The following is a 56,178-nucleotide window of genomic DNA, read 5'->3' on the forward strand; positions in this document are numbered from 1 at the left end:
CGGCGCCGCTACTGGGCAACTTCTACGAGCTGCTCGCCATGCTCTGCGCTACCGGCTACACCTTGCTGCTGAAACGGCTTTCCGAGCGTTACTCGGCCTTTGTTCTCACCGCCATGCAGGCCTTTATCGGTGCCTTGTTCTTTCTGCCGCTGGCGCTGGTGACCGAGCCGCTCCCGGTGGCGTTCAGCACCCAGGGCGTTGTTGCAGTGCTCTATCTCGGCCTGTTGGTGACGGTGGGCGCCTACGGTCTATACAACTTCGGTGTCAGCCGCCTGCCGGTCAGCCAGGCTTCCGGCTTCACCAATCTGATTCCGGTGTTCACCCTGGTGTTCGCCGCACTGTTTCTCGGCGAGGGCTTGAGCCCGCTGCAGTATGCGGCGGCAAGCCTGGTATTCGCCGGTGTCGCGCTGAGCCAGTGGCGCGACAGTACACCGGCCCCGGCCGGCATTCTCGATTGAGGACTTTTGCATGACTGACTCAAGACAGTGGGCCCGCGAAGCGGTGCGCATCATCGAGGCGGACTTCCAGCGCAGCGCCGACACCCACCTGATTCCCCTGGCGCTGCCCGGCCTGCCGGGCGTCGAGCTGTATTTCAAGGATGAGTCGAGCCACCCCACCGGCAGCCTCAAGCATCGTCTGGCGCGCTCGTTGTTCCTCTATGCCCTGTGCAACGGCTGGCTCAAGCCAGGGGCGCCGGTGATCGAGGCCTCCAGCGGTTCCACGGCGATCTCCGAAGCCTATTTCGCTCGTCTGCTGGGCCTGCCGTTCATTGCCGTCGTGCCGGCTGCCACGGCCCAGGAAAAGCTGGCGCAGATCGCCTTCTATGGCGGGCGCACGCACCTGGTGGACGATCCCACGCAGATCCATGCCGAATCCCTGCGCCTGGCTCGTGAAACCGGCGGCCACTTCATGGACCAGTTCACCTATGCCGAGCGCGCCACCGACTGGCGGGCGAACAACAATATCGCCGAGTCGATCTTCCAGCAGATGCGCCACGAGTCGTTCCCCGAGCCGAACTGGTTGGTATCCAGCCCGGGTACGGGGGGCACCCTGGCGACCCTCGGCCGCTACGTGCGCTATCGCCAATACGCAACCCGCGTGCTGTGCGCCGATGCCGAGCGCTCGGTTTTCTTCGACAGTTACGTCAGTGGCGATCGCAGCCTGACCCTGGGCTGTGGCTCGCGCATCGAGGGCATTGGCCGGCCGCGGGTGGAGCCGTCCTTCATGCCGGAGGTACTGGATGCCGTGTGCAAGGTGCCTGATGCCCTGTCCCTGGCGGCCATGCATTACCTGGCGCAACGCCTGGGGCGGCGCGTCGGCGCCTCCAGCGGCACCAACCTGGTCGGTGCGCTGCTGGTGGCACAACGCATGGTCGAGGCAGGCGAGCGCGGCTCGGTGGTGACGATTCTCTGCGACGGTGGCGAGCGTTACGCCACCAGTTACTACGACGACGCCTGGCTGCAGGGACAGGGCTTCGCCCTGGCCGCGCTGATTGAGCAGGTACGCGCCTGCGCCGAGGAGGGCGCGGCGCTGCCCGAACTGCAAAGCCTGTTCCGCAGTTAGCCCTGCCAGGGTGCCGGAGCGCCGATCAGACGCCCCATGGCGCCATGGATGCCGAGCTCGGTGAGCACCGCGAGTTCGCCTTCGGTCTCTACCATCTCGCCGATCAACGGCAGGTCGATGCTGTTGGTGGCGCGGAAGATGGCCTCGATGAACACGCGCTTGTCGTCTTCCTGGTCGATGCTGCGGATGTAGCTGCCGTCGATCTTCAGGTAGGCAAGGCCCAGGTGGGTGAGGTTGCCGATCAGGCTGAAACGTCCGCCGAAGTGCTGCAGCCCCAGGTTGAAACCGGTTTCGCGCACTCGTTGGCTGAGTTTCTCCAGCTCGGCGGCGGGGGGCAGGTGGCGCTCGTCCAGTTCCAGGGTCATCAGCTCGCCCTGCTCGGTATGCGCCTTGAGCAGTTCCAGCAGTTTGTCGAAGTTGGCGGGTTCGCGCAGGGTGGCGGCGGACAGGCTCAGCGCCAGCGGCTGCGGGTGCCGGCTCAGGTGCGCCAGGCTGTGTTCGAGCATGGCCAGGTCGAACCGCGCGGTCCAGCCCAGACGCTCGATCCAGGGCAGGAAGCGGCCGGCGGCAATGGCCTCGCCCTGCGGGTCGAGCAGGCGCGCCAGGACCTTCTGGTGAATGACCTGGTCGCGCGCGACGCATTCGGCCACGGGCTGGAAGTACAGCTGCAGCTTGCCCTGGTTGAGGGCCTCGTCGATCCACTTGCGCCAGTCATGCTGGCCCTGGCCGGGCAGGGCGTTGAGGTCGTCCACGCGCTCCCAGGGTTTGTCTGCATGCGACTGTGCCTGCGCCAGAGCCTGGTCGGTCCGGGCGATCACCGTCTGGATTTCCTCGCCCGGTTTGAATGCGGCGATGCCCAGGTGGGCGACCGGCGTGCAGTCGCTGGCGCCAGTCTGGCGCAGGCTTTCCAGACCCTCGGTAAGGCCCTGGGCCAGGCGGTCGGCGTCGTCGCCGGAGAGGCCCGGGGTCAGCAGGGTGAATTCGCCACCGCGGCTACGTGAGGCCAGCCAGTCCGGGCTGCCGCGCTCGGCCAGCAGGCGCTTGAGAATTTCACCGATGGCACCGATCAGTTCGTCGGTCTTCTGCCCACCGAGGCGCTGGTTGAGGCCGCCCAGGTCGTTGACCCGCAGGAACATCACATAGCCTTCGGCATTCTGCTCGGTGATGGCGAGCTGGCTGGCCAGCTTGATGTCGAACAGCCGACGGTTGGCCAAGCCCGTCAAGGTGTCCTGGTAGGCTTCCTCGCGCAACTTCTCGCTGCGCGCGGCCTCCTCGGCGAAAAGCTGCTTGAGTTTCTCGACCATCTGGTTCATGGCCAGGACGACGCGCTTGAGCTCTGGCGTGCGCGGTACTCGCGGCAGGGTGAGGAATTCGCGACGGGTGATGGCCTGGGCCTGCTGCACCATGTTGTCCAGCGGGCGCAGCTGGGTACGCAGCAGCCAGCCGCCGAGGATGGCACTGACCACGCCGCACAGCAGCAGCCAGAGCAGGCTGCCAATGGCGCTGTCCCACAGTTTGGCCAGGGCGAATTGCGGATGGCTGAGCACCTCGACCCGCGCTGCCTGCTCCCAGCCACGCATGATCAGCGCATCGCCCCCCTGCGGCTCCAGGTTGACCAGGTCGACGAACCAGGCCGGCACTTTGTCGGACGTGACGGTGGTGCGCCGCTCGACGATGACCTCGTCGCCGGGGATGCGGACCACGCGGATGGTGGCGAAGTAGCCGCTGTCGAAGATCGAGCTGACCATCAGCTCGATCATTGCCGGGTCGTCGACGTGCGGTGTCATCGACAGACCGAGGGCGGTGGCGGCGTCCTGGGCATGAGAGCGCAACTGGCTGAGCAGCTGCTCGCGCGAGCTTTCCACGCCGGAGATGAAGCTGCCGGTGAAGGCCACCACGAGGAACAGGCAGATGGCGAGAAATAGCTGTTTCAACAGGGACATGATCTTCTCCTAGCCCTCTCCGATGTCGAATCCTTCGGCGCGCATCTTCTTCAGCAGGTCCTGCCAGCGCGAGAGTTTCTTGGTGTCGCTTTTCTTGCCGGTCTGTCCCGGCAGATAGAGCCCTTCGGCATTGAAGGCGTAGACCGGCAGCAGATCCTTGCGTTGGGAGGCGGGGCGGATTTCGCCGATCAGGTTGTCCAGTACCAGCGGTTCGGCACCGGGGCTGGCGTAGTAGGTCAGCACCATGTGCGCCTGGTTGTACTTGAGCGCCTTGACGTAGGTAATGCGCAGTCTTTCCGAGGGGACGCCGAGGCGGCGCAGGGTGAAGTACTTGGCGATGGAGTAGTCCTCGCAATCGCCGGCACCCTTGACCAGCGCCTCGATCGGGGTGGCCCAGTAGTCGTTCTGGCGCCAGTTGCGGATGTCGTCGGAGAAGCGGAACTGGCGGTTGAAGAAGCGATTGACGCTGGTCAGCTTGTCTTTCTCGGCAAGGTTTTCGCTGGCGCGGATCAGCTCGTCCCAGGCCTGGATGCGGCCCTTGGCGGGGCCCAGGTTGCCGTAGCGTTTTTCGGCGTTGCCGAGGATCAGGTCGAAGTTCCAGTTGGCGCGTACGGCCAGGGCCAGGAGGATCAGCAGCAGAGTGCCGAGCAGTGGCGGCACCGCCGATAGGCGCCTGGTTCGTCCCTGGACACGCGGCCGCAGCTGCATCTGACTTCTCCCGAGGAAGGTGGGAGAAGTGTAGGCAAGCCGGTGGCGCTTTGCCGTTTTCGCTGCACTAACCGATCAGCGGCTCGGCAGGGTCTTCTGGCGCAGGATGTAGAGGCTGACCAGCACCGCGCTGGTCAACATGAAGGCACGTGCCCAGGGCATCGGCACCAGGTAGCAGGACAGGCCGATGCTGGCCCACATCAGGCCGATGGCGTAGACCTTGCCCTTGAGCGGGATGCCGTTGCCCTCCAGGTAGTCGCGAATCCACGGACCGAGGTGGCGGTGGTTGACCAGCCACAGGTAGAAACGCCGCGAGCTGCGCACGAAACAGGCGGCGGCCAGGAGCAGGAAGGGGGTGGTCGGCAGCACCGGCACGAAGATGCCGATCACGCCGAGCACGACGCTCAGCCAGCCGACCACCAGCAGCGTGTAGCGCACGCTGCGGTAACGGCTTTGCTGGATATCGGCGTGCGCCATAAGCGCGACTTAGTGGTGACGAGGCTTCAGGAGTGCGGGCTTTTCTTCCGGTGCCTGGCAGAGCAGGAACAGGGCGGTCAGCAGCTCGGGGATCTGATCGACCATGCTGTCCACCAGCTGGCGGTCGCGGGCGATTTCGGCGAATTCCGGCTGCTCGTCGAACAGGCCGGAGGCGACCATGATCGGCAGTAGCAGTTCGCTGACTTCGTCCTCGGAGTCTTCGAACCACACCGCCTCGCGCAGGAAGACGCCTTCCATGAAGCCGATGCACCAGCCACGCAGGTCGGAGTCGTCCGGGTCGTCGCCAAGGTCGAGGTCGCAGGGGATTTCCGGCTCGTCGTCGCTGGCCAGCTGGCGGGCGATGTGGCTCTTGAGCAGGTGCAGGGTGATTTCCACCTCTTCGCGCTCGATGTCGCTGCGGTAATGCGGTGGCTCGGCGAACAGGGCGTCGATCCATTCGCGCTCGGGCACCTGCTCGGGGCAGATGGAGAGGGCGGTCAGGTAACCGTGTGCGGCCACGTAGTCCAGGGCCTCCTCGTGCAGATCATCGGCATCGAGAAAGGCTTGCAGGCGGGACAGTTGCTCGGCGAAGGACATCGTGGGGTTACCTTGAGTGAGTAAACATCGCGATTCTAGTCGTCTCGCCTCGCAAAAGCACGGCCGACGGGCGATGGTCTGACCTAGCTGTCGCTCGCGTATACTTCGCCGCTCGCAACGGAGACCGGCATGCTCGACCAGGCACCACAACGCAGCGCACGCAGCATTCTCAAAGACGTATTCGGCTACGACGCCTTCCGCGGCAACCAGGCCGCGATCATCGAGCGCGTGGCCGCTGGCGGCGATGCCCTGGTACTGATGCCCACCGGCGGCGGCAAGTCGCTGTGTTATCAGGTGCCGGGCCTGCTGCGTGACGGCCTGGCGGTGATCGTCTCGCCGCTGATCGCGCTGATGGACGACCAGGTCGCCACCCTCGACGAACTGGGCGTGGCTGCCGTGGCGCTCAATTCCACCCTGAGCAACGACGAGCAGCGCGAGATCGCCGAGCGTATCCGCCGCGGTGAGATCAAGTTCCTCTACCTGGCCCCCGAACGCCTGGTGCAGCCACGCATGCTGGCTTTCCTGCAGAATCTGCAGATCGCCCTGTTCGCCATCGACGAGGCGCACTGCGTGTCGCAGTGGGGCCACGATTTCCGCCCGGAATACCTGCAGCTGGGTCAGCTGGCCGAGCTGTTCCCCGGCGTGCCGCGCATCGCCCTGACCGCCACGGCGGACAAGCGCACCCGCGAGGAGATCGCCCAGCGCCTGCATCTGGAAAATGCCGAACGCTTTCTCTCCAGCTTCGACCGCCCGAACATCTTCTATCGCATCCAGCCCAAGGATCAGCCGCGCAAGCAGCTACTGGCCTTCCTCGCCGCGCGCAAGGGCGATGCCGGCATCGTCTATTGCCTGTCGCGCAAGAAGGTCGAAGAGGTGGCCGAGTTCCTCAGCGCTCAGGGCTTTCCGGCGCTGCCTTACCACGCCGGCCTGCCCAGCGACCTGCGCGCCTACAACCAGAAGCGCTTCCTCAACGAGGAAGGGCTGATCATGGTGGCGACCATCGCCTTCGGCATGGGCATCGACAAACCCAACGTGCGCTTCGTCTGCCACCTTGATCTGCCCAAGAGCCTCGAGGCCTATTACCAGGAAACCGGCCGCGCCGGCCGCGACGGCCTGCCGGCGGATGCCTGGATGGCCTACGGTCTGCAGGACGTGATCTTCCTCAAGCAGATGCTCAGCAACTCCGAGGGTGACGAGCGCCACAAGCGCGTCGAGCAGCACAAGCTGGACGCCATGCTGGCCCTCTGCGAAGAAATTCGCTGCCGGCGCCAGGCGCTGCTGGCCTATTTCGACGAAGACCTGCCGCAGCCCTGTGGCCATTGCGACACCTGCGTCGATCAGGTGCAGACCTGGGACGCCACCGAGCCGGCACGCCAGGGCCTATCGGCCATATACCGCAGCGGCCAGCGCTATGGTGTCGGTCACCTGGTGGACATCCTGCTGGGCCGCGACAACGACAAGATTCGCGCCGTTGGGCATCAGCACCTGCCGGTGTTCGGGATCGGCAAGGCGTTGAGCGAAGGCGAGTGGCGCACCCTGTTCCGCCAGTTGGTGGCGCGCGGCCTGGCCGATGTCGACCTGGAAGGCTATGGCGGCCTGCGTCTGTCCGACAGTTGCCGCCCGCTGCTGCGCGGCGAGGTGACCCTGGAGCTGCGCCGCGACCTCAAGCCGCAGCAGGCGGCCAAGGCTTCCGGCAGCAGCGCCAGCCAGCTGGTGCGCGGCGAGGAACGCGAGCAGTGGGAAGCCCTGCGCACCTTGCGCCGCAAGCTGGCCGAGGAACACAGCGTGCCGCCCTACGTCATCTTCCCCGACTCGACCCTGCTGGAAATGCTGCGCAGCCAACCGCGCAGCCTGGACGAGATGGCGCGGGTCAGCGGCGTTGGCGCGCGCAAGCTGGAACGCTATGGCCAGGCCTTCCTCGAAGTGCTCAACGGCGCTGGCGAGGGCGAGGCGCCCAAGGTGGTGCAGGACCTGCGCCACGAGCTGGTCAGCCTGGCCCGCGCGGGCATGACGCCGGCACAGATCGCTAGCCAGCTGAACTGTGGCGAGAAGAGCGTGTACAACATGCTGGCCGAGGCCATCGGCCGCCAGCAGTTGTCCCTGGAGCAGGCGTTGGACCTGCCGGAAGAGCTGCTGGGTGCGATTCAGGACGCCTTCCTCGATGGGGAGGGCGAGTTGCCGCCGGTGGCCGCCATCGTCGAGCAGTTCGCCGGCCAGGTGCCGGAGGGCGTGCTGCATTGCGTGCGGGCCGCGTTGCAGGCCGAGTTCGAGGTGTAACTGGCCGCAACCGCCACCCGGGCTGGCGCGAATCGTCGCTTTCAGCCGCCGGTGCGGCTGCTAGCATCGCGGCTTTCCCTTGCCGGAAGCTCTCATGGACCGACTGATTCAGGCCAATGGCCAGCCGCACTACGGTATTTTTCCCGCGGCGCCGGGCGAGGTTAACTGGTGCGATTTCGACTTCCGCTCGCCCATGGGGCGCCGCCGTGGTGCCCTGGCCAAATGGCGGCGCTATCACCAGTTCCAGTATTTCGGCCTGGTCAGCGACGAACTGATCGGCGGCTGTGCCCTGGCCGACATCAGCCTGCTCACGGCGGGCTTCGTCTACCTGTTCCAACCGGCCACGGGGCGCATGATCGAGCGCCAGTTTCGCAAGCCGCTCGGGCTCGGCACTTCCTTCTCGACGCAGCCGAATGGAGGGGCCTGCGAGCTGCGCAGCGGCGCCAACCTGCTGCGCCTGGACAACCAGGGCGCCAGCAAGCAACTGCTGGTAGAGCTGGACGACGGCACGCGGATCGAGGCGAGTTTCTCCGAGGAGCAGTTCCAGCCCATGTGCATCTGCACGCCGACGGCGGCCGATGGCTGGGTCTATGCGCAGAAGGTCGCCGGGGTGCGCTGTCAGGGGCGGGTGCAGAGCACCCTCGGCGATTTCGACCTGGCCGCCCTGGATGCGTTCGCCCATCACGACTGGTCTGCCGGCTATATGCGCCCGGAGACGCACTGGAACTGGGCCTGCCTGTCCGGCCTGGTGGGCACGACGCGGGTCGGCCTGAACCTGTCCTGCGGGGTCAACGAAACCAGTTTCAGCGAGAACTGCTACTGGCTCGATGGCCAGCTGCTGCCGGTCAGCGGCGTGCATTTCCAGTTCGAGCGTGACGACCCGTTGCGGCCTTGGCGCATCGTCTCCGGCGATGGCCAGGTGGAGCTGGAGTTTCGCGGCCACGGCCTGCACCGCGAGCACCTCGACCTGGGCCTGCTGGCCAGCAACTTCAAACAGGTTTTCGGTTGTTTCCAGGGCACTCTACGGCCGCCGGGGCGAGCCGAACTGCGTATCGACAACCTCTGGGGCTTCGTCGAGGATCAGTACGTGAAATGGTGATGCCAGGCTTGGCGCGAACGAGCGACGGGGTTATGGTTAGGTGACTAATAATTAGGTTTTTCTGCTGTCCACACGCATCCGGGGATGTGGAGAGCGGCAAGAACCAGCTGAGAGTCCCGTCATGCACAAGTTCGCCCATCACAGTTTCGGTATGCAGTTGGCTCAGCTTTCCCGCGCCTGGCGCGCGGAGCTGGATCGGCGCCTGTCCGGGCTAGGTTTGTCCCAGGCCCGCTGGCTGGTGCTGTTGCACCTGGCCCTGCTCAAGGAACCACCGACCCAGCGCGAGCTGGCGCAGACCGTGGGTGTGGAGGGGCCGACCCTGGCCCGCCTGCTCGATGGCCTGGAGGCCCAGGAACTGGTGCAGCGCATTGCCGTGCCGGAGGATCGCCGGGCCAAGAAGGTGGTACTCAGCGCCAAGGCGCGACCGCTGATCGAGCAGATTGAGAGTATCGCCCAGCAACTGCGCGCCGAGCTGTTCGCCGGTATCAGCGAAGAAGACCAGCGTCTGTGCCAGGAGGTGCATGCACGCATCCTGGCCAATCTGGAGCGTTCCTGAGGCTCTTATCTCTTTGGGTTGTTTCAGTCTTCTGAGTTATCTCCAATTCGACTGAGCACTGGTTGGCGTTTGTGTGGCGGCCTTCATATGCTGGCCATATGCCTGCCAGTTCTGTACATGCGTACCAGGTCATCTGGCCGGCATTTTCGTTGCCGGGTCGCCAGGGATCGCCTCTCGACAGTTGTTGCCTCACGCGCCGAGCCAATCAGGGAATGCACGCTACGAAGCAGAGCGGGCGCGTGCGAGGGGGACTTATGGCCCGTTTGCGTCTTTTGCTGCTGGGGCTGGCCTCGGGGTCGGCGTTCTACTCGGGCATTACGCCCGCCCTTGGCCTGGGTGAGATCAACCTGCATTCAGCCCTCAACCAACCGCTGGACGCCGAAATAGAACTGTTCCAGGTCGGCGACCTGGGTGAGCAGGAGATCAAGGTGCGCCTGGCCTCGGCGGAGGAGTTCAGTCGGATCGGTGTGGAGCGTTTCTACTTCCTCAACGACCTGCGCTTTACCCCGGTGCTGAGTGGCGGCCGGGGCCTGATCCGCGTGCAGTCGAACAAACCGGTGCGCGAGCCCTACCTGAATTTCATCGTCGAAGTGGCCCGCCCAGGCGGCAACCTGCTGCGCGAATACACCTTGCTGATCGACCCGCCTGGTTCATCGGCCTACACCCCGCAGGCGGCGCCTGCGCCACAACCGGCGGTGAACGCCTGGCGCAGCGACCCGGCACGGCCATTGCCGCAGGCCAGCCGCGGTGAACGCTATCGGGTACAGCGTGGTGACAGCCTGTGGAGCATTGCCGGGCGCTTGCAGGCCGCGGGCGCCACGCTCGGCCGCGAGGCGTTGATGAGCGATATCCATGCCCTCAATCCGCAGGCCTTCAGCAATGGTGATCCCGGCCGTCTGCGTGCCGATGTCGAGCTGCTGCTGCCCGATGCGGCCCAGGCTACGCCAGCCGTCGAGCCCGCTCCGCTCGCGGCGCAGGCCGCTGTTGCGCAGCCCGAGGTCGATACAGCGCAATCCGAGGTGGCTGAGCAGCAGCGCCTGCAAGCCGAACAGGCACGGGTGGATGCCGAACTGGCCGAGGTCAACACCCAGAACCTGCAATTGCAGAACTCGCTGAGCGAGCTGCAGGTGCAGTTGCAGCAACTGCAGGCGCAGATGGCCGAGAAGGATCTGCAGATGCAGCAGCTGCGCGAACAGCTGGAGCAGCAGGCTCGCCCCGCAGCCCCCGTTGCACCGCAACCGGCCAGCCCCGTTATCGAATCGCGTGGCGCGGGCTGGAGCTTCTGGCTCGCCGGCGTCGTGCTGCTTGCGTTGCTGGTGGGGATGACGCTCTGGTTGGTTCGGCGGCAGCGTCCGCAGCCAGAGCCGGAGCCGCTGCGGCGGCCGCTGGAGGAGCCGCGCATGGTCTCCCGACCCGTACAGGAGAAAGTGGTCGAGAGTGTGGCGCGGCCAGTTGTGCCGGCAGCGCAGCCGCTTGAACAACGTGTGCCGCCGGTGGCGACCGATCCTCTGGAGGGCGCCAATATCTATATCGCCTACGGCCGCTTCGCGGATGCCGCCAACAGTCTGCGCAAGGCGATCGAGCAGCAACCCGAGCGTCTCGACCTGCGTCTGCGCATGCTGGAGGTCTGCGGCGAACTGGGTGATGCCGCTGCCTTCTTCGAACAGGAACGGCAGTTGCACGAGATGGGCGCCAGCCATGTGCAGGTGGACCAGATCCGCGCACGCTTCGGTCACCTGCAGCAAGATCAAGATCAGGCAGCGCCGCAATTGGCCGCGATGGTCGAGGAACCCGAGCAGGCGGCGGTGCTGCAGGACGATTTTCAGCTCAACCTGGACGACCTGTCGCTGGATGCCGACTGGGGGCTGGCCAGCCCGTTCCAGCCGGAACAGTCGGCGCGGGCCAAGGCCGAGAAGGCTCAGCAGGAGGTGTTCGACCCGGATTTCAGCTCCAACCTGCAGGAGCTGCCCGAGGTGGCCGAGATGAATGCCGACGATGGCTTGCTGGCATCCTTCGCCGAGCTACCGCAGGAACAGGTGCTCGACGAGGACATCGTCGAGGCCTTTTCCCACGAGCAGGTAGGGCGGCAGGCGTCGGCGTCCGTGCATCCGTTCGAGCCGCTGGCGGACAATTTCGAGCACCTGGCCAGCAATCGTGACCACTTGGTGCGCCTCAACACGGCGCTGGCCTACATCGAACAGGGCGATATTGGCAGCGCCTGCGACATCCTCAATGAACTGATCAGCGAGGGCGACGAGCAGCAGCGCGAGCGTGCCCGCGAGCTGTTGGCGAAAATCGCCTGACGCGCGAAATAGGGCGGGAGGGCGACGCCGCGGCATGACCGCGGCGTTGTCCTTTTTGCGGCGCTATCATGCCCACCCCGAATTGACTGGAGCTCGCCATGAGCAAACCGGAAGTGGTGATCACCTATTGCACCCAGTGCCAGTGGCTGTTGCGCGCGGCCTGGTTGGCCCAGGAGCTGCTCAGCACCTTTGCCGACGAGCTGGGCATGGTCAGCCTGGAGCCCGGCACCGGCGGGGTGTTCCGCATCGTCTGCGATGGCGTGCAGCTGTGGGAACGCAAGGCCGATGGTGGTTTTCCCGAGGCCAAGGAGCTCAAGCAGCGCTTGCGCGACCTGATCGACCCCGAGCGCGACCTCGGCCATATCGACCGTTAGTGCTCTAGCCCTCCTGAGCTTGGCCGAGCAGGCGCGGCTGGCGCGTCAGGCGAGGTCGTCGACTTTTGCCGCGTGCTTGCTCAGGCGCGCCGAGATCAGCGTGGCCAGCAGGATCAGCACGCCGCCGAAGACCATGCGCAGGCCGGGTTCCTCGTCGAACAGCCACCAGGCGAAGAGAATGCCGTAGACCGGCTCCAGGGCGAACACCACCGAGGCGCTGCGGGCGTTGAGCACGCGTAGGCTGGCAACGAACAGGCTGTGGGCCAGGGCCGTGCAGAGCAGGCCGAGCAGGGCGATCCACAGCCAGTCCAGGGCTCGCACCTCGGGCAGTGCCGACCAGGCCAGCGGCAGCGTGCAGACAAGAATGCCGAGGTTCTGCCACAGCGCCGCCTGGGCCGGCTCGACGCCCTTGGTGGTGGCGCGATTGCTCACCGAGACCAGAGCGAACAACAGCCCGGAGAGCACCGCCCAGCCGAGGCCAAGGGTGGCTTCGCTGCCGAAGTCGAAGTGCGGCGTGACCAGTACCAGGCCCAGGCAGACCAGGCCGACCACCAGCCATTCGGCGCGGCGGATGCGCTCGCGAAACAGGATGCCTTCGAGCAGCACGGTGAAGGCGGGGAAGCTGGCGAAGCCGAGGGTAGCCACGCCCACGCCGGATACCTTGACCGCAATGAAGAAGGTCCACCAGTGCCCGCCCAGCAACAGGCCGGCGCCGGCCAGGGCCAGGCAGTGGCGCCAGCTCAGGCGCCGGGTGGTTTCGCCAAAGTGGCTGAACAGGCCCAGCGCGCCGACGGCGAACAGGGCGCGGCCGAAGACGATCACCAGCGGCGCGGCCAGCGCCAGCTTGCCGAAAATGCCGGAGAGGCCGAAGCACAGGGCGCCCAGGTGCAGGGCGAAAAGCGCGGTGCGGTGTTGCATCAGAAATTCCAGACTGCGTAGAGGAAAGAGGGGGGATTCAGGCCAGGCGTGCGCCATTGCTCAGCGGTCGGTCGAAGCTGGTCAGCACCACCTTGCCCTGGGCATCGTGGACGCCGGTGACCAGTGCCTCTGAGCGTATCCCGGCGATGCGCTTGGGCGCGAAGTTGCACACGCACAGCACCTGGCGCCCGACCAGCTCTGCGGCACTGTAATGTGCGGTGAGCTGGGCGCTGGAGGTTTTCACCCCCAGTTCGCCGAGGTCCACTTCCAGCACATAGGCTGGTTTGATCGCCTTTTCGTTCGCACGGGCGCTGAGCAGGGTGCCGACGCGTAGTTCCACGCGCTCGAAGTCCTGCCATTCGATGGTCGGCATGCCGGCAGCTCTCCTGGAGTGATCGGCAGAGTCTAGGCGTTGGCGTGAGGCAGGTCTGTCGCGCTACTCGCGGCAATTGTCGCGCGCCTCGCGTGCCTGGCGACGCAGTTCGCGTGGGGTGAGGCCCAGCTCGCGGACCAGGGCGGCGGTGAAGGCACTCTGCGAGGCATAGCCGACCCGCGCGGCGATTTCGCCCACCGCCAGGCCGCTGTTGATCAGCAGTTCGCGGCCCAGTTGCAGGCGGCGCTGGCGCACATGCTCCATCGGCGTGTGGCCGGTTTCGGCCAGAAAACGGGCGTGGAAGCGCGCTGCCGACAGGTCGCACAGGCGCGCCAGATCGGCCACCTGCAGGGGGTGGGCGCAGTGTTGGTCGATATGGGCGTCGAGGCGCGCCAGCGGCAAGCCGGGCGCTACCGCTGGCGCGTGGCTGCCGCTGAGGCTGGCCAGCAGCAGGGCCGCGCCTTGCTGGGCAATCACCGCATCGTCGAGCGGGCTGGCCGCCAGCCAGTTGACCAGCTGGCTCTGGGCTGGGCTGAGCTGGCGGCGCCCCGGGGTTTCCAGCAGGCGCCGGCTGGCGTCGAAATGCCCACCGAGACGCTGTTGCAGCCAGCCGTCGCGTGGCACATCGAGGACCAGGCATCGGCTGCCCAGGGGGCTGGCGCAGGCGTGGTGGGCATCGGTGGGCACCACGGCGAGGCTGGCGCTGGCGATCTCGCAGCCGCGACCGTCCACCTCGAAGTCGAGCCGGCCGCTCAGGCCGAATACCAGCTGGGCGTGATCATGGCTGTGGGCGATCTGCTCGTGGTGATAGTGGCGCAGCGAGAGCAGCTGGGACATGGCGGACTCCTGAACGAAGGGCCAGTGTACACCGGCCGTTGGTGCTGTTCGTCTGTCATGCAATGGTCACTCGTCTGTCATTTGCACTTCACCACCCCGGCGCACGCTTGGCCAAACCCAGCCGGAGGCCGCCCATGAGCATCGCCGAGCGCAACAAGCCCAGCCGCAAGCAGCATGTCCGCACTCTGTGGATTTCCGACGTTCACCTAGGCACCCGCGACTGTCAGGCCGAACGCCTGGCTGGGTTCCTCAAGCGCTACCAGGCCGACCGCATCTACCTGGTCGGCGACATCATCGACGGCTGGAAGCTGCGCGGCGGCATCTACTGGCCGCAGGCGCACACCAACGTGATCCGCCGCCTGCTGACCATGAGCAAGCGCGGCACCGAGGTGATCTACGTCACCGGCAACCATGACGAATTCCTGCGCCGCTACTCCACGCTGATCCTCGGCAATATCCAGCTGGTCGACGAGGCGGTGCACGAGACCGCCGACGGCCGCCGCCTACTGGTGATCCACGGCGACCAGTTCGACGTGATCACCCGTTATCACAAGTGGCTGGCCTTCCTCGGCGACTCGGCCTACGAGTTCACCCTGACCCTCAATCGCTGGCTCAACCACTGGCGCGAGCGCTGGGGTTACGGCTACTGGTCGCTGTCGGCCTTCCTCAAGCACAAGGTCAAGACGGCGGTGAACTTCATCAGTGACTTCGAGGAGTCCATCGCCCACGAATGCGTCAAGCGCGGGCTGGACGGCGCCGTCTGCGGCCATATCCACCATGCCGAGATCCGCAAAGTGAACGGGGTCGAGTACATGAACTGCGGTGACTGGGTGGAGTCCTGCACGGCGCTGATCGAACACCTGGACGGCAGCATCCAGCTCTATCGTCTGGCCGAGGATCAGGCGGCCGTGGCCGAAGCCGTCGCGCTCGAGCAGGCGGCATGAGGATTCTGATCGTCAGCGACGCCTGGCACCCGCAGGTCAACGGCGTGGTCACCAGCCTGCAGGCGCTGGTTAGCGAGCTGCGTGGCCTGGGGCATCTGGTCAAGCTGCTGTCGCCGCAGGACTTCCGCCATCTGCCGTGCCCCAGCTACCCGGAAATCCCGCTGGCCTGGGACCTGTGGCGGGTCGGCCCGGCGATTCGCGAGTTCCGCCCGGACTGTGTGCACCTGGCCACCGAGGGCCCGTTGGGCTGGGCGGCACGGCGCTGGCTGAACAAGCGCGGTCTGGCCTTTTCCAGCGCCATCCACACGCGCTTTCCCGAATATGTGCATACGCGCTGGCCGCGCATCCCGCTGGCCTGGGGCTACGCCTACCTGCGTCGCTTTCACCAGTCCAGCCAGGCCGTACTGGTGAGCACCGAGCGCTTGCGCGAGGAGTTCGCCGGATGGCGTCTGGCGCGCCTGCAGTTGTGGCGCAAAGGCGTGAATGGCGCACTGTTCTTTCCGCGCCCAGTGGCGCGTAGTGAACCGGTGTTTCTCTATGTCGGACGTCTGGCTGCGGAGAAGAACCTGCGCGCCTTTCTCGATCTGGAGCTGCCGGGCGAGAAGCGTGTGGTCGGCGACGGTCCCGAGCGTGCCGAGCTGCAGGCCGCCTACCCGCAGGTGAGTTTTCTCGGCTACCAGCAGGGCGAGGCGTTGGCACAGGCCTTCGCCGCCGCCAGCGTGCTGGTGTTCCCGTCGCGTACCGATACCTACGGCCTGGTGATGCTCGAAGCGCTGGCCTGCGGCACCCCGGTGGCGGCCTATCCGGTGGCGGGGCCTCTGGATGTGCTGGAGCCGGGGGTGACCGGGGTGATGGACGAGGACTTGCAGCAGGCCTGCCTGGCGGCACTGGCGCTGAGCCGCGAGGTCTGTGCCGAGCGTGCGGCACGCCAGTCCTGGCGCGCTTCGGCGCTGGAATTCCTGGCCAGCCAGCCGCTGCTCGACGGCGAGCTGGTGCAGCTGGGCGAGTTGCCGGCTCTGCAGGTGTAGGGCGGGTGCAAACCGCGCTCCCAGAAAAGCAAAACGCCGCCCAAGAGGGCGGCGTTCTTATTGAGTAGCGCAGGGCGTTACAGGATGACCTTGTCGCGCAGTTTGTCGGCGGCCTGACTGAGGGCCTGGATGACTTTCTCCTTGTCGTAGTTCTGGATGCCGTTGGTATCCAGGTACATGGAGAAGCCGGGCAACTCGTGTTCGACATAGCTGGAGCGGGCACCCAGGTCACGGCGGAAGTCCACCACTTGGTAGATCTGCACCGGCCGGCTGAAGCCCTTGACCGCGATCTGGCCCTTGTCGCGGCACATGATCACGTCCTTGATCAGCGAGTAGGTCTCGTGGGAGATGAGAATCTCGCCGGCCTCGGATGAGCTTTCCAGGCGGCTGGCCAGGTTCACTTCGCGGCCGATGATGGTGTAGTCCATGCGCGTGTCCGCGCCGAAGTTGCCCACCGTGCAGTAGCCGGTGTTCAGGCCCATGCGGATTTCCAGCGGCTTGGTGATGCCCTGGGCGCGCCACTGCTGGCGCAGCACCTTCATGTGCTTGCGCATGGCGATGGCCATCGACACGGCGTTGGCCGCGTCCTTCTTGGCGCCTTGGCTGGACGGGTCGCCGAAGAACACCAGCACGCTGTCGCCGACGAACTTGTCGATGGTGCCGCCGTACTTGAGGGCGATCTTCGACATCTCGTTGAGGTAGGTGTTGAGCAGGTCGGTGAGCTGCTCGGCTTCCAGTTCCTCGGCCAGCTCGGTGAAGCCTTTGATGTCGGAGAAGAACACGGTGAGCTTCTTGCGCTGGGTTTCCAGGCGTACGTGCTTCTTGCCGCTGAAGATCAGCTCCCAGACCTGGGGTGACAGGTACTTGGCCAGGTTGCGTGCCAGGCGTGCGGCCTTTTCCTGTTCGCGCTTGATCTCGTGGCGGGCCAGGGTCAGGCGCAGGCCCTGTTCGTGCACGAAGAAGGCGGTGATGCAGATATACAGGGTGCTCAGCAGGATGCTGACCAGGGCGACCAGGGTCGGGGTGTTGGCGTTGACATCGGGATGAATCAGCGCGGTGTTGAGGGCCGTGCTGCCCGCCGCGACCAGCACGGCCAGGCCCATCTGGCGCACCCCGCCGGCGATCAGCGCGCTGAAGCACAGGGTCAGCAGGAACATCAGTCCGGGCACCACCGAGAAGCCCATCAGCACGGCGGCGGCGCCGGCATGCACGGCATCGATGAACAGCAGGACGAGGGAGGTGCGCTCGGGATGTTCGCGCTTGAAGCGATTACCCAGGTGGTAGGCCAGGTGCGGGTAGAGCAGCGCGTAAGGCACCATCCACAGGATGTTGTAGCCGAAGTGATTGACGTAGGTGCCGGCGGCGATGGCGGCTGCAGGGGCTATGTAGGCCAGCACCCGCGAATAGTATTCGCGCAGCAACGGGGCAGGTTGCGCCCTGGGTATTTCCTGGACGTTGGACTTCATTGATGGAGCGATCCCTGATGGTTTTCTGGCGCTTCTGCTGAGCGCCTGGACGGTCTGCAAGACCTGCGCCAAGGTCTGGCGGGTGAGGGATCATAACCAGCCAGCGCACGGCGGCCAAGTATGGCCGCCGAATGGCGCTGGCTTCAGCTGGCCTGGCGCTCCATGGCGGCCTTATAGATGGACTGCTTGGGCTGGGCGAAGACGCGGCGCAGCATGGGCTCGAAGAACTCCAGCGGCAGGGTCTCACCTTGCGGGTCGAAGGCGGCGGCGTCGTAGCGGGCGCAGAACTCTATGGTCTGCTGGAACTGCGGATGGTCCTTGAACTGCTCGCGCAGGTGCCGGTCCAGCCCCAGGTGGTGGAAGAAGTAGTAGCCCTGGAAGATCGCGTGCTTCTCGATCATCCAGTGGTTTTCCGGGCTGACGAAGGGCTTGAGCATGGCGGCGGCGATATCGGCATGGTTGTAGGAGCCGAGGGTGTCGCCGATGTCGTGGAGCAGGGCACAGACCACGTACTCCTCGTCCTTGCCGGCGCGGTAGGCCAGGGTGGCGGTCTGCAGCGAGTGGGTCAGGCGATCCACCGGGAAACCGCCGAAATCGCCGTCGAGCAGCTTGAGGTGAGTGAGGATGCGATCCGGCAGCTGCTTGGCGTAGGCGGCAAAGTCCTGGGCGATGATGGCCCAGTCCTCGGCGCTGCCGTCTTCCATATGGGTGAATTGGGCGTGAGCGTTCATCAGGCTGTCTCTTGTTATTGGATTAGAAGCGGATGCGGCCGGTAAAGGCGTCTTTGAGCATCACCCAGTCGCCCATCAGGCTGTACAGCGGGTACTTGAAGGTGGCGGGCTTGTTCTTCTCGAACACGAAGTGGCCGACCCAGGCGAAGCCGTAACCGGCAAACGGCAGGGCCAGCAGCCACAGCCATTGTTGGGTCAGCAGGGCATAGGCGAGGATGCTCAGCACCAGCAGACTGCCGACGTAATGCAGGCGACGGCAGATGTCATTGCTGTGTTCCTGCAGGTAATAGGGGTAGAACTCGGCAAAGCTGTTGAAGCGTTCGGTGGTTTCGGCGCTCATGGCGTACCTCCTGTCATTGTTGGCCTCAGTGTATGCGGGCTGTCTCCTGCGGCCAGTGACATACAGGGCCAGTTTAGTATCCTCTTGGCGCCAGACCGTGCTGGCCAATCCATAAGAAGAACGATGAGCGAACGAACCACTTCATCCAGCTGGGCCACCAGCATCGTCCAGGGTCTCGAGCTGGGCGGTGTCGACTGCCGAGCCCTGTTTGCCCAGCTGGGCATGGATTACGAAGCCCTCAGCGACCCGGACGCGCGCTTCCCCCAGGACGGCATGACCCGGCTCTGGCACCTGGCCGTGGAGGCCTCCGGCAATCCGACCATCGGCCTCAACCTTGGGCGTCTGCCGGTGCGCCCCACGGCGTTTCATGTGGTGGGTTATGCGCTGATGTCCAGCCGCAACCTGCTGGATGGCTTTCAGCGCCTGGTGCGCTATCAGCGCATCATCGGCGAGGGCGCCGACCTCAGCCTGCAGCCGAGCCCGGATGGCTACGAGCTGATCCTGGCGATTCATGGCGATCACTTGCCTGCCGCCCGTCCCAGTTACGAGGCCAGCCTGGCCCATACCATGGCCTTCAGCCGCTGGCTCACCGGCAAGCCGCTGAAACCTCGCGAAGTGCGCTTCCAGGGCCCGGCACCAGCCGATCTGCGTCCTTATGAAGAGATTTTCCAGGCGCCGTTGCGCTTTGCCAGCGAGCGCTACTCGCTGTTGTTCGATCGCGCCGATCTGGAGGCACCGCTGCCTTCGGCCAACGAGGCCCTGGCGCAACTGCACGACCGCTTCGCTGGCGAATACCTGGCGCGCTTCTCCGATGGTCGGGTGACCCATCAGGTACGCCAGGTGCTGTGCCGCTTGCTGCCCCAGGGCGAGCCCAAGCGTGAGGCGGTAGCGCAGGCACTGCTGCTGTCCGAGCGCACCTTGCAGCGTCGCCTGCAGGAAGAGGGGGCCAGCTATCAGCAATTGCTCGACGACAGCCGCCGCGAACTGGCCGAGCAGTACCTGGCCCAGCCCAACCTGACGCTGCTGCAGATCGCCTACCTGCTCGGCTTCGCCGACCCCAGCAACTTCTTCCGCGCCTTCCGCCGCTGGTTCGACACCACGCCGGGCGAGTACCGCGCGCGGCTCTGAGCCTTCAGCGCTGGATGTGATCAGGGTGTGGAACCGCCTGCTGACCGCATTGCCTCCGCGTCACGTTGCGGGCTCAGGTAGGGTGAAGTGGCGCGATACCCTGCGCCACTCGAAGATGCCGATCGCCTGGTGCTCGGATCAGTCTGTCCAGGCAGCGTCGGCTTAGAACACCTCTTTGAACAGCGCCTGCATATCGGCCCAGGAGCGCTCGTCGGCCTCTTTCTGGTAGCCGAGGTCCAGGCCATGGCCCTTGTGTGCATCGGCATCCGGGTTGCTGAAGCCGTGCTTGGCGCCGGGCAGTTCGACGAAGCGGAAGTCGGCGCCGGCCTGTTGCATCTCGGTCTTCAACGCGGCGACCTGTTCCGGCGTGACGAAGCTGTCTGCCGCGCCATGTTCGACCAGCACCTTGGCCTTGACGCTACCCGGTGTGGCCGGTGTGGCGGTAACCAGGGCGCCGTGGAAACTCACTACGGCTGCCAGCGGTACGCCCTGGCGGGCCATGTCCAGCACCACCTTGCCGCCGAAGCAGTAGCCGATGGCGGCGAGCTTGTCGGCATCGGTTTGCGGTTGCGCCTTGAGCAGGTCGAGGCCGGCCTGGAAGCGCGCCATGGGAATGGTTGGGTTGGCCAGGGCTGCATTCATGAAGGCCTTGGCGTCATCCGGGTGGCTGGTGTTCTGGCCGCCGCCGTACATGTCAACGGCAAGGGCGCTGTAGCCGAGTGCGGCGAGGTCGCGGGCGCGACGTTTGGCGTAGTCGTTCAGGCCCCACCATTCGTGGACCACGATCACTCCGGGGCGCTTGCCTTGCAGGCTGTCGTCCCAGGCGTGGTAGCCGATCAACTGGGTGCCGTCGGCGGCGGTGTAGGGAATCTCGCGGGTCTGGATTTCGGCCTGGGCCATGCCTGCCAGAAGCAGGGCGGCGCTGCCGAACAGGCCGAGCAGGGTGTTGCGCATAGGGTTCTCCAAGCAGGTTGGTGGGCAACAGCCAAGATAGACCAAAGAAAACGATTAGCCAGCTATCGTTTTTGTCGTTATGTGCTAGTTTTTCGCCTTCTTCGGGCTCGTCCGTTCGAGAGTCGCCATGACGACATCTACACATCTTCTGCGCGGTACTGCCGCCTACCACCGCGCCACCCTGGCTCTGTTCTGTGCAGGTTTCGCCACCTTCGCCTTGCTCTACTGCGTGCAGCCGCTGCTGCCGCTTCTAGCCGCGCATTTTGCCGTCTCGGCGGCGACCAGTGCCCTGGCCCTGTCGCTGACCACCCTGAGCCTGGCCCTGAGCCTGTTGCTGGCCGGTGCCCTGGCCGAGAGCTGGGGGCGCAAGCCGGTAATGGCGTCGGCCCTAGGCCTGGCCGTGATGCTGGGGTTGGCCTGTGCCTGGGTGGACGACTGGCACCTGCTGCTGGTGCTGCGCGCGCTGCTGGGCCTGGCCCTGAGCGGTCTGCCGGCGCTGGCCATGGCTTATGTCGGCGAGGAGTTCGCCCCCGAATCACTGCCGGCGGCGATGGGTCTGTATATCGGCGGCACGGCTCTGGGCGGCATGCTCGGGCGTTTGCTCGCCGGCCTACTGTCGGACCTCGGCGGCTGGTCGTTGGCGCTCGCTGGCATCGCCGGGCTTGGCCTGCTGGCCCTGTGTCTGTTCGTCTGGCTGCTGCCGCCGTCGCGGCATTTTCGCGCCCAGCCGCTGTCGCTGCGCGGCCTGCTCGGCAACTTCGCCGCCCATCTGGGCAATCCGAAGTTGCGCTTGCTGTTCCTCCAGGCGTTTCTGTTGATGGGCGGCTTCGTCGCGCTATTCAACTACGTGGGCTTCCGCCTGGCCGCGCCGCCGTTCTCGCTCTCGGCGACGCTGATCGGCTTGCTGTTCGTGGTCTATTTGGGCGGCATTCTCAGCGCCGGCTGGGCCGGACGCCTGGTGGTGCGTTTTGGCGCGCGTCAGGTGCTGCAGGGCGGCATCGCCATCATGCTGCTCGGCGTGGCGTTGTGCGTAACGCCCTGGCTGGTGCCGCTAACCCTTGGCCTGGCGCTGTTCACGTTGGGTTTCTTTGCCGCTCACGCAGTGGCCAGCGGTCAGGTGGGCCAGCGCGCCCGAAGTGCCAAGGCGCAAGCCTCGTCGCTGTACCTGTGTGCCTACTACCTGGGTTCCAGTTTGATCGGTTACCTGGGCGGTTATATCTGGGGGCATTTCGGCTGGCTGGCACTGCTGGGCGCGCTGTCTGGTCTGTTCCTGCTGGCGATGGTCAGCGCCAGGAAACTCTGATCGGGTTTCTCAGGGTTTGGGTGGAGTGATGCCCATCGACACATAGATGCTGGTGAAGCGATCCATGCCCATCTCCGCCGGCTTGACCCACTCCACCGGTACGTAGAGCAGGCCGCCGCCCACCGGCACCGGCGCGGTCGGTACCAGGATGGCGTAGTAGTCGCGGCCATCGATTTGCAGCGGCTCGGGATTGGGGCGCAGGGCCAGCACGGCAGTGCCGTCGCCACCGAAGAAGCACCATACCGGGCTCATGGCCGCCAGGTCGGCGCTGTCCTTCTGGTCCAGCAGGCCGACGAAGCGATCCGCCAGGCCATACAGATTGCCCAGCAGCGGGATGCGCCGCAGGGTACGGTCGAACAGGCGGCTCAGTGGCCCTTTCAACCCCAGTTGCACGGCAAGGCCCAACGGGTAGAGCGCCACCACCAGCGCCAGGGTGCCCAGCAGCCAGGCCAGCAACGGGCTGCTGACGAAGGGCTGGCCGAGCCCGGCAAACAGCTTGCCGATAAAGCTGGCTGGGCCGATCAGGGTATTCAGCAGGCTCACCAGCCAGGCCAGCAAGGCCAGTGACAAGGCCAGCGGTAGTAGGGCCAGCAGCCCCGCCAGCCAGGTGGTGGCGATGGAGTTGAAGCTGCGTTTGAACATGAGCGAGTTCCTGTGGCGGGCCGCTAGGCTATGACAAAGCGTCACGAACGCCTACCGGGAAAGCGGAGCGATGCAAACCTGAGCGTTTAACGCCCCTCTTCCCAGCGGTCAGAGGGGATGGCCATTGCAGCTTGCGGCAGGAGCGTGCTCAGCGTTGTCCCAGTTTTTGTTTGCTTTGTATGACCAGCGCGATGCCGCCGAGTATGGCCACGGAGGCCAGCGCCAGGCGCAGAGTGATGGCTTCGTCGAGAAACACCGCGCCCGCCAGGGCTGCGATAACCGGCACGCTCAGCTGGATGGTGGCCGCCGTCGTGGCCCGCAACAACGGCAGCACGCGATACCACAGGGCGTAGCCCAGCCCGGAGGTGATGCCCCCCGAGGCGATGGCGTAGGCGACACCGGCGGCGTCCAGTGAGGTATCGCGGTACATCAGCAGGCTCAAGCCTAAGGCGAATGGCACCGTCAGCAGGAAGTTGCCCGCCGTCACGGCGGTCGGGTCGCTAGCGCCCTTGCCGCGCACCGAATAGACACCCCAGGCCACCCCTGCCAGCAGCATCAGCAGCGAGCCGAACAACGGCGGTGCGGAAAGCCCCGGCAACAGCAACCCGACCAGCCCCGCCAGCGCCAGCGCCAGGCCGCCTAGTTGCAGCGGCTGCATACGCTCACCGCGGTACATCGCCCAGCCGAGCATGGTGGCCTGTACCGCTCCGAACAGCAGCAGCGCCCCGGTGCCGGTAGGCAGGCTCAGGTAGGCGTAGGAAAAACCTGCCGCGTACAGGAACAGCATCGCCGCCGAAAACCAGCTGCCTTGCCGAGGCCCATGCGCGGCTCTGGCCCGAACCAGCAACCCCAGCACCAGAGCCCCGGCCAGCAGACGAATGCTGGTGAAGCTGGCCGCATCGATGGCGCTCTGCGCCAGCGCCAATCGACATAACAGCGAATTGCCGGCGAAGGCGAGCATGGTCAGAAGGGTTAGGGTGAATAGCTGTGGAGTTGGCATGGGGGCTACTTCGGATTCCTCTGCAGGGTTTCCATGTTTTGGTATGGGCTAACCAAGTTATCTGAAGTAATTGGCTATTTGTCTATATATTCGCTTGCGCTGGCTGGCGTTTGGTTCAGTGCGGCCGCAAGCGTAGCTTGAGGACGTTCCGAAGTGAGCATGGCGAACGCTTTGAATCACTTGCGAGACCGCACCTTAGGTACCTTTCGACCACATTGGTGTGAGCGCGGTGACTTGAGGTGGGCCAGACAGAAGAGGCTCAACATCCTTCAAATAAGCCGCATAACTCTCAGTTTTTAGAAAATTTTGCGACGCCTCGACGCTGTCATATTGCTGGAACGCTAAAATTGAATCCGGGTCACCGTTTTCGAAGCAATAGAAGTAAGCCATATGGCTTGAGTTGGCCGATATGGCTGGTGCCATGTGTCTTTCCCACACTTTTCGAACTTCATCTCGCTTCCCTGGCTGGGTTTTGTGTTTGATGATAAGTGCAAAAGAAGTCATTGTAACTCCGGGTTGTTTTTGGTAGTGGCTTTAATGGCTGGGTGTTAGTTATTTACTGCATGATTTCCATGTTGCGCATGCTTTAATTTGCCGTTTAACGATTAAGCTAACGGGCAGGCAAAAGCGCAGCTTTTGACTGTCCAGCGAACGAAGTGAGCGATAGTTGAGCGCATTGTTAGGTGCTTTTGCGCAGGGCTTCAATGTTGCGTTGCACGCTGAGAGGTTGAATTTCATAGCCGCTAGCAGCTTGGCCTGACCAATTAACTCCAACCAGCAGGCCATCTTGAGTTAGCCCTGGCACCCAGCGCTCGCAAAATATTGACCATTCAATAGCCACCGGAGTGAACCCTCCATAAGCCGGTAAGTTCTGGATAATTTTGAGGGCGCGCGATTCGGACGACCAGAATGGCATTGCTCTAGCTCCATCGGAGCCCAAAGGCGCAGGAAAACCGGCTTCGTCTCTAATGCCCCATACGAAGCCAGATTTAGCAACCTCGCGATAGAACGCGGAGGTATGAACAGCAGCAATACTCATATGCACCTAACGTTTGGTTAAGGGGCCGGCTTTAGCCGGTCCCGAGTGAGCGAAGCGAGCGACTTGAACCAGTTGTTAGGCTTCGCTCCGATGTGACAGAAATAGCTCGTACACTGTATTGACAAGAAGGACATAAAAATAACCTATAACCAGTGTGTAAGCTGAAAAAATAAGGAGTATTCCGAATATTTCTTTTGCTTTAGACCCCGTTAAAAGTAGTAGTGGGCTCAAGATAAAGCAGAGAGCCAGAAATATAAGTGGTGCGAAATATGATGCCTTGCGTAGGGTTGCTGGTTGGCGATTGCGCGACCAGATCAGGACGGCTAATGCAAAAATTGCGTATGGGCCGCCACCAATTACAAGGGAGATTGTTAGTACAGCCGATAGGACGAAAATTTTATTCATGGCCACTGAAATTAAAAAGAAAACCAGCGGGATTACCAATGGCGCTGTCAGACTTAATTGGAAGTAACGGGTTCCACTGAGCATGTAATGCCTAACGTTTGGTTAAGGGGCCGGCTTTAGCCGGTCCCGAGTGAGCGAAGCGAGCGGCTTGAACCAGTTGTTATGCGCGTTGGCGCGAGTTTTTGAATAATTTTGCTATGGAGATTAGCGTGTAAAGAAAAAAGATAAAAGTAACTGAGTTGAGAAAATATACTTCTGCGTACGTTATAGAGTTCCTGATATATGGTTGATATGTGCTTTCGTGAAAATTAGAAATTATGGCGATTGACGAAAGTGTGTAGATTGGATAGGCGAGACTTGCATAGAAGATTTCTCTAGCCTTGTTGCTCCAAAAGAATATGAGTGTGGCTGCTGATGCGTAAATGAAAAGTGGGATTAGGCTGGAGAGTATTATGGCTAGGCGGTACTTTGTGGTGATCGCAGATGATTCTGATAATTTAATTGCTGCGGCATCAACTAGCTGATTGTGTGCTACAAACTGGCCGATCTCATTTTTCCATGAGCTAGGGATAAGTGCTGGCTCGGTGATTATTAGCCAGCCAGCGATAAGGCCACAGATGATGCTTGCTAGAGATCGCACAGATTTCCCTTTAGTGCATAACGTTTGGTTAAGGGGCCGGCTTTAGCCGGTCCCGAGTGAGCGAAGCGAGCGGCTTGAACCATTTGTTAGGTATTCACCTCATTTCTTCTACCGGCTGCAAGCCAATGAATAAATAGAAAGGCCTGAATTGCCACTGCAATGAAAGCTCCTGGTAAATATGCAGATTCGGAACCGAAAACATGGACGAAGGCCATGCCAGTTATCCAACCAATAGGTAGGAAAGGAATAGATAAAATTATGCCGAGCATCATGATGCCGCCACCTAATAGGTTGGTGATGGGGAATATAGATGCATAAGCTAGTGCAATGGCTAGCTGTACTGTGAGAGGGCGCCACGTTTCCATGTGATACCTAACGTTTGGTTAAGGGGCGGGCTTTAGCCCGTCCCAGTGAGCGAGGCGAACGATTTGAACTATTTGTTAAATTGCATGTACTTGCATATCCATCTTGATGGACTTGGCCAGTCCGCCTAGGTCGCCATATATAGTCTTTGCATTTATGTTCATTTTTCTTAGAAGTGCGTAAATATTTTCATAGATAGAGTGCGGCACAATAAGCTTTAGTATGCGGACATCTTTATACATGTCCCTTGCAAGCAGATCTTCGATCCTTTTTTCCTTGTCTCCAGAAATCAGAAAAGTTCCTGACTGTCTGTCTATTCTGGCGTTTAACTCTAATGGTTCTGTAATCCAAACAACTTCATATGAAAAGCGATCTACCACGTCATCAAATAACTCGTCCTGCTTGCCTATAATTTCATGTCTGGTTTTCTTGAAGCTAGAGTCGCGCTTCGAGATAAAAGCCAACGACTCATCCATGATTGAGTTGTAGTCAATCGCATAAATTGCGAGATCATTTCTTAGAAGTGGGTTGTATGCTTCCAAAGCAAAGTATAAGGCCACATAAGGGCTTTCTGTGAAATCAATAAGCCGTGTTGGTGCTCCATAATGCTGCATAACAGACAGCCAGGCCAACTTGCTCTTTGGTTCATGTTCATGCCCGTTATAAATGTGGTACTTTGATTTGAATAAATTTAGGTAGTGGTCTTCAAATTTTCTAGCTAATTCGCTTGACCACTTCTCGCCAATTGTGCGCTCCAAAGTGGATTCTAACTTCCAGCTTGAATCTGCATGACCTCTATAGATAAAGCTATTCGGTAGTTCATTTATTGAGCGGATCAGATGTTCGGAATCTTTAATGTTTACTTCCGTAATCATCCTCTAACCCTCATGTATTCAGCGTGCATTTGCTCTAATACTTGCGAGCTTGTTGCGTCATTTTCAACTGCTACTACAACCGCATCACCTTTCATTTTAATGTTTTTAGCCTTGGTGCCTTTGTTAGGGATCACTCTGGCAGAAGCTGTATTCCCAGTGGCTGCGGTTGATTTTGCTACAGACTCAGCGACTTCTTCATTAAGTGCCTCACCGACAACCTCTAAGGTTCCTGATGAAGCTCCCATGCTTTGCGCGTAAACCGATAGGGGTTTTTGAAAGAGCTCATCTGCATCAACAGGATTTGGCCCTGTAAAAGTCGCCCTGAATTTTCGAATTGAATATGCGCCCCGGAGCTTATCCAGAAAGTCTTCTGGGTCTGGTATTACGTCGACTCTGATTTCTATTCCTGACTCAATTGCAACTCTGGTGGTTAAGAGCAAATCCTTAATTCTTCTAGCAATGCTTGAGGCATTCGGGGCTAATTTTGATTTTTTGGCGATGCCAAGCAATCCAATTTTTGCGTCAAAAATAACAACTGTATAGGGGCCAGAGTCATCTAGCTCATCAACAAAGTCGCCAGTTTCTTTATCGAATTTTTCAACAGTTGTCTTTGTGGTTCTGCCTACAGCAAAAGATCCTGAAACCTCATCAAACATTCTAACGTTGCCGAGATGCCATTCGCTCCCGCTCGATAAGGTGTATTCGGGTTTGTCATGAATAGATTCTAGGAAAAGCTCCATTGATGATTTGCTTTTAACAAACAACGGAAGCTGTGCTGGCTTTATAAATTTTGCTCTATATAAGTGGTATTCGCGTGTTCCCAATGCTCAATCCTCCTCTGATCTATGGGTGCAATTTAACGTTTGGTTAAGGGGCCGGCTTTAGCCGGTCCCGAACGAGCGAAGCGAGTGACTTGAACCATTTGTTAGGCCTCACTCGATGATTGGCCTGTACACCGAATTAGGTAACCACCACTCCTCAAGTACTTGGCACGCAAGCTCAGCATGCACTGAGTCTTTAGCGAAAGCCAAGTGTTCTATTGCATGTCTTATCGCTGTTTCTTGCTCGGTGGATAGAGAGCCTAGTCTTGGTGGTGTACGTTCAGGTGGGCGTAGCGAATTCAGAAGGGCATCTGTAACAACACTGCCTTTGTGGATTCTGCAGAATGCATATTGGAAAAAATATGGTAAATAATGCCGCCAAGATAAAGGGTCTAGATAACTGAGGCCCCAATGGAAGCTCTCAAGATATTCATCTGATACTTGGTCGTACTCAGATTCAAATGGTGTTGGTGTGCTGTAATCGTCAATTGCATTGCCGGCACGCAGTGACATTAATGGCGCGCAAGATGTCTCGCTATAGAAGGCTTTGAACAACTCGGTGGTTAGCGTTGAACTCATGACTAAACTGGGCCTAACGTTTGGTTAAGGGGCCGGCTTTAGCCGGTCCCGAGCGAGCGAAGCGAGTGACTTGAACCATTTGTTAGCTTTTTAATTTGCTGAGATTGGCTTCTGCGCTAAGCAATTGCAGCTCTGCATTTTCTTGATGATATGCGCGCCATTTATTGGCTAGCTCTGTGTTGGCAAGAATCCCGCGCTGGTCTAGGTCGGCTGCCTCAGGGTTGACTAACACAATTGAGTCGAATGAAAGACCTTCTTGACTCAAAAAGTTGCTCAGAAGAATTTCAAATTGCGGGGAGTTATAAGAGGCATGGCTGTTTTCGTAGTTTAGCGGTATGCCAAGAATAGGGCAGGTGGAAGTTTTGCTTATTTGCTCTTTCTTGAATGTTGTGATTATTTCCTTAACAGCCCTTCTAAATGCCATTGACACTACTGATTTATGTGAGGCAGGTTGAATGCAATGCACCCAGCTGCAATCAATTTTTGTGCCGTCAATGCGGTGAATGTACAGGCACCGATTTTTATGAAAGTCTCTTTCGACTTTTATGTGGTCTATACCTGCTCCTTTCTTTTCCTCATATTCTGAGTGAAGTGTAAATAAAGAGGCGAAGAAGTGTTCGTCGTCGAGATTTATTCTGGAGCCTGCCTCGTATTGATTTATCCTGCGTCGGGCTTCTTCTGTGGCAGAACTTTTGGTCTTAAATTGATAGCTTCCAAAGATTATCGGCTTCGCCACAGTACTCTCCTTAAAAAGCTAACTATAAGTAGACGACACAAGTGGCGTAATTTATTACGCCACTTGTGTCGCATAACGTTCCGCGCTGTCTACCAAGCCTTTGATTTTTCTCAATGCTTGTGCGGTGAACGCGACAGTTGAGAAAAGGCAAAAGGGACAGGCAGTAAAGCTGGAGCGGAACAGGATTTGTTCTCGACGCTACTGATTTGCTCATGGGCTGTCTACTGCGGTTCCGCGCAGTCTCTGGTTGGGGTCGAGATAGAACATCTTCTTCCAGCCTCGAGTGCTGTCATCCCAGCGCCAGGGATAGGGCAACAGGGTGACTATCGAGTAATGCAGGTGGGCTGGTTTGCCGCGTGCGTTGCCGCTGTCGCCGACGCTGCCGAGTAGGCTGCCTGGTAGCACGGGTTGGCCGGGCAGGGCGCTGTAGTCGTTGAGGTGGGCGAAGTAGTGCAGGCGCCATTTGGGGCCGAGCATGAGGATGACTTTGCCGCCCACGGCGAGTTCGCCGCGAAACAGCACCAGCCCGTAGGTGGGGGCGATAACCGGGGTGCCTTGGCGGGCGAAGATGTCGATACCCTTGTGGGTGCCGGAGCGGCCCCAGGGTTCGAACCAGAAGCTCTGCGCATTCCAGTCACGTGGGCTGGCGCCCTGCACGGGGATCTGCAGCCACTCCGGTGCGAGCAGCCAGGCCAGCAGCAGGGCCGCCAGCAAGTGGCGTGTGCGTGGGCGTCTCATTGCACGCCAGCGCTGCGTAGGCGGCGGATCAGTTGGTTGAGGCCTTCGGCTTTCAGGCAGAGGAACAGGCCGATCAACAACTCGATGACGGTGATCAGTTCCTGGATGGCGTATGCCGGCAGGTTTTCCTGATCGGCCGGGGTGCCGCGCAGCATGTAGATGATCCAGGCCGCGTTGTTGAAGGAGTCGGCCAGACTGCGGGCAACCAGGTAGACGCCGAGGATGCAGAAGGCGACCGACTGTAGCTCCTGGGCGTTGATGCCAGTGGTCGAGGTTTCGGTACTGGCTGGCGCCGCCAGTCGTCGAGCGATGGTTTGAGGAAATTTCAATAGCGCCAGGGCGACCAGCAGCAGGCAGGCGACTTGGCCGATGGCCAGGAACACCAGCCCGCGTACATCGCCGGGGGCGCTGACGTTGGCGACCTGATGGATGTACTGGTATTGCTGGATGGCCGTCATGAAGGTGCTGTACAGCAGGTACAGGGCAAATATGCGTAAGGCGATGGCAAGCAGGTCCGTGGCTTTCATGGTTCTTCCCTGAGTGTTGATGGTGCTTGGCTAGCTGTCCTGATGCATGCGATAGGCGCCCGGAGTCAGCCCTGTCCATTTCTTGAACGCACGATGGAAGGCCGAGGGCTCGGAGAAACCGAGCTGTTCGGCGAGAGCCTGGATGGACAGCTCGTCGCGGCCCAGGTGGTAAATGGCCAGGTCGCGGCGCAGGTGGTCTTTGAGTTCCTGGAAGCTGCTGCCTTCTTCGCGCAGGTGGCGGCGCAGGGTCTGCGGACTGATATGCAACTGGCTGGCGACGTTTTCCAGGTCCGGCCAGTGCGTGCAGTCGCGGCCGAGCAAGCGGCGGATGCGGCTGGTCAGACTGTCGCCGCCATCGGGGCGGGCCAGCAGGTCGGCCGGCGAGTGTTCGAGGAACTGCTTGAGCGTGCGTTCATCCTGCAGCAGTGGCATGCCCAGGTAGCGGCTGTGGAACAGCAGGCTGGTGCTTTGCGCGTTGAAATGGCGCGGGCAGGGGTAGAGCAGGTCGTACTCGGCGCTGTGGCTCGGCTCGGGGTAGGCGAAAGTGGCTTCGTCCAGGCGGATGCGCTGGCCGATCAGCCAGCTGCCGAGGCGGTGCCAGATCACCAGCAGGCTTTCTGTGAGGAAGTGGTCGGGGTCGTGCAGGGCGGAGCTGTCGATGCTCAAGCGCACCTGTTCGCCTTCGTGGCGCAGGCTCACCCGTGGCGCATCGGGGAACAGGTCGTAGAACAGCATGCCGCGCACCAGGGCTTTTTCCAGGCTGCGGCAGTGGATGATGGCGTGGCACATCATGGCGAAGGTGCCGCGCTTGCTGGGCACGCTGCCGAAGCCCATGTATTCGTCGTCGAGCAGTAGCCAGAGACCTTGGATCAGCTGCGAGAACTGCTCCGGCGCCAGGCGTGCGCGCGGTTCGTCGAGTAATGCCGGCTGGATGCCGAGCTCGCGCAGCAGCGGGCGGGTGTCGACGCCGTGGCGCTCGGCGCCGCGCAGGGCGGCGCGGATGAAGTGGCTGGCGATGGTGCGTTCGCGCATGGGCTGGCTCGTTCTAAGCGTGGCCGGATGGTAGGCGTTGGAGTGGGAAGGGGACAAGCGGGGTGGTGGTTTTGTCGGAGCGGCTTTAGCCGCGATGTCTCCGCTATTGCGCCGCAAGCGGGGCGTCGCTCGGTCGCTCCCGTACAGCCTCTAGCTGCTATGAGCTTGTTGTAGGAGGGGGCTTGGCCGCGACCGTCTGTGGCGCTGCCTGCGTCGCGGCCAAGGCCCCTTCTACACAAGCGATTCCGTGCAGGGGTGCCTAAGAGAATGGGTTTGGTCCCAGCCGTTAGGCTGGGTAGAGCGAAGTGAAACCCGGCATTCGTACGGCCAAGGTCAAAGCATCGCGACTGAAGCGGAGTGTCGCCCAGTCGCTCCCACAATAAAGTTGGTCTGTGCGCTGGTGTGGGTTGGGTTGATCGCCGAGAAGACCAACGTCGCATCGGCTCCGCCGCTTGGCGCCGTCGCAAAGTTCAGCCGGATCTGACCAATTGGCCTGAGTCGAGCGCGACTCGCTCCCCGCATGCGCCAGTGTGGGAGCGACTGGGCGACACTCCACTTCAGTCGCGATTGGGCAGGCCGATGAAGGCAGCCGCATTTTACAAATGCGGGGCTGTGCGCTTGCAGGGCGGGCCGCTGCTTGCCTTCACCGCAGGGCTCCGGCAATCAGGCGCTGAGCAGCTGCCAGGCCAGCAGCGCGGCCAGCACCAACGCGGTGCTGCGCCAGAACAGCACTGGGTTGCGTTCCAGCAGCGGTGGGCAGTGTTTGCGCAGCAGCTCGTTGCTGGGTTGGCGCAGCTGGTGGACGAACTCGGAGAGCTCTTCGTAGCGCTTGTATGGGGCGGGGTGCAGGGCCTTGCGCAGCACATCGTCGATCCAGGCCGGCAGCTCGCGCTCGGCATCGCGTAGCGGGCGGTAGGCCAGGCGATTCTGCGCGGCGCGGGTTCGGCACTTGGCCACGTCGGGGCCGTAGGGTAGCTCGCCGCTGAGCAGCTGGTAGGCGATCACCGCCAGGGAAAACTGGTCCGAGCGCGGCGAGCCGGCCTCGCCGAGGAAGTATTCCGGGGCCATATACTGGACGGTGCCAGGCAGTGGGTCGAGGGAGGCCTCGGGCAGTTGCTCGACCAGCCCGGCGACGCGGGACGAGCCGAAGTCGATCAGTTTGACGGTGCCGCTGGTATCGATCAGCACGTTATCCGGGCGCAGGTCCTGGTGCAGCATTTCCAGGCGATGGAAGGCCTGCAGGCCGCGGGCGATCTGCTCGATCAGGCTGCGCGCCCTGGCCAGGCCGGGGCGCGGGTTGTCGATCAGCCACTGGCGCAAGGTCTGACCTTCGACGTATTCGCAGACGCTGTACAGGTAATGGCGTTTGCGCGTTTGCGCGGGGGCCTTGAGCACGTAGGGGCTGTCGATACGCCGGGCGATCCATTCCTCCATCAGCAGGCGTTCGAGGTGTGATTGATTGTGTTGCAGCTCCACGGACGGCGCCTTGAGCGCTACCGGCGTGTCGCCGTCCAGGGCCAGGTAGACATGGCTGCGGCTGCTGGCGTGGATCTCGCGCACGATGCGGTAGCCGTCGAACTCCATGCGTGGCTGCAGGTGCGGCGCCAGAGCCAGTTCGTCCAGCTGCTGCTGCAGTTCGCTGGCCTGCTGGGCTGGCAACTGCTCGATGCGCAGCAGCTGCACGGTGAGGTTGTCGTCGCTGCCGTTGTGGTAGGCCGCTTCGACCATGGCCAGGGCGGCACCGTCGAGGTCATCGCCGTGCTCGTGCAGCAGGGCGATCTGAGTGGCGCTGTCGAGGTGTTCGTGGACGCCGTCGCTGCTGAGCAGGAACACATCACCCGGCTCGACGGCGAAGCTGTGGTAGTCCAGTTCCAGATGCGGGCTGATGCCGAGGGCGCGGCTGAGGTAGCTGGTCTCGCGCGAAACCCACAGGCGATGCTCTTCGGTGAGTTGCTCCAGGCTGCCGGCGCGCAGGCGGCAGACGCGGGTGTCGCCGGCATGGAACAGGTGCGCGGTGCGCGCCTTGATGACCATGGCGCTGAGCGTGCAGACATAGCCGCGGTCCATGTCGTAGCGGTACTGGCTCTGCCGGGTCTGGGCGTACAGCCAGGAGTTGATCGACATCAACACGCGCTGGGCGGATTTCTTCACCGACCAGGCGTCGGAGGTGCAGTAGTAGTCGGCTAGGAAGCTGGCCACCGCCGCCTCGCTGGCGATGTGGCTGACCGCGCTGCTGCCGATGCCGTCGGCAATGGCGATGGCGATGCCCTTGCTGGACAGCTGCGGTTGGCAGGGTACGCAGGCGCCGTGGAAGTCCTGGTTGTCTTCCTTGCGGCCCTTGGAGGAGTGCTGGCCGAGGGAGACGGCGAGTTGCGGCGGTGCTTGCTCGTAGATCATGGGCCTCCCATGGTAAGGGCGGTGTAGCGCTGGGTTCGCCAAGTGGCTAACCCAGCCTACGTCAGCGCACGGCCCCGCGAGGGGCCGCCAGGCTTAGCTGAGGGCGCGCTTGGGCGCGGTCTTCACGTGGGTGGCGTAGAGGGTCAGGCCGGTGAAGGCCAGGCCGCCGACCAGGTTGCCCAGCGCAGTGGGGATTTCGTTCCAGATCATGTAGTCCATCACCGAGAAACCACCGCCCATGATGATGGCCGAGGGGAACAGGAACATGTTCACCACCGAATGCTCGAAGCCCATGAAGAAGAACAGCATGATCGGCATCCACATGGCGATGACCTTGCCGCTGACCGAGGTGGAGATCATTGCGCCAACCACGCCCATGGACACCATCCAGTTGCACAGCATGCCGCGCACGAAGATGGTCAGCCAGCCGGCCAGGCCGTATTCGGCATAGCCCAGGGTACGGGCCTCGCCGATGTGGGCGATTTTCTCGCCGACCGCGCCGGGGGAGGTGGAGAACCCGTAGGTGAAGACGAAGGCCATCATGAAGGCCACGGTCAGTGCCCCGGCGAAGTTGCCGGTGAACACCAGGCCCCAGTTGCGCAGCACGCCTTGCACGGTCACGCCGGGGCGTTTGTCCAGCAGGGCCAGGGGGGTGAGGACAAACACCCCGGTGAGCAGGTCGAAGCCCATCAGGTAGAGCATCACGAAGCCGACCGGGAAGAGGATGGCACCCACCAGCGGCGAGCCGGTCTGCACGGTGATGGTCACGGCGAACACCGCGGCCAGGGCTAGGATGGCGCCGGCCATGAAGGCGCGGATCAGCGTATCGCGGGTGGACATGTAGATCTTCGACTCGCCGGCGTCGACCATCTTCGAGGCGAACTCAGAGGGGATTAGGTAGGACATGCGGTTCTCTCTTCTGTCAGGGGGAGCTGTATCACCGAAGCGGCGGCCTGGGTGTGTGTGGCATGTGCAAAAAAAAGGCGCCTGGAACCTTGCGGTGCCAGGCGCCGTTGCCTGTTCGTACTTCGTTGTAATTCTGTTGCCGAAGACCCCGGAGGGCCGCTCGATCGCCGTTGACCGAACAGGCTGCCACTGCTGCGAGTGGCGTTCGGGATGGCTAATGCAGGGCCTGTGCCAGTTTCGGAGAATGGCCGCCAGGCCTTTTGTTTCAGGGTTTTCTGCGACTGCCGAGCGGTTGCGCACGCTGTGCGATGACTGCTCACGGTGCAGGTGTTGCCCCGATCTGATGCACGCTCAGGGTCTGCTCGAGCCTGCTACTCGTGGCTAAGGCGGTTGTCGAGCTGCTATCAGGAAATCAGCACTTTGTGGAGGCGATTGCCCTCCCGCGCAGCTGAACGGCTTTATGTAGGAGGGGCCTTGGCCGCGACGCTTCTACGCTGCCCCGAGACATTGCGCTGCAGCTGCGATGAGGCAGGCCAGGAAAGGCGTGACCGTGGGAGCGGCTTTAGCCGCGATTGGCGCAGCGGCAAAGCATCGCGACTGAGGCGGAGTGTCCCAGTCGCTCCCACGATCCGGCGCTAGGCCAGCAGCGCCACCGATTTGATCTGCGCCCACAGCTGCTGGCCGGTGTGCAGGCCGAGCTGGTCGCGCGAGTAGCGGGTGATGCGCGCCAGCAGTGGTGTGCCGTGCATGTCCAGGCGCACCAGCACGTGGGCGGGGTTGTCCGCCTCAGCCAGGCTGTGCACGGTGACTGGCAGCAGGTTGAGGATGCTGCTGTGCTCTGGCCGGTCCAGGCTCAGGCTGACGTCGCGAGCCTGCACCTTGAGGCGTAGGGTGGTGTCGTTGGGCTGCGGCGCATGGGCGATGCGCAGGCGTTGCTCGTTGCCCGGCAGGGCCAGGTGCAGCAGCTGGTAGTCGGCATCGTGGCCGGTTACCCGTGCCTGCAGCACCACGCCGGCATCCTCGCTCTGTGCCAGGGGCAGGTCGAGGCGGGCGAGCAACTGTTCGACCGGGCCGCTGGCTCGTACTGTGCCGCTTTCCAGCAGGACCAGGTGGTCGGCCAGGCGCGCAACTTCATCGGCCGCGTGGCTGACATAGAGGATGGGCATGTCCAGCTCGTCATGCAGGCGTTCCAGGTAGGGCAGGATTTCCTGTTTACGCTGCGGGTCGAGGGCTGCCAGGGGTTCATCCAGCAACAGCAGACGCGGGCTGGTGAGCAGGGCGCGGGCGATGCCGACGCGCTGCCGTTCGCCACCGGACAGCCGCGCCGGCAGGCGTTCGAGCAGGTGCTCGATGCCGAGCAGGGCCAGGGCCTGGTCGAGGTCGATGCGCCGTTCGCGGGTCGGGATGCGCTTGCGGCCGTATTCCAGGTTGCCGCGCACGGACAGATGCTCGAACAGGCTCGCCTCCTGGAACACATAGCCCAGGGCACGGCGGTGCGGTGGCAGGAAGTGCCCTCGCTGGCTGTCCTGCCACAGCTCGCCATTGATACGCAGCAGGCCGTGGGGCGGGCGTTCCAGACCGGCGACACAGCGCAGCAGGCTGGTCTTGCCGGAGCCGGAGGGGCCGAACAGGGCGGTGACGCCCCGGCCGGGCAGGTCGAGGTCGACGTCCAGCTGGAAGTCGCGATAGGGCAGGCGCAGTGCGATCTGCAGGCGGTCGCTCATGCTTCAGTACCTCGCCGGCTGTGGTCGACCACGCCAGTGCAGGGCCAGCAGGATGGCGAAGGAGAACAGCAGCATGCCGCCGGCCAGCCAATGGGCCTGGGCGTACTCCATGGCTTCGACGTGGTTGAAGATCTGGATCGACACCACGCGGGTCTGCTCCGGGATATTGCCGCCGATCATCAGCACCACGCCGAACTCGCCCAGGGTGTGGGCGAAACCCAGCACCGCCGCGGTGAAGAATCCGGGCCTGGCCAGTGGCACGACGACGGTGAAGAAGCAGTCCAGCGGGCTGGCGCGCAGGGTCGCGGCGACTTCCAGTGGGCGCGTGCCGATGGCCTCGAAGGCGTTCTGGATGGGCTGCACCACGAAGGGCAGCGAGTAGAACAGCGAGCCCACCACCAGCCCGGCGAAGCTGAAGGCCAGGGTACCCAGGCCGAGGCTCTGGGTGAGCTGGCCAATCGGGCCGTGCGGCCCCAGCGCGACCAGCAGGTAGAAGCCGATTACCGTCGGCGGTAACACCAGGGGCAGGGCGACCAGGGCGCTGATCGGCCCCTTCAGCCGCGACTGCGTGCGCGCCAGCCACCAGGCCAGCGGCGTGCCGAACAGCAGCAGGAGCAGGGTGGTCAGCGTCGCCAGTTGCAGGGTCAGCCAGATGGCGCCGAAGTCGGCACTGGACAGGGGCATTGCGCGTCTCTTCTTCGTTTGGTTGCGCGGCCTGCGCATGTTTCTGGGTGCGTTACAGCTTCCCGTGGGAGCGGCTTCAGCCGCGACGCTTCTGCGTTGCCTTATCGCGGCTAAAGCCGCTACCACTGGGGGCGTTCATCTGCAATTCAGCGCTCTAGTGACACTAGCGGAGTTGGTTATCCGGCCGCTACGGCTGATACCCGTAGGCGCGAATCACCTCAGCCGCCTTGTCGCCCTGCAGGTACCCGATCAGCGCCTTGGCCGCCGGGTTGTCCTTGCCCTTGGCGAGGATCAGCGCGTCCTGCCTGATCGGGTCGTGCATCTCGGCCGGCACCCGCCAGGCCGAGCCGCCGATGATCTTGCCATCTTTATAGATCTGCGACAGGGCGACGAAGCCCAGCTCGGCATTGCCGCTGGCGACGAACTGCTGGGCCTGGGCGATGTTCTGCCCTTCGACCAGCTTCTTCGCCACGGCTTGGTTCAGGCCCAGCTTGACCAGCGTCTGCATGGCGGCGAGGCCGTAGGGCGCGGTCTTCGGGTTGGCGATGGCCAGGTGCTGGAACTGACCGCTCTTCAACACCTGGCCGCTGTCGTCGACAAAACCTGCCTGGCTCGACCATAGCGCCAGGGCACCGGTGGCGTAGGTAAAGCGCGAGCCCGGCACGCTCTCACCCTCGTTTTCCAGCTTGGCCGGCGTGCTGGCATCGGCGGCCAGGAACACCTCGAAGGGCGCGCCGTTCTTGATCTGTGCATACAGCTGCCCGGTCGCGCCGTAGGCCGCGAGCACCTGGTGGCCGCTGGCCTTCTCGAAGTCGGCAGCGATGGCCTGCATCGGCGCGGTGAAGTTGGCGGCGACGGCTACGTGCACGGTTTCGGCATGGGCCTGGCCGGACAAGACGGCCAGGGTCAGCAGGGACATCAGACGAAGGCGAGGGCGGCGTTGCATGACGGTTCCTTGGGTAGCGGCTGGGGCGGCGCACTATCGTAATGTTTTTATTTATATAACGCTCGCGATGAAGTCGGGCAGGGAATTTTTGTGGGAGCGGCTTCAGCCGCGATAGGCCTCGCGCACTGAGTTTGGTTTGCGGCCGAAGGGGCTCTACAGGTGTAACGACTGGATAACCGGCAGGAACCTGGAGTCGGCGGCATCTGGCCTCCCGCCTGCGCGGGAGTGACGATGAGTGGTGTTCAGCGCTTTCTTCGCTACGAGGAGTGTCGCGCCAAGAAAAACGCCGCGCCTGTGCTAAGCAGGTGCGGCGCTTTCTTGAACGGCGTAGCTCGGCTCACCGTCATTCCCGTGCCGGCGGGAATCTAGATGACCGTGGCACGTGGGCTCCCGCTTCCGCGGGAGCGGGGGCACATGGTTTCAGCTCAGGCCGATTTCCACAGTGTCGCCGTGCAGGCGCACTGGCCATACCGGCAGCTGCTGCTCCGGGTATTCCAGGCAGCCGCCATCGTTCAGGCGGAAGTGCTGCTTGTACAGCGGCGAGGCGATCACCAGTTCGCCCTGCAGGTGACCGACGATGCCGCGGCCGATCACGTTGGCGCCGGACTTGGGATCGCGGTTGCCGATGGCAAAGACCTGCTGCTCGGTGTCGGGCAGGTAGATCAGCGCCACCTGCTGGCCTTCGACGCAGGCGACCACGCCGGAGTTGGGCACCAGGTCGGCGCGCGAGCAGAGGGTTTTCCAGGCAGCCTGGGCGGGAGTGGCAAGGGTACTGGTCTGGCTCATCACACGGTCTCCACGGTTACGGGGATCAGTTCGAGTTCGTTGTCACGGGCCGGGCGGCGTTGGCCGCGCTCGCGGACGAAGTGGATGTCCGGGTCGCCGCCGCTTTCGTTGACGAAAGTGCGGAAGCGCTTGAGCTTCTCCTCGTCTTTGAGGGCGTTGGCCCACTCGCATTCGTAGCGGTCGACCACCAGCTGCATCTGCGCTTCCAGTTCGGCGGCCAGGCCCAGGCTGTCGTCGATGACCACTGCCTTGAGGTAGTCCAGGCCGCCCTCCAGCGACTCGCGCCATACCGAGGTACGCTGCAGCCGGTCGGCGGTGCGGATGTAGAACATCAGCACGCGGTCGATGTAGCGCACCAGGGTTTCGTCATCCAGGTCGGTGGCGAACAGCTCGGCGTGGCGCGGGCGCATGCCGCCGTTGCCGCACACGTAGAGGTTCCAGCCGTTCTCGGTGGCGATCACGCCGATGTCCTTGCTCTGCGCCTCGGCGCATTCGCGGGTGCAGCCGCTGACGGCGAACTTGATCTTGTGCGGCGAACGCAGGCCCTTGTAGCGGTCTTCCAAGTGCAGCGCCATGCCGACGCTGTCCTGCACGCCGTAGCGGCACCAGGTGCTGCCGACGCAGCTCTTCACGGTGCGCAGCGACTTGCCATAGGCGTGGCCGGTTTCGAAGCCGGCGGCGATCAGTTCGCCCCAGATATCCGGCAGTTCGTGCAGCTGGGCGCCGAACAGGTCGATACGCTGGCCACCGGTGATCTTGGTGTAGAGGTCGTATTTCTTGGCCACGGCGCCGATGGCGATCAGGCCCTCCGGGGTGATCTCGCCACCCGGGATGCGTGGCACCACCGAGTAGGTGCCGTTCTTCTGCATGTTGGCCATGAAGGTGTCGTTGGTGTCCTGCAGGGCCACCAGCGCCGGGTTCATGATCGGGCGGTTCCAGCACGAGGCGAGGATCGAGCCCACCGCCGGCTTGCAGATGTCGCAGCCGACATGGCCCTTGCCGTGCTTGGCCAGCAGTTCCTCGAAGCTCTCGGTGCCCTCGACGCGAACGAAGTGGTAGAGCTCCTGGCGGGTGTAGGCGAAGTGTTCGCACAGGCTCTTGTCGACTTCCACGCCGCGGGCGGTCAGTTCGTGCTCGAACACCTGCTTGAGCAGCGCCGCGCAACCGCCGCAGCCGGTGGCCGCCTTGGTGCAGGACTTGATGCCGGCCAGATCCGTGCAGCCACCGTCGATGGCGGAACAGATCGCGCCCTTGCTGACGTTGTGGCAGGAGCAGATGGTGGCGGTGTCCGGCAGGGCGTCGGCGCCGAGGGCCGGAGCGCCGTCACCGACCGGCATGATCAGGCTGGCCGGGTCTTCCGGCAGCTTGATGCCGTTCTGCGCGTACTGCAGCAGGGTGTCGTAGTAGCTGTTGTCGCCGACCAGTACGGCGCCGAGGACTTGCTTGCCGTCGGCGGACACGACCAAACGGCGGTAGCTGGCCGTGGCCTCGTCGATGTAGCGGTAGCTCTTGGCGCCGGGCATGGCGCCGTGGGCGTCGCCGATGGAGCCGACGTCGACACCGAGCAGCTTGAGCTTGGTCGACATGTCTGCGCCGAGGAAGGGTTGGCCTTCCTGGCCGCACAGCTGCGCCGCCACCAGGCGGGCCATCTGGTAGCCCGGGGCGACCAGGCCGAAGATGCTGCCATTCCAGGCCGCGCATTCGCCGATGGCGTAGATGCGCTCGTCGCTGGTCAGGCACTGGTCGTTGATCGCTACGCCACCACGGGCACCCAGCTCCAGCTCACAGGCGCGGGCCAGGGCGTCCTGCGGACGGATGCCGGCGGAGAACACGATCAGGTCGGTCTCCAGGAAGTCATCGCCGGCGAAGTTCATGCGGTAGCGGTACTCGCTGCCGGCACTGATGCTCTGAGTGGCCTTGGACAGGTGTACGCCGACGCCCAGGTCCTCGATGCGCTGCTTCAGGGCTGCGCCACCGAAGTCGTCCAGCTGCACCGGCATCAGGCGCGGGGCGAACTCCACGACGTGGGCTTCCAGGCCCAGGGACTTCAGGGCGTTGGCCGCTTCCAGGCCGAGCAGGCCGCCGCCGACCACCACGCCACGGCGCTTGCCCTTGGCGGCGGCGCGGATGCCGTCGAGGTCTTCCAGGGTGCGGTAGACCAGACGTAAGTCGCCTTCGGCACCTTCGATCGGCGGCACGAAGGGGTAGGAGCCGGTGGCCAGCACCAGTTTGTCGTAGGTGAAGGCGCCCTTGGCGGTGATGACTTCGCGGCGGGAACGATCGATCTCCAGCACCGGGGTGCCCAGGTGCAGGGTCAGGCCGGCCTTCTCGTAGAGGGCGGCATCACTCATGGCCAGGGATTCGGCGTCGCGGCCACCGAAGTACTCGGACAGGTGTACGCGGTCATAGGCGCGCTGGCGCTCTTCACCGAATACCAGAATCTGGTAGTGATCCAGAGCACCGCTCTCGAGCAGCTGTTCGACGCAGTTGTGGCCAACCATGCCGTTACCGACGACGATCAGCCTTTGCTTGTCAGTGGAGGCGACTGTGGTGTTCATAGTTGTTCCCGGCCAAAGCTCATCAGGTTTTTCCGCGGCAATAAAAAAGGCGCCTGAAACCTCGCGGTTCCAGGCGCCTTTGCCTGTTCTGTGGATCTCGTCGGAGAGATCGTTGTGCCCGCCGCCTGGATGCGACTGCTCGATCGCCTTTGATCGATTGGGCGGCCCGATACCCTGGGCTTGATCGATCATTAGCATCGACTGTGCCAGATGTTGTGAAAGCCAGTGCTGGTGCGGCTTGCGCGTGAATCGCGGGCAGTTTCCCTGCAGCGCGGAGGGCGCTTTCAGGAACCAAAACGGTGCGCGCGCGGCACTCCTGCCCCGCGCTGATGCCAGTTGTGCCGGCGTGCGGCGGCGTTGGTTCCGCCCCGCGCATGCGACTACTATCCGCCCGAACGGCAGAACAGCAGGACGGCAATGAAGCTCGACGGACGACTCTGGATCACCCGCAACGGCAAGAACCTGGCAGGCCAGGGGCGCATCGAGCTGCTCGCGCACATTGCCGAGAGCGGCTCGATCACCCAGGCGGCCAAGGCCATGGGCATGAGCTACAAGGCGGCCTGGGATGCGGTGGACGCCATGAACAACGCCGCCGGCAGCGCCCTGGTGCAGCGCTCGGTGGGCGGCAAGGGCGGGGGCGGTACGCGCCTGACCGAAGCGGGGCAGCAACTGATCGAGTCTTACCGGCGCTATCAGGAGGAGCACCGGCGCTTTCTCGAACGCCTGGGTGAAGACCTGCAGCTGGAGTCGCTGCTGCAGCTGATGGAGCGCCTCAACCTGCGCAGCAGTGCGCGTAACCAGTTGGCCGGGCAGGTACTCAGCGTGCAGGCCGAGGGGCTCAACGACCGGGTCGAGTTTCAGTTGGCCGGCGGCCAGGTGTTGCACGCGCTGATCACCCATGCCAGCACCGCGCGGCTCGGGTTGGAGGCGGGCGCCCAGTTGTGCGCGTTGATCAAGGCGCCCTGGGTGCATCTGCTGGCTGCGGACGCGGCCTCGGGCAACGGCGACAATCGCCTGCATGGCCACCTGGCTGAATTGCATGCGGACGCCGAGCACACCGAGGCGGTGGTCGAACTCGACGGGGGTGGGCAGCTGGTCGCCGTGCTCAGCACCGCTCAGGCGCAGGGTCTGCAGGAAGGGCAGGCGGTGCAGCTGCTGATCGACGCCGAGCAGATCATTCTCTGCGCCTGAGCCGAGGCGGCAGGCATTTCGCGTCCGTACGCAAACTGACTCGCCGGACTCTTTGCCCGGGTGGCTTTTCCTCGACGCCGGCACTGGCTAAGCTCGCGGTTCCCGCACATGCAGCAGAGGCTTTCCCATGTCGCAGCAACGGCCAGCCGCCGATATCGCCCGGATGATCCTCGACGGTTTCGACGACTATCGCGCGCACTTTCGCGAGATCACCAACGGCGCCCGTGCGCGGTTCGAGCAGGCCCAGTGGCAGGAAGCGCAAGCCGCCTCGGCTGCGCGGATCAACCTCTACGAGGAGAAGGTCGCCGAAGTCAGCGAGCGCCTGCGCGAGGCCTTCGCCGATGAACAGCTGCTGGACATCGACCTGTGGCCGGTGGCCAAGAGCGCCTACATAAGCCTGATCAACCTGCGCAACGACGATGAGCTGGCCGAGACCTGGTACAACTCGATCTTCTGCGGCCTGTTCAGCCATGACCAGATCAGCGATGGCTGCATGTTCATCCACACCACCCGGCCTTCGCTGCGCGCCCAGGAACGCACGCCGCAGACGCGCACCTACCACCCGCGCGGCGACCTCAACCAGGCGCTGCGGCAGATCTTCACCGACTACCGCTACGGTGTCGGCTACGAGGATCTGGAGCGTGATCTGGGCAAGCTCGAACAGCAGCTGCGCAGCAACCTGCCGGACTGGGTGTGCAAGGACCAGGCGCTGACCATCGAGCTGTTCTCCTCGACCCTGTATCGCAACAAGGGCGCCTACCTGGTAGGGCGCATCTTCACCCCGGACGAGCAGTGGCCGCTGGTGTTCCCGTTGCTGCATCGCGAAGGTCAGGGCATTCAGATCGATACGCTGATCACCGACGAGTCGGAAGTCTCGATCATCTTCTCTTTCACCCGTTCCTATTTCATGGTGCGGGTGGACATTCCGGCGGAGTTCATCGGCTTCCTCAAACGCATCCTGCCGGGCAAGCACATCGCCGAGCTGTACACCTCGATCGGTTTCTACAAGCACGGCAAGTCGGAGTTCTACCGCTCGCTGATCAATCATCTGGCCAACACCGATGACCGCTTCATCATGGCGCCGGGCGTGCGCGGCATGGTCATGAGCGTATTCACGCTGCCGGGCTTCAACACCGTGTTCAAGATCATCAAGGATCGCTTCTCGCCGTCGAAGAACGTCGACCGCGCCACGGTGATCGAGAAATACCGCCTGGTGAAGAGCGTCGACCGGGTAGGGCGCATGGCCGATACCCAGGAGTTCGCCGACTTCCGCTTCCCCAAGGCCAAGTTCGAGCCCGAGTGCCTGGCCGAACTGCTGGAAGTGGCGCCGTCCACGGTGGAGATCGAGAACGGCGACACCGTGCTGATCCGCCACTGCTGGACCGAACGACGCATGACCCCACTAAACATCTACCTGGAGCACGCCAACGAGGCGCAGGTGAAGGAGGCGCTGGAGGACTACGGCCTGGCCATCAAGCAGCTGGCCGCCGCCAACATCTTCCCTGGCGACATGTTGCTGAAGAACTTCGGCGTCACTCGCCACGGTCGGGTGGTGTTCTACGACTACGACGAGATCAGCTACCTCACCGAGATCAACTTCCGCCGCATTCCGCCGCCACGCTACCCGGAGGACGAGATGGCCTCCGAGCCCTGGTACTCGGTGGCGCCGCTGGATGTGTTCCCAGAGGAGTTCCCGCCGTTTCTGTTCGTCGATCTCGGCCAGCGCCGGTTGTTCAGCCAGCTGCACGGGGATCTGTACGACGCCGACTACTGGAAAGGCCTGCAGGAGGCGATCCGCGCCGGCAAGGTGATCGACGTGTTTCCCTACCGGCGCAAGGCGGATCTGATCGCCTGAATTGAGTGCGGCTGGAGAGGCCGCACTTTTTTTCAGGTTATTTGATGGTGGCCTTGTGCTGTATCGGTACGTATGTGCTAGACCAAATGGGTGTTAGTCGTGCAGTCCTCTGCCACCATTACCCAGGGATGGTCAGCCCATGCGTCAGAACCTGCCTGTCACTCAGCGCGAGCGTACCTTTACCGATGCTGAGCGGTTGATTTCCACCACCGACCTCAACAGCAAGATCACCTACGTCAACGATGCCTTCGTCGCGATCAGCGGCTTTTCCCGCGAGGAGCTGGTCGGCGAGCCGCACAACATCGTGCGTCATCCCGACATGCCGCCAGGGGTGTTCGGCCACATGTGGGAGACCATCAAACAGGGCAAACCCTGGATGGGCATCGTCAAGAATCGCTGCAAGAACGGCGATCATTACTGGGTCAGCGCCTATGTGACGCCGATCTACGAGAACGGCAAGATGTCCGGCTACGAGTCGGTGCGCTCGGTGCCCAGCGAGGCGCAGAAAAGGCGCGCCGAGGCGCTCTATGCGCGGCTGCGTGCAGGCAAGCCGCCGGTGCCGAAGCTGGAATACTGGACCTATGACATCGTGCGCTCCTGGCCGCTGATCCTGGCGGGGCTGGTGATACTCGCCGGCCACTGGGTGCTCAGTGGCCCCTGGCTGCTGGCATTCATTGTCGCGGTGATGTTTGCCCTCGGCTCCTACCAGCTGTACAGCAAGCGCCAGTTGATCCGGGGGACCCTGGCCGAGCATCCCAAGGCCTTCACCAGCGCCCTGGTCGCACTCACCTACAGCGACAACCGTGGCGCCCAGGCGCTGCTGGACATGGCCATGATCAGCGAGGAAGCGCGCCTGCAGACGGCGCTGACCCGTCTTGAGGATGCCGGCGAGAACGTGCGCAAGCGCGCGGCACAGTCGTCCGAGCTGTCGCGCTCCGGTGCCGATCTGCTGGAGCAGCAGCGCAGCGAGACGGATCAGTCGGCCACCGCCATCAATGAAATGGCAGCCACCATTCAGGAGGTGGCGCACAACGTCCAGAATACCTCGCATGCGGCCGAGGAAGCCGATCGCCTGGCCCAGCAAGGGCGCAGCCTGGCTGGTGGCAGCCTGCAGGCCATGCAGCAGATGGCCGGCGCGGTGCAGGAAATCGGTCAGGCGGTGAACGAACTGGCTTCCTCGACCCAGTCGATCGGCAGCGTCGCCGATGTGATCACCTCCATCGCCGAGCAGACCAATCTGCTGGCCCTCAACGCCGCCATCGAAGCGGCTCGGGCCGGCGAGCAGGGTCGCGGCTTCGCCGTGGTAGCCGACGAAGTGCGGGCTCTGGCCGGGCGCACTCGCGAGTCCACCGAGCAAATCCACCAGATCATCTCTTCGCTGCGCAGTGGTGCGGACAAGGCGGTGAACACCGCCAGTCGCGGCCAGGAAATCTCCCGCGACAGCGTGCGCAGTGTCGAGGAGGTGCGCGAAGCGCTGGATGGCATCAGTCAGGCGGTCACACGCATCACCGGCATGAGCCAGCAGATGGCTGCGGCCTCCGAGCAGCAGGCGCATGTGGCTGAAGACATCAGTCGGCAGATCACCCGTATCGCCCAGCTCTCCGACCACAGCGCCGGCCAGGCCCAGCAAGGCGTGGGTATCAGCCAGGAACTGGAGCAGATGGCCGAGTACCTGCACAGCCTGGCGGAGCGCTTCAACCGCTGATGGCGGCAACCTCCGCCGCCTGTGGCACACTGCGCGGCGGAGGTTGCCTGTCATGTCCCGTGTTCGTTGCGAGCGCTGCGCTCGCCCGCAGAGCCACTGTCTCTGTCACCTGATTCCCCGTCTGTCGAGCCGTACCCGGGTGCTGATCCTGCAGCACCCGGACGAGGTCGGGCATGCCCTCAATACCGCGCGTCTGGCTGCGCTCGGCCTGGAAAATGCCGAGCTGAAGGTGGGCGAGACTTTCGCCGAGCTGCAGCAGTGGCTGGACCCCGCCTACCGCACCTGCCTGCTGTTTCCCGGCGAAACGGCGCAGCCCCTGCCACTGCCCATGGCCGAGGCAGATGACCGGCCTTTGCTGCTGGTGGTGCCGGACGGTACCTGGCGCAAGGCACGCAAGCTGCTGCACCTCAATCCCGTGCTGGCTGCGTTGCCACGGGTTTGCCTGCCTGCCGGCCTGACCTCGCGCTACCGCCTGCGCAAGGCACCAGGCGAGGGGGCGTTGGCGACCATCGAGGCGATAGTCGCGGCTCTCGAACTACAGGAAGCGCCACGCTGCTTCGCCGAATTGCTGCGGCCTTTCGAGGCCCTGATCGAAGGGCAGATCGCAGCGATGGGGCAAGAAACCTTCAGGCGTAACCATGGCGGCTGAGCGAATACGGTATCCGGCCCCGTATTCGCCAGGCCGCGGCCCGCGATGAAAATGCGCGGCTCATGACCGCCGCAATAAGTGCTTGACCTCAAGTCAACTTGAATTTGTAGCCTCAACTTACGCCTTCTCAGAGGCTTCTATAGGTTCAGATTCCTGGAGCGCACGTCATGAAGAAAGTCGCCATCATCTACCACAGTGCCCATGGGCATACCGAGTTCATCGCCGAACAGATTCTCGCCGGGATTGCCACTGTTCCGTCCGTCCAGGCAGACCTGCTGCAGGCCCAGGCGCTGCTGAAAGAGCCGGATGCCTTGCTTGAATATGACGGATTCATTCTCGGCTCCTCCACCTACTTCGGTGGGGTTAGCGCGCCGTTCAAGGCCTTCATGGACGCCACCGGGCCGCTGTGGCGTCATCAGCGCCTGCGCGGACGCCTGGCGGCCGGCTTCAGCGTTTCGTCGCTCGCCTCCGGGGACAAGCAGTCCACCTTGCTGTCGCTGTTCGTCTTCGCCATGCAGCATGGCCTGCTCTGGGTAGGCAACCCGGTTCTTCCCGAACAGCTCAATGGCGTCCCCGAAAACGAGGCGGCTAACCGACTGGGTTCCTGGTCCGGGCTGATGGCCCAGGCCGAGAAAGCCTCGCCCGGACATGCCTTTGTGCCAGGTGATATCAAGACGGCTCGGATGTTTGGCGTGACCTTCGCGAAGACGCTACTGCGCATGCAGGATGCTACGGGCCACCAAGGCCAGGAGGTGGCGTGATGATTCCTGTCAGATACACGCCAGTGCTGTTTGCCCTGATCCTTTCCGGGCTTATGTCGCTTCTGGTTTCTGCCGTGTCCACGCTACGGGTACTGGGCGCCGGTCCGGGCTTCATCGAAACCTGGTTGAGTGCCTGGCTGGCGGCATGGCTGTTCGCGTTTCCGACTGTGCTGCTGGTCGCTCCGTTGACGCGTCGCTTGGTCGGCTTGCTGACCCGCCCCGAGTAGCGCGTCGCAGCTAGCGCTCGCGAAGCGCCTCGGAGCGGGCCTTGAGGACCGGCTTGAGCAGGTAGTCGAGCACGCTCTTCTGACCGGTGACGATGTCGACGGTGGCGACCATGCCGGGGATGATCAGCAGCGGATGCTCGTCGCTGCCCAGGTGGCTTTTGTCGGTGCGCACCTGGATCAGGTAGAAGCTGTTGCCTTCCTCGTCGGTGATGGTGTCGGCGCTGATCAGCTCCAGCTTGGCCTTGAGCCCGCCGTAGATGGTGAAGTCGTAGGCGGTGAACTTGACCATGGCCTTTTGCCCGGGATGCAGGAAGGCGATGTCCTGCGGGCGCACGCGAGCCTCGATCAGCAGGTTGTCTTCCAGGGGCACCACTTCCACCATCGAATCGCCGGGCTGCACCACACCGCCGATGGTGTTGACCTTGAGCACTTTGATCACGCCATGTACCGGCGAGACGATGGTGGTACGGCTGACCCTGTCCTGGATGGCGACACTGGTGGAGGTGATTTTCTTCAGTTCGGTGCGGACCTCGTTGAGCTCTTTCAGCGCTTCGGTCTGGAAGGTCAGGGTCGATTCCTTGAGTTTGCTCTCGATCTCCTGCATGGCGGCTTCGGCCCTGGGGATGGCCAGGGTGGTGGCATCCAGGGAGCCGCGCATCTCAACCGCGCTACGCCGCAGGCGCAGAATCTCCACCTCGGAAATGGCGCCGGTGCCCACCAGTGGCTGCGACATGTTCAGTTCCTGTTGGATCAGGCCAAGGCTGGAGCGGTACTGCTGGGCCTTGGCGCGAAACTCTGCCAGCTCCTGGGTTTTCTGCCGCAGCTGTTCCCTGAGGGTGTTCTGCTCGCTTTCCAGGCGCCGCTGGCGTGAGCTGTACAGGGCCATTTCGTCCTCGACCAGTTGCGGTGCCTGCTGCACCAGTTCCTCCGGTAGCGCCAGCGGTCGGCCTTCGGCTTCGGCACTGAGTCGCGCGACCCTGGCCTGCAGTGCCAGGCGGTCGGCTTCGGTTTCGCCCTTGTTGGAAATGAAACGGGTGGCATCCAGGCGCAGCAGCACGTCGCCTTTGTCCACCACCTGGCCTTCGCGGACGAAGATCTCGGTAACGATGCCGCCTTCCAGATTCTGGATGACTTGCACCTTGCTGGACGGAATGGCCTTGCCTTCGCCGGTAGTGACTTCCTCCAGCACCGCGAACTTGGCCCAGAGCAAGGCCACGATCAGGCAGATGCTGACGCTCCAGACGGTGGCCCGGGCCAGCCAGGGAGAGTCTTCCAGCATCGCGCCATCCACTTCCGGCATGAATTCGGTGTCCTGCTTCTGCCGGTTGAGGCTGCCGAAGTAGTCGCGCAGGGATTGGCTCAGGTCCATGGTCTCGTCTCCTGGCTAGCAGGCGGTTGAAAAACTACCTGCGTTGCCTGGCCGTTGTTAAAAACAGCCTCAAAATGCTCATTTACAGCTCGTAAACTGCGCTTTTTTCGGCTGTTTTTGCCTAGGCCAGCCTGCCTCGCTAACGTTTTTCAACAGCCTGCTAGACGGCTGCAGGGCCGACTCGGCCCTTGCGCAGGGCGTCGATGACGGCCTCTTTGGGACCATCGGCGACCACGTGGCCGTAGTCCAGCACGATCAGGCGATCGACCAGGCTGAGCATCGAGTTGCGGTGGGTGATGAGCAGCAGGGTCTTGCCCTGGGTCCAGCTGTGCAGCTTCTGGCGCAGGGCGTCTTCGCTGGAGTTGTCCATGGCGCTGGTAGGCTCATCGAGCAGCAGAATCGGTGGGTCCAGCAGCATCGCCCGGGCCAGCAATACCGCCTGACGCTGGCCACCGGAAAGCAGTTGGCCACGTTCGCCCACCGGGCGATCAAAGCCCTGTGGGTGCTGTCTGGCCAGGTCCGATACCCCGCAGAGGTCGGCCACTTCCAGCATGCGGCTGTCACTGACGTAGCGAGCGCCTAGGGTCAGGTTGTCGCGCAGGCTGCCAGCCAGCAGCGGCAGGTCGTGGGCGACGTAGCCGGTCTGGTGGCGCAGGTCGGCGACGTCGAGCTGGCGCAGGTCGAGACCGTCGAGCAGGATCTGCCCCTCGTCGGGGGTGTAGAAGTTCATGATCATCCGCGCCAGGGTGCTCTTGCCCGAGCCGCTGCGACCGATGATGCCGACCCGTTCACCGGCCTTGATGTGCAGGCTCACCTTGTTCAGGGCCGGGATGCTTTGCCCGGGGTAGCTGAAGCTCATCTGGCTGATGTCCAGGGCGCCTTTCAGGCGCGTACGCTCCAGGGGCCGTTGTTTGGTGTCGCGTTCTTGCGGCAGGGTCATCAGGGCATCGGTGCTGGTCATCGTTAGCCGCGCCTGCTGGTAGCGGGTGATCAGCCCGGCGATCTGCCCCAGTGGCGACAGGACCCGGCTGCCGAGCATGTAGCAGGCCACCAGCGCACCCACGCTGAGGTGGCCGGCGATGATGATGTAGACCCCGGACACGATGGTGGCCATGCCGGCGAATTGCTGGAGGAACATGGTGCCATTGGTGGCCAGGGCTGCGAGGAAGCGCGAATGGCTATCCAGTCGGGTGAGGGCGCCGTGGGTTTTCTCCCAGCGGTGCTGGCGCTCGCTCTCGGCACTGCAGGCCTTGAGGGTTTCCAGGCCGCCCAGGGTCTCGATCAACAGGGCCTGACGCTCGGCGCCCAGAGCCAGGCTCTTTTGCACCGTGTCGCGCAGGCGGCTCTGGATGATCAGGGCGAAGATGGCAGTGATGGGGAAGGCCAGCAGCGGGATGACCACCAGCCAGCCGCCGAGCAGGCCGATGACCAGGATCATCAGCAGCGAGAAGGGCAGGTCGATGAGGCTGGTCAGGGTCACCGCCGTGAGGAATTCGCGTAGCCCCTGGAAGTCGTGAATGCTCTGGGCAAAGCCGCCGACTGTGGCGGGGCGGGCTTTCATCGACATACCGGTGATGCGTTCGAACAGCGTGGCGGAGAGCACCACGTCGGTCTTCTTGCCGGCCACATCCAGCAGGTAGGCGCGCAGTACCCGCAGCAACAGCTCGAAACCGGTGCCGATGAACAGACCGATGGCCAGCACCCAGAGGGTGGAGGTGGCCTGGTTGGGCACTACCCGGTCGTAGGTCTGCATGACGAACAGCGGCACCATCAGGCCCAGCAGGTTGATCAGCAGGCTGGCCAGTACGGCATCGGTATACAGCCAACGCGACAGCTTGAGGGTGTCGCGGAACCAGGCTTCGACCCTGGGTACCAGGGGCGTGCGGACTTCTTCCAGTTCGTGGCGCGGTTTGGCGAAGAAAGCCTGACCACTGTATTCGAGGGCCAGGTGATCGCGGCTGACCCACTGCTCGCCGCCTTCGGCTTCGCAGGGCAGGATCAGCAACTGGTTTTTCGGGCCCATCTTGCGCAGTACGGCGCTGCGGCCGTCTTTCAGCAGCAACAGTACCGGTAGGTTGAGAGGGGAAATGGCGCCGAGTTCGCGCCGCAGAATACGCCCCTGCAAGCCGGCACGGGCCGCCGCACGTGGCAGCAGCTCGGCACTCAGTCGCTGCTCCGGCATCGGCAGGCCAGCTGTCAGGCTGGCGCGGCTGGCGGGGCAGTCATGCAGGGTACAAAGGATCAACAGACCGTCGAGCAGCGGGTCGTCGTGACTCTGCCGCTGGTCGTCGGAGGGTCTCCGCTCCATGGTGGTCAAGTGCACTACTCCTGAGAGGCTGCCCGGCCCTGGAGCCGGGCAGCATCTTCGCCGGGACTACTTCATTTCCGGCAGGCGGGCCTCGCTCTTCACTTCGGTGAGGGCTACAGCTTCGGCCGGTAACACGACGTTCTGCTTGCGCAGCAGCTCGCCCATTGCAGACAGCAGGCGGTACATGGAGAACTCTTCGGTGTAGCGCACCTCGGTGTAGCGACGGTTGGCGGTGAAGAGTTCGTTCTCGCTGTCCAGCAGGTCGAGCAGGGTGCGTTGGCCCAGGCCGAACTGCTGCTGGTAGGCCTCGCGTGAGCGTGCCGAGTAGTCGGCATAGTCGCGGGCTTTATCGGTCTGCTTGCGCGCGTTCTCCATGGCGTTCCAGGCGAGCATCAGGTTCTCGTTGAGAACCCGCAGGGCGTTGTTACGGATATCCATGGACTGGTTGATCTGGTGTGCCGCCGATTGCAGGCGAGCCTTGTCGCGCATGCCGTTGAACAGGTTGTAGTTCATCACCACGGCGGCGCGCCAAGTGTTGTAGTGGCCTTCGTCGCCCTGGGTGTTGTCGTCGGCAGTGGTGGCCAGTTCGAGATCGAAACGCGGGTAGAAGGGTGCTTTGGCCACTTCATACTGCTTCTCGGCGGCATACACATCGGCCTGGGCAGACTTCAGGTAGGGGTTGTTGTCCATCACGCCCTGGCGTGCCGTGGCAAGGTCTTCAGGGATTTCGCCCTTGATGCTGGCTGGCGTTTCCAGCTCATCGGGCATGCGCCCGGTGGCGCTGAAGAAGTTGGCCTCGGCGTCGGCAAGGTTGACCTGCTCGGTGTAAAGGTTGTTCTCGGCCAGGGCCAGGCGGGCCTTGGACTGGTCGAGGTCGGCGTTGCTGCCGACGCCGCGATCACTGCGCAGGGTGATCTGATCGTTGACCCGCAGATGCGCCTGCAGGTTGTTCTCCGCCAACGCCACCATCTCGCGCCGCTTGAGTACGTCCAGGTAGACCTCGACGGTGCGTAGCGCCAGGCTCTCGGATGTGCCCTGCACATAGTAGGCACGCGAGTCGACCACTGACTTGGTGCGCGCGACTTCGTTAGGCGTGTTGAAACCGTCGAACAGCATCTGCCGCAAGCGCAGCTCGGCATCGCGATAGTTCAGCGTTTCCTTGTTGTGATCCCCCAGGGCCCGGGTGCTGGGGCTGTCGGTCTGCTCGCGACCATAACCGGCCAGCAAGTCGACGGTTGGTAGATAGCCGCCCTTGGCCACTTTCACGTCTTCGTCCGCGGATAGGCGGTCGTTCATGCTGGCGTGCAGCTCAGGGTGGTTGTCTATGGTGCTCTGGATGGCTTCCGAGAGAGTCATGGCCTGGGCCTGGCTACAGGCAATAGCCAGGAGGATGCTGCTGCATAGCGGTGTGAGAGCGCGCATTGGATTGCTCCTTTATTTTATGCTCTGTTCCTGTCGCCAAAAAAGTGACGGTTCTTGCCCGGTGTTGGCGGGTCGGGCCTATAACTTCACAGCTAAGAACATCCTCCAGTGTAGCTAAGAAAAAATTGGCACAAGGTTTATGAGAAATAAGTCTTATGCACTCTGTGAGAACGGGCACATTGTTTCTTCTGTAAGCCGCGAAAAACGGGCATTTAAGGTCGTTTCGTAGCTAAGGCAGATGGTCAAACAAGATTTTGAGAATAAGGGGCGGGGATGTAGCTGGTGGAGTAGTTCGGTGCTGTAAGGGCGACACTTTTTTGTCGCGTTTGAAAATGCTTAATCGCGCCGTTCGATTTTTCAGCGTTCTCTTCGCACGTAATCCCCGGTTCGAAAGGTGGTTTGGCCCTTTTGAAACGTGTCGGCGGTGGTCGGCAGTTGTAGTGCGGAGGAAGGAATCATGGCTACTTTAATTGGTGTCGTCAGCCAGGTTGTCGGCGAGGTCTTTGCGGTAGCAGGCGATGGAACGCGTCGACCGCTAGTCGAGGGTGATCGTGTCTACGCCGGCGAGCAACTGGTAACCGGTGCCAGCGGCGCGGTTGCCGTCAGCATGAGCAATGGCGAGATGCTCACGCTCGGGCGTGATAGCAATCTCGGACTCAACGAACAGATGCTCGCGGGTGCCGATGGTTCCAACACCGCGGTACAGGATCAGGCGCCTCCCACTCCTTCCGATTCCGATCTGACCGATGTCGAGCAATTGCAGGCTGCAATCCAGGCCGGTGTCGACCCGACCCAGGAAGGTGAAGCCACTGCTGCAGGTCCGGGCGCCGGTGGCGCTGGCGGGGGTGGTGGAGGCTTGGCTGGCAGTGGCCACAGCTTTGTCCTGCTGGGTGAAGTAGGTGGCGCGCTTGACCCTACCATTGGGTTCCCTACCGAGGGGCTGAACACTGGGCCGGAGTTCCCTGACCCCGAACCTATCGTCACTGCCGAAGTGGATTTCCTTCCAACGGTTGAAATCATCTATTTCGATGAGGAAGGCCAGGTGGTAACAGGGCCTGGGATTGTCGAGGAGGCTGAGCTCGATGGTGCTGCTCCCGGTAACGTGGACCATCAACCAGGCTCCAATGCCGGGGTTGGGCCGGAAAGCATTTCTGGTTCCCTGCTGATCAACTCTCCGGACGGCATTTCGGCGATTCAGGTGCTGGACACCTTCGGCGTGTGGATCAATGTCCAGGGCGGCGGTACGGTTCAGGGCAAGTACGGCGTGATCGAATTCGATGCGGCGGGTAATTGGACCTACACCTTGACCGATAACACGCTCGACCACTCCATTGCGGGGGCGGTTGGGGCGGATGATCAACTGCTGGATCCCTTCTCCGTACGCGTCATTGATGGCGACGGAGATGTTTCTCCGGCGGTGCCACTGAATATCGCTATTTACGACGATGGCCCGGCCATTCTCGACTTCGAGATCGATCGCCACTTCAAGGTCATTGCCGATGAATCCGTTGGGCTGCATGGCTCGCTGCAAAATGAGCTGTGGGGCAAGCAGGTTCCATTCGATGAGATATTCCAGACGCCCAGCCCAGATGGCATGACTGCCATCGGTTTCTCGAAAGTGCCTGGTGCATGGCTGTTCAATCTGAGCGTTGACCCAGGTGCCGATGGCGAGGCCTCCAGGACTTTCAGTTTGAGCCTTGGCGGTGAGGGTGAGTCGGAGGGAGGAGGTGTCTACTCCGGGCTGAGCGCGACCGATGGAGGTGCCATCAGCCTGTACATGGATGGCGCTGATGTGATCGGCAAGGATGCGGACGACGATATCGTTTTCCGGGTGCACATCGACGAAGGCACCGGCAGCGTGACGTTGTGGCAGTACGAGGCCATCGATCATGGCTTTGACTGGAACAACCACGACAGCCTCAAGACCATCACCCAAGGTGCGCTTAATGTGAGCGTGACCATCGTCGATGGCGATGGCGACCCGGCAGCCTCGGATGTTCTGGACCTGGGCAATGTGATTGGTTTCGAGGACGACGGCCCGCAGATCACCTGCTTCACGCTGGAAGAGTGTGCGCGGATCATTGTCGATGAGTCCGTGTGGATCACAGGCTCGACCCAGAGCGAGCCTGGCTTTGCTTTTGCGGCCGACGAGTTCGGACACTGGTGGGGACCGGACGGGACGGTCATCGGCTACGCCAAGGTGGACGGTGACGACCTGTTCAAACTGACGGTCGACGGCGGTTCCGACAAGGAAGATACCAGCAAGCGCACCTTCGAGTTCAGCTTCAATAATGCGGTCTATTCCGGGCTCTATGCCACCGAGGGTGGGGCTATCAAGCTCTACGCCGACGGTGACGACGTGGTGGGCAAGGATGCCACTGGCGATATCGTATTCCGGCTGCACATCGACGAGGACGATGGCGACGTCACCCTATGGCAATACGAAGCGATCAAGCATGGTGCCGATGGCAATGATCACGATGCCTTGAAGACACTCACCGATGGTGTCTTGAAGGTCAAGGTGACGGTCTACGACAACGATGGTGATTACGACAAGGCCTATGTCGATGTAGGCAAGGCCATTGGCTTCGAGGATGACGGGCCGAAGATCACCTGCTTCGAACTGGGCTATCGCGCCCATGTCGTGGTGGACGAATCGGTTGGCACCGGCGGCTCGACGCAAAGTGAAGTGGGCTTGGTACGGCCCAATGATGAATCCGGGCATACGTGGGATTCGACACTGCACAAGCCGGTGATCGGCTATGCCCAGGTCTGCGGCGATGACCTGTTCAAACTGACGGTCGACGCGGGCTCCGACAAGGAGGACGTCAGCAAGCGCAGCTTCGAGTTCAGCTTCAGCCAAGGCGCACTGTCGGGGTTGAGTGCTACCGATGGCGGCATCATCAAGCTCTATGGCGATGGTGATGACGTGGTCGGCAAAGACGCCAGTGGTGACATCGTGTTCCGCCTGCACATGGATGAAAGCAGCGGCGATGTCACGCTGTGGCAGTACGAGGCGATCAACCATGGCTGGGATGGCAATGACCACGATGCTCTGAAAGAGCTGGCTGACGGGGTGCTGAAGGTCAAGGTGACCGTCTATGACAAGGACGGTGATTACGACAAGGCCTATGTCGATCTGGGCAAGGTGATTGGCTTCGAGGATGACGGGCCGAAGATCACCTGCTTCGAACTGGGTTATCGCGCCCATGTCGTGGTGGACGAATCGGTTGGTACCGGCGGCTCGACGCAAAGTGAAGTGGGCTTGGTACGGCCCAATGATGAATCCGGGCATACCTGGGATTCGACACTGCACAAGCCGGTGATCGGCTATGCCCAGGTCTGCGGCGATGACCTGTTCAAACTGACGGTCG

50 protein-coding genes and 2 pseudogenes (1 of these 52 running past the window's edge) are annotated in these 56,178 nt (G+C 62.7%); 19 read left to right on the forward strand and 33 right to left on the reverse strand.

Annotated elements, in window-relative coordinates; genetic code table 11:
* Positions 1 to 458, forward strand: the 3' portion of a protein-coding gene (locus AYB31_RS17205) for a DMT family transporter (protein ID WP_068829959.1). The gene continues 448 nt to the left of window position 1, outside the view; the window shows 458 of its 906 coding nt (coding positions 449-906); its start codon lies beyond the left edge, outside the window; the stop codon is at positions 456 to 458.
* Between the two features lie 10 nt (positions 459 to 468).
* Positions 469 to 1,563, forward strand: a complete 1,095-nt coding sequence (locus AYB31_RS17210; protein WP_068829961.1) for a PLP-dependent cysteine synthase family protein — start codon at positions 469 to 471, stop codon at positions 1,561 to 1,563.
* Here the strand turns inward: AYB31_RS17210 and lapD are convergent.
* The 4 genes from lapD to AYB31_RS17230 all read right to left on the reverse strand — a co-directional run bounded on the left by lapD (position 1,560) and on the right by AYB31_RS17230 (position 5,288).
* Positions 1,560 to 3,506 carry a cyclic di-GMP receptor LapD gene (gene lapD, locus AYB31_RS17215; RefSeq protein WP_068829963.1) on the reverse strand — a complete coding sequence of 649 codons (1,947 nt, stop codon included), beginning with the start codon at positions 3,504 to 3,506 and terminating at the stop codon, positions 1,560 to 1,562. The two genes, AYB31_RS17210 and lapD, sit on opposite strands and share 4 nt — an antisense overlap.
* Before the next feature lie 9 nt (positions 3,507 to 3,515).
* On the reverse strand, positions 3,516 to 4,214 hold the full coding sequence (gene lapG, locus AYB31_RS17220; RefSeq protein WP_068829965.1) for a cysteine protease LapG: 699 nt from the start codon (positions 4,212 to 4,214) through the stop codon (positions 3,516 to 3,518).
* A gap of 75 nt (positions 4,215 to 4,289) precedes the next feature.
* A complete protein-coding gene (locus tag AYB31_RS17225) occupies positions 4,290 to 4,691 on the reverse strand; it encodes a YbaN family protein (protein WP_068829967.1) in 402 nt (133 codons plus the stop codon).
* Between the two features lie 9 nt (positions 4,692 to 4,700).
* Positions 4,701 to 5,288 carry a UPF0149 family protein gene (locus tag AYB31_RS17230; RefSeq protein ID WP_068829969.1) on the reverse strand — a complete coding sequence of 196 codons (588 nt, stop codon included), beginning with the start codon at positions 5,286 to 5,288 and terminating at the stop codon, positions 4,701 to 4,703.
* A 129-nt stretch (positions 5,289 to 5,417) separates the two neighbouring features.
* Here AYB31_RS17230 and recQ point away from each other — a divergent pair, with 129 nt between their 5' ends.
* The 5 genes from recQ to AYB31_RS17255 all read left to right on the forward strand — a co-directional run bounded on the left by recQ (position 5,418) and on the right by AYB31_RS17255 (position 11,897).
* Entirely contained in the window at positions 5,418 to 7,565 is a 2,148-nt protein-coding gene (gene recQ / locus AYB31_RS17235) for a DNA helicase RecQ (RefSeq protein WP_068829971.1), read from the forward strand.
* 94 nt (positions 7,566 to 7,659) lie between these two features.
* The gene (locus tag AYB31_RS17240; RefSeq protein WP_068829973.1) at positions 7,660 to 8,664 is read left to right on the forward strand and encodes a DUF2804 domain-containing protein; all 1,005 of its coding nucleotides are present in this window, start codon (positions 7,660 to 7,662) and stop codon (positions 8,662 to 8,664) included.
* 121 nt (positions 8,665 to 8,785) lie between these two features.
* Positions 8,786 to 9,220, forward strand: a complete 435-nt coding sequence (locus AYB31_RS17245; protein ID WP_068829975.1) for a MarR family transcriptional regulator — start codon at positions 8,786 to 8,788, stop codon at positions 9,218 to 9,220.
* 254 nt (positions 9,221 to 9,474) lie between these two features.
* Complete coding sequence (locus AYB31_RS17250; protein WP_177332308.1) at positions 9,475 to 11,523, forward strand: FimV/HubP family polar landmark protein; 2,049 nt, start codon at positions 9,475 to 9,477, stop codon at positions 11,521 to 11,523.
* Positions 11,524 to 11,621: 98 nt separating this feature from the next.
* Positions 11,622 to 11,897: a SelT/SelW/SelH family protein gene (locus AYB31_RS17255; protein WP_068829977.1), complete on the forward strand. Its 276-nt coding sequence runs from the start codon at positions 11,622 to 11,624 to the stop codon at positions 11,895 to 11,897.
* Positions 11,898 to 11,942: 45 nt separating this feature from the next.
* Here the strand turns inward: AYB31_RS17255 and AYB31_RS17260 are convergent, their stop codons facing one another.
* The 3 genes from AYB31_RS17260 to AYB31_RS17270 all read right to left on the reverse strand — a co-directional run bounded on the left by AYB31_RS17260 (position 11,943) and on the right by AYB31_RS17270 (position 14,025).
* The gene (locus AYB31_RS17260; RefSeq protein WP_068829980.1) at positions 11,943 to 12,815 is read right to left on the reverse strand and encodes a DMT family transporter; all 873 of its coding nucleotides are present in this window, start codon (positions 12,813 to 12,815) and stop codon (positions 11,943 to 11,945) included.
* A gap of 37 nt (positions 12,816 to 12,852) precedes the next feature.
* A complete protein-coding gene (locus AYB31_RS17265; RefSeq protein ID WP_068829981.1) occupies positions 12,853 to 13,188 on the reverse strand; it encodes a tRNA-binding protein in 336 nt (111 codons plus the stop codon).
* Between the two features lie 63 nt (positions 13,189 to 13,251).
* Positions 13,252 to 14,025, reverse strand: coding sequence for a helix-turn-helix domain-containing protein (locus AYB31_RS17270; protein ID WP_068829982.1), 774 nt, complete (start codon positions 14,023 to 14,025; stop codon positions 13,252 to 13,254).
* Positions 14,026 to 14,159: 134 nt separating this feature from the next.
* On the opposite strand from AYB31_RS17270, the gene AYB31_RS17275 reads away from it, so the two are divergent.
* Both AYB31_RS17275 and AYB31_RS17280 read left to right on the forward strand, forming a co-directional pair.
* Positions 14,160 to 14,969, forward strand: a complete 810-nt coding sequence (locus AYB31_RS17275; protein WP_068829984.1) for a UDP-2,3-diacylglucosamine diphosphatase — start codon at positions 14,160 to 14,162, stop codon at positions 14,967 to 14,969.
* Positions 14,966 to 15,997, forward strand: coding sequence for a glycosyltransferase family 4 protein (locus AYB31_RS17280; protein WP_068829985.1), 1,032 nt, complete (start codon positions 14,966 to 14,968; stop codon positions 15,995 to 15,997). The genes AYB31_RS17275 and AYB31_RS17280 overlap by 4 nt, the downstream gene beginning before the upstream one ends.
* 77 nt (positions 15,998 to 16,074) lie before the next feature.
* Here AYB31_RS17280 and AYB31_RS17285 read toward each other — a convergent pair whose 3' ends face one another.
* The 3 genes from AYB31_RS17285 to AYB31_RS17295 all read right to left on the reverse strand — a co-directional run bounded on the left by AYB31_RS17285 (position 16,075) and on the right by AYB31_RS17295 (position 18,534).
* Positions 16,075 to 17,463, reverse strand: a complete 1,389-nt coding sequence (locus AYB31_RS17285) for an adenylate/guanylate cyclase domain-containing protein (RefSeq protein WP_068829987.1) — start codon at positions 17,461 to 17,463, stop codon at positions 16,075 to 16,077.
* Positions 17,464 to 17,606: 143 nt separating this feature from the next.
* Complete coding sequence (locus AYB31_RS17290) at positions 17,607 to 18,194, reverse strand: HD domain-containing protein (RefSeq protein ID WP_068829989.1); 588 nt, start codon at positions 18,192 to 18,194, stop codon at positions 17,607 to 17,609.
* Between the two features lie 22 nt (positions 18,195 to 18,216).
* Positions 18,217 to 18,534, reverse strand: coding sequence for an Mpo1-like protein (locus AYB31_RS17295; RefSeq protein WP_068829990.1), 318 nt, complete (start codon positions 18,532 to 18,534; stop codon positions 18,217 to 18,219).
* A 123-nt stretch (positions 18,535 to 18,657) separates the two neighbouring features.
* On the opposite strand from AYB31_RS17295, the gene AYB31_RS17300 reads away from it, so the two are divergent.
* Positions 18,658 to 19,662 (forward strand): AraC family transcriptional regulator, encoded by a 1,005-nt coding sequence (locus tag AYB31_RS17300; protein WP_068829992.1) that lies wholly within the window; start codon positions 18,658 to 18,660, stop codon positions 19,660 to 19,662.
* 162 nt (positions 19,663 to 19,824) lie between these two features.
* Here AYB31_RS17300 and AYB31_RS17305 read toward each other — a convergent pair whose 3' ends face one another.
* Entirely contained in the window at positions 19,825 to 20,616 is a 792-nt protein-coding gene (locus AYB31_RS17305; RefSeq protein ID WP_068829994.1) for a dienelactone hydrolase family protein, read from the reverse strand.
* Positions 20,617 to 20,743: 127 nt separating this feature from the next.
* Here AYB31_RS17305 and AYB31_RS17310 point away from each other — a divergent pair, with 127 nt between their 5' ends.
* Positions 20,744 to 21,919 (forward strand): MFS transporter, encoded by a 1,176-nt coding sequence (locus AYB31_RS17310; RefSeq protein WP_068829996.1) that lies wholly within the window; start codon positions 20,744 to 20,746, stop codon positions 21,917 to 21,919.
* Between the two features lie 9 nt (positions 21,920 to 21,928).
* On the opposite strand, the gene AYB31_RS17315 is transcribed toward AYB31_RS17310, so the two are convergent.
* The 19 genes from AYB31_RS17315 to nirB form a co-directional block, all read right to left on the reverse strand.
* Positions 21,929 to 22,561 (reverse strand): DUF502 domain-containing protein, encoded by a 633-nt coding sequence (locus tag AYB31_RS17315; RefSeq protein WP_068829997.1) that lies wholly within the window; start codon positions 22,559 to 22,561, stop codon positions 21,929 to 21,931.
* Between the two features lie 148 nt (positions 22,562 to 22,709).
* A complete protein-coding gene (locus AYB31_RS17320; RefSeq protein WP_068829999.1) occupies positions 22,710 to 23,561 on the reverse strand; it encodes a DMT family transporter in 852 nt (283 codons plus the stop codon).
* A gap of 195 nt (positions 23,562 to 23,756) precedes the next feature.
* A complete protein-coding gene (locus tag AYB31_RS21205) occupies positions 23,757 to 24,065 on the reverse strand; it encodes a putative quinol monooxygenase (protein WP_082805341.1) in 309 nt (102 codons plus the stop codon).
* 175 nt (positions 24,066 to 24,240) lie between these two features.
* Positions 24,241 to 24,600 carry a DUF2750 domain-containing protein gene (locus AYB31_RS21215; protein ID WP_082805343.1) on the reverse strand — a complete coding sequence of 120 codons (360 nt, stop codon included), beginning with the start codon at positions 24,598 to 24,600 and terminating at the stop codon, positions 24,241 to 24,243.
* Positions 24,601 to 25,731: 1,131 nt separating this feature from the next.
* Positions 25,732 to 26,010: a hypothetical protein gene (locus AYB31_RS21545; protein WP_153020740.1), complete on the reverse strand. Its 279-nt coding sequence runs from the start codon at positions 26,008 to 26,010 to the stop codon at positions 25,732 to 25,734.
* Positions 26,011 to 26,085: 75 nt separating this feature from the next.
* Positions 26,086 to 26,883, reverse strand: coding sequence for an FRG domain-containing protein (locus AYB31_RS17325; RefSeq protein ID WP_068830001.1), 798 nt, complete (start codon positions 26,881 to 26,883; stop codon positions 26,086 to 26,088).
* A complete protein-coding gene (locus AYB31_RS21220; protein WP_082805344.1) occupies positions 26,880 to 27,707 on the reverse strand; it encodes a hypothetical protein in 828 nt (275 codons plus the stop codon). Before AYB31_RS21220 ends, AYB31_RS17325 begins: the two co-directional genes overlap by 4 nt.
* Before the next feature lie 108 nt (positions 27,708 to 27,815).
* Positions 27,816 to 28,283 (reverse strand): DUF6714 family protein, encoded by a 468-nt coding sequence (locus AYB31_RS22370; protein WP_442961826.1) that lies wholly within the window; start codon positions 28,281 to 28,283, stop codon positions 27,816 to 27,818.
* 82 nt (positions 28,284 to 28,365) lie between these two features.
* Positions 28,366 to 29,019, reverse strand: a complete 654-nt coding sequence (locus tag AYB31_RS21225; protein WP_082805345.1) for a DCL family protein — start codon at positions 29,017 to 29,019, stop codon at positions 28,366 to 28,368.
* 210 nt (positions 29,020 to 29,229) lie between these two features.
* Positions 29,230 to 29,757: a M23 family metallopeptidase gene (locus AYB31_RS17330; RefSeq protein WP_068830003.1), complete on the reverse strand. Its 528-nt coding sequence runs from the start codon at positions 29,755 to 29,757 to the stop codon at positions 29,230 to 29,232.
* A complete protein-coding gene (locus tag AYB31_RS17335) occupies positions 29,754 to 30,284 on the reverse strand; it encodes a hypothetical protein (protein ID WP_068830005.1) in 531 nt (176 codons plus the stop codon). The genes AYB31_RS17330 and AYB31_RS17335 overlap by 4 nt, the downstream gene beginning before the upstream one ends.
* A 30-nt stretch (positions 30,285 to 30,314) precedes the next feature.
* Complete coding sequence (locus tag AYB31_RS17340) at positions 30,315 to 31,316, reverse strand: AraC family transcriptional regulator ligand-binding domain-containing protein (protein ID WP_068830007.1); 1,002 nt, start codon at positions 31,314 to 31,316, stop codon at positions 30,315 to 30,317.
* A 663-nt stretch (positions 31,317 to 31,979) separates the two neighbouring features.
* A complete protein-coding gene (locus tag AYB31_RS17345) occupies positions 31,980 to 33,713 on the reverse strand; it encodes a bifunctional protein-serine/threonine kinase/phosphatase (protein ID WP_068830009.1) in 1,734 nt (577 codons plus the stop codon).
* Between the two features lie 93 nt (positions 33,714 to 33,806).
* Positions 33,807 to 34,619, reverse strand: coding sequence for a formate/nitrite transporter family protein (locus AYB31_RS17350; protein WP_068830011.1), 813 nt, complete (start codon positions 34,617 to 34,619; stop codon positions 33,807 to 33,809).
* Between the two features lie 635 nt (positions 34,620 to 35,254).
* Positions 35,255 to 36,343 (reverse strand): molybdenum ABC transporter ATP-binding protein, encoded by a 1,089-nt coding sequence (gene modC, locus AYB31_RS17355; RefSeq protein WP_068830013.1) that lies wholly within the window; start codon positions 36,341 to 36,343, stop codon positions 35,255 to 35,257.
* A gap of 3 nt (positions 36,344 to 36,346) precedes the next feature.
* A complete protein-coding gene (gene modB / locus AYB31_RS17360) occupies positions 36,347 to 37,066 on the reverse strand; it encodes a molybdate ABC transporter permease subunit (protein ID WP_236715575.1) in 720 nt (239 codons plus the stop codon).
* Between the two features lie 148 nt (positions 37,067 to 37,214).
* On the reverse strand, positions 37,215 to 37,973 hold the full coding sequence (gene modA, locus AYB31_RS17365; protein WP_068830021.1) for a molybdate ABC transporter substrate-binding protein: 759 nt from the start codon (positions 37,971 to 37,973) through the stop codon (positions 37,215 to 37,217).
* A gap of 420 nt (positions 37,974 to 38,393) precedes the next feature.
* Positions 38,394 to 38,759 carry a nitrite reductase small subunit NirD gene (nirD, locus tag AYB31_RS17370; protein WP_068830023.1) on the reverse strand — a complete coding sequence of 122 codons (366 nt, stop codon included), beginning with the start codon at positions 38,757 to 38,759 and terminating at the stop codon, positions 38,394 to 38,396.
* Positions 38,759 to 41,317, reverse strand: a complete 2,559-nt coding sequence (nirB, locus tag AYB31_RS17375; RefSeq protein ID WP_068830025.1) for a nitrite reductase large subunit NirB — start codon at positions 41,315 to 41,317, stop codon at positions 38,759 to 38,761. Before nirB ends, nirD begins: the two co-directional genes overlap by 1 nt.
* Before the next feature lie 417 nt (positions 41,318 to 41,734).
* On the opposite strand from nirB, the gene AYB31_RS17380 reads away from it, so the two are divergent.
* From AYB31_RS17380 to AYB31_RS17405, 7 genes and pseudogenes are all read left to right on the forward strand, one after another.
* On the forward strand, positions 41,735 to 42,508 hold the full coding sequence (locus AYB31_RS17380; protein ID WP_068830027.1) for a TOBE domain-containing protein: 774 nt from the start codon (positions 41,735 to 41,737) through the stop codon (positions 42,506 to 42,508).
* Between the two features lie 127 nt (positions 42,509 to 42,635).
* Positions 42,636 to 44,363, forward strand: coding sequence for a bifunctional isocitrate dehydrogenase kinase/phosphatase (gene aceK / locus AYB31_RS17385; RefSeq protein WP_068830029.1), 1,728 nt, complete (start codon positions 42,636 to 42,638; stop codon positions 44,361 to 44,363).
* A 139-nt stretch (positions 44,364 to 44,502) separates the two neighbouring features.
* Positions 44,503 to 44,781 (forward strand): annotated as a pseudogene (locus AYB31_RS22375) (PAS domain-containing protein); the annotation flags it as partial.
* Between the two features lie 318 nt (positions 44,782 to 45,099).
* A pseudogene (locus tag AYB31_RS22380) lies at positions 45,100 to 46,068 on the forward strand (methyl-accepting chemotaxis protein); the annotation flags it as partial.
* 52 nt (positions 46,069 to 46,120) lie between these two features.
* Positions 46,121 to 46,717 (forward strand): tRNA-uridine aminocarboxypropyltransferase, encoded by a 597-nt coding sequence (locus AYB31_RS17395; RefSeq protein WP_068830032.1) that lies wholly within the window; start codon positions 46,121 to 46,123, stop codon positions 46,715 to 46,717.
* 167 nt (positions 46,718 to 46,884) lie between these two features.
* Positions 46,885 to 47,478, forward strand: a complete 594-nt coding sequence (locus tag AYB31_RS17400) for a flavodoxin family protein (protein ID WP_068830034.1) — start codon at positions 46,885 to 46,887, stop codon at positions 47,476 to 47,478.
* Positions 47,478 to 47,705, forward strand: coding sequence for a DUF2798 domain-containing protein (locus AYB31_RS17405; protein ID WP_068830035.1), 228 nt, complete (start codon positions 47,478 to 47,480; stop codon positions 47,703 to 47,705). Before AYB31_RS17400 ends, AYB31_RS17405 begins: the two co-directional genes overlap by 1 nt.
* Positions 47,706 to 47,715: 10 nt before the next feature.
* Here AYB31_RS17405 and AYB31_RS17410 read toward each other — a convergent pair whose 3' ends face one another.
* The 3 genes from AYB31_RS17410 to AYB31_RS17420 all read right to left on the reverse strand — a co-directional run bounded on the left by AYB31_RS17410 (position 47,716) and on the right by AYB31_RS17420 (position 52,804).
* A complete protein-coding gene (locus tag AYB31_RS17410; RefSeq protein WP_068830037.1) occupies positions 47,716 to 49,074 on the reverse strand; it encodes an HlyD family type I secretion periplasmic adaptor subunit in 1,359 nt (452 codons plus the stop codon).
* A gap of 160 nt (positions 49,075 to 49,234) precedes the next feature.
* Positions 49,235 to 51,382, reverse strand: a complete 2,148-nt coding sequence (locus AYB31_RS17415) for a type I secretion system permease/ATPase (RefSeq protein WP_082805349.1) — start codon at positions 51,380 to 51,382, stop codon at positions 49,235 to 49,237.
* 66 nt (positions 51,383 to 51,448) lie between these two features.
* The gene (locus AYB31_RS17420) at positions 51,449 to 52,804 is read right to left on the reverse strand and encodes a TolC family outer membrane protein (protein ID WP_068830040.1); all 1,356 of its coding nucleotides are present in this window, start codon (positions 52,802 to 52,804) and stop codon (positions 51,449 to 51,451) included.
* 457 nt (positions 52,805 to 53,261) lie between these two features.
* Here AYB31_RS17420 and AYB31_RS17430 point away from each other — a divergent pair.
* Positions 53,262 to 56,178 (forward strand): retention module-containing protein (locus AYB31_RS17430; RefSeq protein ID WP_153020741.1); only part of this gene is annotated, 2,917 nt, incomplete at its 3' end.

Source organism: Pseudomonas sp. BMS12 (assembly GCF_001592875.1).
Taxonomy (GTDB): domain Bacteria; phylum Pseudomonadota; class Gammaproteobacteria; order Pseudomonadales; family Pseudomonadaceae; genus Aquipseudomonas.

Excerpts from the sequence above, each read along its gene's own strand:
- AYB31_RS17210 (WP_068829961.1), top strand. The coding sequence starts at position 469 with ATGACTGACTCAAGACAGTGGGCCCGCGAAGCGGTGCGCATCATCGAG.
- lapD (WP_068829963.1), bottom strand. The coding sequence starts at position 3,506 with ATGTCCCTGTTGAAACAGCTATTTCTCGCCATCTGCCTGTTCCTCGTG.
- lapG (WP_068829965.1), bottom strand. The coding sequence starts at position 4,214 with ATGCAGCTGCGGCCGCGTGTCCAGGGACGAACCAGGCGCCTATCGGCG.
- AYB31_RS17225 (WP_068829967.1), bottom strand. The coding sequence starts at position 4,691 with ATGGCGCACGCCGATATCCAGCAAAGCCGTTACCGCAGCGTGCGCTAC.
- AYB31_RS17230 (WP_068829969.1), bottom strand. The coding sequence starts at position 5,288 with ATGTCCTTCGCCGAGCAACTGTCCCGCCTGCAAGCCTTTCTCGATGCC.
- recQ (WP_068829971.1), top strand. The coding sequence starts at position 5,418 with ATGCTCGACCAGGCACCACAACGCAGCGCACGCAGCATTCTCAAAGAC.
- AYB31_RS17240 (WP_068829973.1), top strand. The coding sequence starts at position 7,660 with ATGGACCGACTGATTCAGGCCAATGGCCAGCCGCACTACGGTATTTTT.
- AYB31_RS17245 (WP_068829975.1), top strand. The coding sequence starts at position 8,786 with ATGCACAAGTTCGCCCATCACAGTTTCGGTATGCAGTTGGCTCAGCTT.
- AYB31_RS17250 (WP_177332308.1), top strand. The coding sequence starts at position 9,475 with ATGGCCCGTTTGCGTCTTTTGCTGCTGGGGCTGGCCTCGGGGTCGGCG.
- AYB31_RS17255 (WP_068829977.1), top strand. The coding sequence starts at position 11,622 with ATGAGCAAACCGGAAGTGGTGATCACCTATTGCACCCAGTGCCAGTGG.
- AYB31_RS17260 (WP_068829980.1), bottom strand. The coding sequence starts at position 12,815 with ATGCAACACCGCACCGCGCTTTTCGCCCTGCACCTGGGCGCCCTGTGC.
- AYB31_RS17265 (WP_068829981.1), bottom strand. The coding sequence starts at position 13,188 with ATGCCGACCATCGAATGGCAGGACTTCGAGCGCGTGGAACTACGCGTC.
- AYB31_RS17270 (WP_068829982.1), bottom strand. The coding sequence starts at position 14,025 with ATGTCCCAGCTGCTCTCGCTGCGCCACTATCACCACGAGCAGATCGCC.
- AYB31_RS17275 (WP_068829984.1), top strand. The coding sequence starts at position 14,160 with ATGAGCATCGCCGAGCGCAACAAGCCCAGCCGCAAGCAGCATGTCCGC.
- AYB31_RS17280 (WP_068829985.1), top strand. The coding sequence starts at position 14,966 with ATGAGGATTCTGATCGTCAGCGACGCCTGGCACCCGCAGGTCAACGGC.
- AYB31_RS17285 (WP_068829987.1), bottom strand. The coding sequence starts at position 17,463 with ATGAAGTCCAACGTCCAGGAAATACCCAGGGCGCAACCTGCCCCGTTG.
- AYB31_RS17290 (WP_068829989.1), bottom strand. The coding sequence starts at position 18,194 with ATGAACGCTCACGCCCAATTCACCCATATGGAAGACGGCAGCGCCGAG.
- AYB31_RS17295 (WP_068829990.1), bottom strand. The coding sequence starts at position 18,534 with ATGAGCGCCGAAACCACCGAACGCTTCAACAGCTTTGCCGAGTTCTAC.
- AYB31_RS17300 (WP_068829992.1), top strand. The coding sequence starts at position 18,658 with ATGAGCGAACGAACCACTTCATCCAGCTGGGCCACCAGCATCGTCCAG.
- AYB31_RS17305 (WP_068829994.1), bottom strand. The coding sequence starts at position 20,616 with ATGCGCAACACCCTGCTCGGCCTGTTCGGCAGCGCCGCCCTGCTTCTG.
- AYB31_RS17310 (WP_068829996.1), top strand. The coding sequence starts at position 20,744 with ATGACGACATCTACACATCTTCTGCGCGGTACTGCCGCCTACCACCGC.
- AYB31_RS17315 (WP_068829997.1), bottom strand. The coding sequence starts at position 22,561 with ATGTTCAAACGCAGCTTCAACTCCATCGCCACCACCTGGCTGGCGGGG.
- AYB31_RS17320 (WP_068829999.1), bottom strand. The coding sequence starts at position 23,561 with ATGCCAACTCCACAGCTATTCACCCTAACCCTTCTGACCATGCTCGCC.
- AYB31_RS21205 (WP_082805341.1), bottom strand. The coding sequence starts at position 24,065 with ATGACTTCTTTTGCACTTATCATCAAACACAAAACCCAGCCAGGGAAG.
- AYB31_RS21215 (WP_082805343.1), bottom strand. The coding sequence starts at position 24,600 with ATGAGTATTGCTGCTGTTCATACCTCCGCGTTCTATCGCGAGGTTGCT.
- AYB31_RS21545 (WP_153020740.1), bottom strand. The coding sequence starts at position 26,010 with ATGGAAACGTGGCGCCCTCTCACAGTACAGCTAGCCATTGCACTAGCT.
- AYB31_RS17325 (WP_068830001.1), bottom strand. The coding sequence starts at position 26,883 with ATGATTACGGAAGTAAACATTAAAGATTCCGAACATCTGATCCGCTCA.
- AYB31_RS22370 (WP_442961826.1), bottom strand. The coding sequence starts at position 28,283 with ATGAGTTCAACGCTAACCACCGAGTTGTTCAAAGCCTTCTATAGCGAG.
- AYB31_RS17330 (WP_068830003.1), bottom strand. The coding sequence starts at position 29,757 with ATGAGACGCCCACGCACACGCCACTTGCTGGCGGCCCTGCTGCTGGCC.
- AYB31_RS17335 (WP_068830005.1), bottom strand. The coding sequence starts at position 30,284 with ATGAAAGCCACGGACCTGCTTGCCATCGCCTTACGCATATTTGCCCTG.
- AYB31_RS17340 (WP_068830007.1), bottom strand. The coding sequence starts at position 31,316 with ATGCGCGAACGCACCATCGCCAGCCACTTCATCCGCGCCGCCCTGCGC.
- AYB31_RS17345 (WP_068830009.1), bottom strand. The coding sequence starts at position 33,713 with ATGATCTACGAGCAAGCACCGCCGCAACTCGCCGTCTCCCTCGGCCAG.
- AYB31_RS17350 (WP_068830011.1), bottom strand. The coding sequence starts at position 34,619 with ATGTCCTACCTAATCCCCTCTGAGTTCGCCTCGAAGATGGTCGACGCC.
- modC (WP_068830013.1), bottom strand. The coding sequence starts at position 36,343 with ATGAGCGACCGCCTGCAGATCGCACTGCGCCTGCCCTATCGCGACTTC.
- modB (WP_236715575.1), bottom strand. The coding sequence starts at position 37,066 with ATGCGCAGGCCGCGCAACCAAACGAAGAAGAGACGCGCAATGCCCCTG.
- modA (WP_068830021.1), bottom strand. The coding sequence starts at position 37,973 with ATGCAACGCCGCCCTCGCCTTCGTCTGATGTCCCTGCTGACCCTGGCC.
- nirD (WP_068830023.1), bottom strand. The coding sequence starts at position 38,759 with ATGAGCCAGACCAGTACCCTTGCCACTCCCGCCCAGGCTGCCTGGAAA.
- nirB (WP_068830025.1), bottom strand. The coding sequence starts at position 41,317 with ATGAACACCACAGTCGCCTCCACTGACAAGCAAAGGCTGATCGTCGTC.
- AYB31_RS17380 (WP_068830027.1), top strand. The coding sequence starts at position 41,735 with ATGAAGCTCGACGGACGACTCTGGATCACCCGCAACGGCAAGAACCTG.
- aceK (WP_068830029.1), top strand. The coding sequence starts at position 42,636 with ATGTCGCAGCAACGGCCAGCCGCCGATATCGCCCGGATGATCCTCGAC.
- AYB31_RS17395 (WP_068830032.1), top strand. The coding sequence starts at position 46,121 with ATGTCCCGTGTTCGTTGCGAGCGCTGCGCTCGCCCGCAGAGCCACTGT.
- AYB31_RS17400 (WP_068830034.1), top strand. The coding sequence starts at position 46,885 with ATGAAGAAAGTCGCCATCATCTACCACAGTGCCCATGGGCATACCGAG.
- AYB31_RS17405 (WP_068830035.1), top strand. The coding sequence starts at position 47,478 with ATGATTCCTGTCAGATACACGCCAGTGCTGTTTGCCCTGATCCTTTCC.
- AYB31_RS17410 (WP_068830037.1), bottom strand. The coding sequence starts at position 49,074 with ATGGACCTGAGCCAATCCCTGCGCGACTACTTCGGCAGCCTCAACCGG.
- AYB31_RS17415 (WP_082805349.1), bottom strand. The coding sequence starts at position 51,382 with ATGGAGCGGAGACCCTCCGACGACCAGCGGCAGAGTCACGACGACCCG.
- AYB31_RS17420 (WP_068830040.1), bottom strand. The coding sequence starts at position 52,804 with ATGCGCGCTCTCACACCGCTATGCAGCAGCATCCTCCTGGCTATTGCC.